This window comes from Pseudogracilibacillus sp. SE30717A (genome assembly GCF_037071985.1).
Classification (GTDB): domain Bacteria; phylum Bacillota; class Bacilli; order Bacillales; family Amphibacillaceae; genus Pseudogracilibacillus.
In genome coordinates, this window is the sequence record NZ_JAXHDF010000018.1 from 1 (window position 1) to 51,902 (window position 51,902).

Consider the following 51,902-nt stretch of genomic DNA (forward strand, 5'->3'; position numbering starts at 1 on the left):
CCATTTACCGATATTGGTAAATGGGTTTTCTTGTAAAGATAGAGATATTTCAATATTAACGTTTTGAGAACTGAGGAGCTCTACGTGCGCCTTTAAGACCGTATTTCTTACGTTCTTTCATTCTAGGGTCACGTGTTAAGAATCCTGCGCGTTTTAATGTTGTGCGGTAGTCTGGGTCTGCTTCAAGTAGTGCGCGAGCAACACCATGACGGATTGCTCCTGCTTGACCAGTTAATCCTCCACCGTGAACATTAACTAACACATCATATGTGCCTTCAGTTTCAGTTGCAACTAAAGGTTGTTTTAAAATTAGACGTTGTGTATCATATGGGAAATATTCTTCCGCATCACGATTATTTATAATTACTCGGCCAGATCCCGGTACTAAACGTACACGTGCTGTTGACTTTTTACGACGACCTGTTCCATAATATTGTACTTGTGCCAATTGTTTAACCTCCCTTTATTATCCTTTAAGCTCGTAAACTTCTGGTTGTTGTGCTTGGTTTTTATGCTCTGGTCCACGGTAAACATGTAATTTTTTAAACATTTTACGTCCAAGTGGTCCTTTTGGAAGCATACCTTTTACTGCAATCTCAAGCATTTTTTCTGGGTGGTTCGTTCTCATTTCGCTTGCATTACGCTCTTTAAGACCACCAGTATATCCAGAATGACGGTAATACATTTTATCATTGATTTTATTTCCAGTTAGTTCAATTTTCTCTGCATTTACGATAATTACGTTATCTCCTGTATCTACGTGCGGCGTATATGTCGGCTTGTGCTTTCCACGAAGAATGGAAGCAACTTCACTAGCTAAACGACCAAGTCTTTGGCCTTCAGCGTCGACAACATACCATTTGCGTTCAACAGTGTTATCATTTGCCATGAAAGTTGTGCGCATTTCTTTTCCCTCCAAAAATTCATTCCTAGTCTTTTCATCTATATTCACACAATTAGTTTCCGGGGCTAATTATGGATTAGAAATAGTTTGCCATACACCATAATATATCAAGTATAGTAGGTTTGTCAAGCAATACTCTACCATTTTTCGTATTTTCGTAGCGGGTTATCTATAGGAAACTTCCCAGAGAAATAGTCCTGTCGGAGGCACTGTTATTCCAGCTGCAGTACGGTCTTTCTGCTTTAACATCGCTTCTATATCAGCAGCCGTTATTTTACCGCTCCCGACGTCTAATAAGACTCCAACAATGATTCGAACCATATTATACAAAAAACCATTTCCTCGTAATATAAACTGAAGTTCATTACCCTCTTTTTGACAACTCACTTCATACAATGTTCGTTCCTTACTTCCTTTTACGTTAGATCGGGCAGAGCAAAATGAAGTAAAATCATGTGTTCCTTCCAAATAGTTACACGCTTCTTGCATTGCGTCTATGTCTATCGGAAACGGATAATAATACATATAATTTCGTTTAAAGACGTCTGGTTCTTTACTGTTTAAAATAAAATAACGATACTCTTTTTCAATCGCATCATATTGCGCGTGAAAGTCGAGTGATACTTCTTCCACCTTTTTCACATAAATATCTTTAGGTATTATTGCATTTAATGCATCTTTCCACTTATCTACTGGGATTTGAAGATCTGTCTCAAAATGAATTACTTGTCCCTTTGCATGAACACCTGAATCGGTGCGGCCAGATGCGTAAACACGAATATTTTTTCCTTTATGAATTCGTTTAAGCACATGTTCTATTTCAAGCTGGACTGTACGTTTATTCGGTTGGACTTGGTAACCAGAGAAATGTGTACCATCATAACTTATTGTACATTTTAATTTTTTCATTTTCCGTCACCCTTTTTAATTTCGCACAATAAATAGTCCAATGACAACAAGGACAAAAATAATAAAAATAATGATATCTCTTTTACGGTACGATAGTTCCCTTAGTTTTGTTCTTCCTTCTCCACCTTGATATCCTCTTGCTTCCATTGCCATGGCTAATTCTTCGGCCCGTTTAAACGCACTAACGAATAATGGTACGAGCAATGGAATGATTGCTTTAATCCGTTCTTTTACAGGCCCTGTTCTAAAGTCAACCCCACGGGATGCCTGTGCCTTCGATATTTTGTCTGTTTCTTGCATTAGTGTAGGAATGAAGCGTAGGGAAATCGACATCATTAATGCAAGTTCATGGACCGGAAATTTTACCTTATTTAAAGGATGGAGTAAACTTTCAATTGCGTCTGTAATCTCTATCGGTGTCGTTGTTAATGTCAATAAAGAAGTCATCAAAATTAGTAAACAAAATCGCAAAGAGATTACTAGTCCTTGAATAATACCGCCGAGATGAAATTTCACCGATAATAATTCAAAAACTACTGGACCTTCTTTCGTTAAGAATAAATGCAATAAAAATGTAAAAATAATGAGAAACCATACTGGCGTTAACCCTTTTACAATAAAACGAAGTGGGATAAATGTCGAAATAATACTTATCACAACAAAAATGGTTAATAGGCTATAGCTCATTACATTGTTTGCAAAAAATACAACAATGACATAAAAGAATATGATAATAATTTTTGTTCGTGGATCTAATCGATGAATTAAAGAATTTCCAGGAACAAATTGACCTATGATCATAGAATTACCCATATAAAGTAAGCCCCTTATAATGTTTGCTTAATATGTGCAGCAATTTCTTTCGGTGTTTGATTTGTTAAAGGAATTGTTGCGTTAAATGTTTCATTATATTGCTTCAAAAATTGGAAAGACTCTGGTACTTGCAAATGTACCTTTTGTAAAGCCTCTTCTTGTGTCAATATTTCTTCTGGGCGACCTTCCATATACTTTTCACCTTTATTTAAAATAATCAGATAATCAGAGTATTTAAGGGCGTCCTCCATGCTGTGAGTGACGAGAATAGTTGTTACTTGTTCTTCTTTATGCAATTGATAGAACATATCCATAATTTCTTTTTGCCCTTTTGGGTCAAGTCCGGCTGTTGGTTCGTCCAATACGTATACATTGGGCTTGGATGCTAGAACTCCAGCAATCGCTACGCGTCGCATTTGCCCGCCACTTAATTCAAAAGGCGATCGTTCTAAGAAGTCATCGGATAGGCCAACTTTTGGTAAAATTTCTTTTATTCGTTTTTTAATTGTTTCTGCTGGTACTCCGAAATTTTCTGGACCGAAAGCAATATCTTTTTCGACTGTTTCTTCGAATAATTGGTGTTCTGGATATTGAAACACGACTCCTACTTTACTACGTAACTTTTTCATTTCCTTTAACTTTTTTTCACTAGAAAGTAAGTGATTACCGACAGAAACTTCTCCTGTTGTTGGTGTTAGCAATCCGTTCAAGTGTTGAATTAATGTGGATTTCCCCGATCCCGTATGACCAATAATGGCAACGAAGGCTCCAGAAGGGATATGAAACGTAATATTTTTTAACGCTTCATGAGCAAATGGTGTATTTGGCTGATAGGTATAGCTCACCTGTTTGAATGTAATGTCCATAGTTCCTCCAACATTTCTTCTGAAGTTAATACATCTTTTCGCATGTGTATCCCCTGCTCTCTTAATTCTTGAGATAGAGCAGAAATAAACGGAATGTCGAGCCCAATTTTTTGTAATTCGTCTCCACGTTGTAACACGTCTCTAGGTTTCCCTGTCGCCCAAATTTTACCTTTGTTTAAAACGATGACACGCTCTACTTTGATTACTTCTTGGAGATCATGTGTAATCGTTATTAAAGATAATTCCTTCTGTCTTTGGAGGTGGGTGATCGTTTCCATGATCTCTGTTCTTCCTTTTGGATCAAGCATAACGGTTGCCTCGTCCAAGATTAATACTTTTGGAGAAACAGCAATAACGCCAGCAATAGCTACGCGCTGTTTTTGACCTCCGGAAAGTCGATGTGGTTCTGTTAAACGATACTCTGTCATGTGAACCGCTTGTAATGAGCTTTCGATCCGTTTCTCCATTTCCTCCCGAGGTACCCCTCTATTTTCCATTCCAAATGCCACATCATCTTGTACAGTGGCTCCGACAAATTGGTTGTCTGGATTTTGGAAAACCATTCCGACATCTTTACGTATTTCCCAGATGGATTCTTCTGTTAATCGTTTACCATTTATCCAAATTTCCCCTTCTTGAGGAAATAATAATCCATTCATTAATTTAGCAATGGTCGATTTTCCTGAACCATTATGACCAATGATAGCAATTGATTCATTTTCATTTATCGTAAAACTGCAGTCTTGTAATATCCAAGGTGCATTTTCTCCGTAGCGAAAAGAGACATTTTTAAATTCAATTATAGACTCCATCTCTTGCATGCCTCCCGCGCATTTTATGACTCAATTATACATGATATCGTACATGTTTACTCGTATTAACATTGTTTCTCTAAGTGATCTGATCTTTCGTGATGGTTTTTCTTTAATAGGAGAATAATTTATATGGGGAAACTTAAAAATAAAACAAAAAGGGCCTGGATCACTCTCTACTAGAGACGTTGTCCTGCCCTTTTCCAGTTCTGTATTTCCATTTCACGGCTAAACATCACCGACTACAGTTTGTTAGATTATATAATTAAGCTTCTGAAGCTGATCCTCCAGGTGTTTCGTTTGCTTTCAGTTTTCTTAATTCGATGATTGCCATATTAGCACCGTCACCACGACGAGGTCCTAATTTAAGAACACGAGTGTATCCACCCTGTACATTCTCATAGCGTTCAGCAATTTCACCAAAAAGCTTTTGGAGGACTTGTTCGTCATCTTCCGTCTTTTTGTTATATAAAAAGGATGCCGCTTGTCTGCGTGCATGCAGATCTCCGCGCTTTCCTAAAGTAACCATTTTGTCGACAGTCTTTTTAAGTTCTTTCGCTTTTGCTTCTGTCGTCTCAACTCGTTCATGAATAATTACATCTGCTGTTAGATTACGTAATAGTGCTAAACGAGTGTCTGTAGTACGACCTAACTTTCTTGCCATGAGTATCCCTCCTTTTCACTTCATGACGATTTTATTTGCTATTATTAATCGTCACTACGTAAACTTAAATCAAGTTCGGCTAATTTGTTTTTCACTTCATCTAGCGATTTTCGACCTAAGTTACGCACTTTCATCATGTCTTCTTCTGTCTTTGTTGACAGTTCTTGTACCGTGTTAATTCCTGCGCGCTTTAGGCAGTTATACGATCGAACGGACAAGTCTAACTCTTCAATTGTCATTTCTAGTACTTTTTCTTTTTGGTCTTCTTCTTTCTCAACCATGATTTCTGCTTTTTGCGCGTCATCTGTTAGACTAACGAAAATATTAAGATGTTCTGTAAATACTTTCGCTCCTAAAGAAACTGCTTCTTCAGGACGGATACTTCCGTTTGTCCATACATCAAACGTCAATTTATCATAGTTTGAGCTTTGACCAATACGTGTATTTTCCACTTGATAAGATACACGAGAAACAGGTGTAAAAATAGAATCAACTGGAATAACGCCAATTGGTTGGTTTTCCGTTTTGTTCTCTTCAGCCGTACGATAACCACGGCCACGTTCAGCTGTAATTTTCATATATAGCTTTCCGCTACTATTTAAAGTTGCGATAGGTAATTCTGGATTTAAAATCTCCACGTCACTATCATATGTTAAATCAGCAGCTGTAATTACGCCTTCTCCTTGTGCATCGATTTCTAGTGTTTTTACATCTTCGGAATAAATTTTGAGAGCTAGTTTCTTTAAATTTAAAATTATCGTCGTTACATCTTCTACAACTCCATCAACTGTCGAGAATTCATGGAGTGCACCATCAATCTGAACTGATGTAACCGCGGCACCTGGAAGTGAGGATAAAAGGATACGGCGTAAAGAGTTACCTAGAGTAGTACCATATCCTCTCTCAAGCGGCTCAACTACAAATTTACCAAATGTAGCATCATCACTTACTTCAACCGTTTCAATATTTGGTTTCTCAATCTCGATCATTCCATCAAGCCCTCCTTAAACTCGCGTATATACCTAAGTTACAATGATTTTCTAACTTAGATCTATTAATTATTACCTTTGTCTTTTTCTCGTACTGTTTATAAAGGTATATCACTTTCATCAAGCGTTTCATGTCTTCAATTGTCCAATTCTTAAATACATACTGAATTGCTTCTTATAAACATATATTACCATTATAGACAGAGTGACAAATTCTAAACGGTATAATTACACACGACGTCGTTTTGGTGGGCGACATCCGTTATGTGGAACTGGTGTTACGTCACGAATTGCTGTGATTTCGAGCCCAGCTGCTTGTAATGAGCGGATTGCTGCTTCACGACCAGCACCAGGACCTTTAACAGACACTTCTAAGTTCTTCATGTTTGTTTCAATTGCTGATTTCGCTGCAGTTTCAGCTGCCATTTGTGCTGCGAAAGGTGTTGATTTACGAGAACCTTTGAATCCTAATGCTCCAGCAGAACTCCACCCAATAACGTTTCCTTGTAAATCTGAAATCGTAACGATTGTATTGTTGAAAGTGGAATGAATATGTGCAATCCCTGATTCAATTGTCTTTTTCACACGACGTTTACGTGGTGCATTTGTTTTACGAGCCATATTAGTTCATTACCTCCTTTTAATTTAGTCTTTTTTCCCTGCAACTGCTCGGCGTGGGCCTTTACGTGTACGAGAGTTGTTTTTCGTTTTCTGACCACGTAATGGTAACCCTCTACGGTGTCTAACTCCTCGATATGAACCGATCTCTGTTAAACGTTTAATATTTAAAGAAACCTCACGGCGTAAATCCCCTTCAATAGTGTAATTGTTTACAGCTTGACGGATTTTACCAAGTTCTTCTTCTGTTAAGTCACGAACACGTGTATCTTCTGAAACGCCTGCTTCTTCTAATACTTTCTGTGCACTTGTTTTACCAATTCCATAGATAGACGTTAACGCAATAACGATTCGTTTATCTCTTGGAATATCAATTCCTGCAATACGTGCCATACGTTAATTCACCTCCAAAAGATTATCCTTGTTTTTGCTTATGCTTAGGGTTTTCACAAATTACCATTACTTTCCCTTTTCGTCTGATGATTTTGCATTTTTCACAAATTGGTTTTACTGATGCTCTTACTTTCATCATTTTACCTCCTTCAATATCGGAGCTTACTCACTATTTGTAACGATACGTGATACGGCCTTTCGTTAAATCATAAGGTGATAACTCTACCGTTACTTTATCTCCTGGTAAGATTCGGATGAAATGCATACGAATTTTTCCAGACACATGCGCCAGAATCGTATGCCCATTTTCCAGTTCTACATTAAACATAGCGTTGGGTAATGTTTCTGTCACAACGCCTTCTACTTCAATAACATCGTCTTTAGACATCGTGCCCGTCTCCCTTCTCTAAATCAGTCACAACTTCCTTAGCATATTTTGCAAGAGCAAATCGTAACTTTCCGTTGGAGACACGATTAGTCTCCAAAAGACTTTTTCTAACCTCACTAGAGATATAGGCGGTTTCCTCAATATGATTGACGTTTTTCTTCTTCGGCCGGTCATATTTACGTTTTTCGCCATCTGCTAGTAAAACAAAACGATCGTCTATAACCTCGATTATTATCGCATATTGATCTTGTTCTCTACCTTTAATAACTCGAACAATTTGCCCCAATTGCGGAACCGAATTATCTTCTGTCAACAACGATCACCTTCATTTACATGATAATTAAATAACAAAGTAGTTATTTATTTATGCTTGTTTGAATATCTTCAAATACGTTATCAATCGCTTGGTCTCCATCGATTGTTACCAAAATACCCTGTTTATTATAAAAATCAAGAAGAGGTTTTGTTTGCTCAATATTCACCGCTAAACGTTTTTGTACTGTTTCTATTGTATCATCTTCACGTTGAATTAGTTCTGTACCGTCTTTATCACAAATACCTTTTTCTTTAGGAGGATTGTAAACTACATGATATGTTGCTCCACAAGTAGGACAAACTCTTCTACCTGTTAAACGCTCAAGTAGCTTTTCTTCTGGTACATCTACATGGATGACATAATCAAGCTTTTGGTTTAGTCTCGTTGTAATCTCTTGTAATGCTTTAGCCTGTGGAATTGTTCTTGGAAAACCATCAAGTAAAAAACCATTCTTACAATCTTCTTTACTGAGACGTTCCTCAACAATTCCATTTGTTACTTCATCCGGAACGAGTGCACCTTCGTCCATATAACCTTTTGCTTTGATACCGAGCTCAGTGCCTTCTTTAATCGCTAATCGGAACATATCACCAGTTGAAATATGCGGGATATTATATTGATCCTTTATCTTTTCAGCTTGTGTTCCTTTTCCAGCTCCAGGTAATCCCATTAAGATAAGTTGCAATGCCTTTCTCCTCACTCTCTTAGTTTAACACTGCTTTAGGATCTAATAAATCCTTTATAGTGTCGTTTAACTAATTGACTCTCTAACTGTTTCATTGTTTGTAGTGCTACACCAACAACGATTAGTAGACTGGTTCCACCAATTTGGACTGCTGTAGGAAGTTTCGCAAGACCTCCTAAAAGAATAGGTAACACCGAAACAGTTGCCAAGAAGATTGAACCGACAAATGTCAAACGATACATCACACGTGTTAAATAAGTCTCTGTATTTCGGCCCGGTCTAATACCAGGAATATAACCGCCTTGTTTTTGAAGGTTTTCAGCCATTTGCTCTGGATTAACTTGAACAAATGTATAAAAATAAGTGAAAGCTATAATTAAAACGACATAGAGTACCATTCCAATAGGTTGGGTATAATCAAATACCATTTCAATATATTTAGCTGCCTTACTTCCTTCAAAAAAGCTTGCTACTGTTCTAGGCGCTACAATAAAAGCAATTGCAAAGATTACCGGAATCACACCTGCTGCGTTTACCTTTAATGGTAAGTGAGTGGAGTGACCACCAACTGGAGAACGATTGACTAATTTTTTAGCATACTGAATTGGTATTTTACGTTCAGCCTGTTGAATATAAATAACTCCTACAATAACAGCTAAAACGACTAAAAGAATTAAAGCCACGATCACGATGTTAATAAAGAGATCTGCTCCAGGATTTATAAAAAACTGACTGTACAACTGCTTAACTCCGTTAGGGACTGCAGCTACAATTCCAGCAAAGATAATAATAGAAATTCCATTTCCAACACCGTTTGCTGTAATTTGTTCACCTAGCCACATTAAGAATGCAGTTCCGCTTGTTAAAACAACAGCGATCACTAGTATTTTTGTAATGTTAGGATCTTCAATTAATAATCCTCCGGCCATTGCGTTAAATCCGATGGACATTGCAATAGCCTGAACAAATGCAAGAACAATCGTTCCGTATCGGGTTACTTGGGCTATTTTCTTACGCCCCATTTCCCCTTGTTTTTTCCACTCTGTAAACTTAGGTACTACATCCATTTGTAATAACTGCATAATAATTGAAGCAGTAATATATGGCATGATTCCCATTGCTAGAATAGAAAAGTTTTGCAAAGCTCCCCCACCAAATGTATTTAGAAATCCAAAAACATTTTGTTGGTTCATGAAGTCAATTGCTTCTCTGTCTGTATAAGGAACCGGGATAAATGTACCGATCCGGAAAATAACGAGCATTAATAATGTAAAGACAATCTTTTTTCTTATATCTGCGATTCGCATGAAATTAGAGATTGTACGAAACATTAGATCACCTCGGTTTTTCCGCCTGCCGCCTCAATTGCTTCCTTTGCTGCAGTTGAAAATTTATGAGCCTTCACGTTCAACTTCTTATCTAACGTACCATTTCCTAGTACCTTTATACCTGATTTTACTTTGCTGACTACGCCTTTTTCAAGCAGTAGTTCTGGTGTAATTTCAGTGTCTTCGTCAAAACGGTTTAAGGTATCTAAATTTACAATTGCATAGTCTTTCTTGTTGATATTTGTAAATCCACGTTTCGGTAAGCGTTGGAATAAAGGTGTTTGTCCTCCTTCAAATCCAAGGCGTACACCGCCACCTGAACGAGCTTTTTGTCCTTTATGACCTTTTCCGGAAGTTTTACCATGACCAGATGCCATTCCACGACCAACACGTTTGCGAGTCGTACGACTTCCTTCATTTGACTTTAACTCATGAAGTTTCATATTCGCGCCTCCTTTATAAAAAGCTAATTTTACAGTTCTTTTACCGCAACTAAATGAGATACTTTGTTAATCATTCCTCGAATAGCTGGTGTATCGTTTTGAACGACAGTATCATTAATTTTTTTAAGCCCTAATGTACGAACTGTTTTTACTTGATTTTCTTTTCTACCGATAACACTACGTTTGAGGGTGATTTCTAATTGTTTAGACATTTTGTCATTCCCTCCTTATCCTAATAACTCTTCGACAGATTTCCCACGTAATTTAGCAACATCTTCAGCTGTTTTTAGGCTATCTAATCCATTAATTGTTGCGCGAATCATATTAATTGGATTGTTTGAACCTAATGATTTTGTTAAGATATCACCAACACCAGCTAACTCTAATACCGCACGGACAGGTCCACCGGAGATAACTCCAGTACCTTCTGCTGCTGGTTTCATCAATACGTTACCTGAGCCAAATTGTCCATTAATCTCATGTGGGATAGTTGTTCCAACAATAGGTACTTTAATTAGATTCTTTTTAGCATTATCAATTGCTTTTTTAATTGCTTCAGGAACTTCTAGTGCTTTACCTGTACCAAATCCAACGTGTCCGTTTTTATCGCCTACAACAACGACTGCTGCAAAACGAAAACGACGTCCACCTTTTACTACTTTTGCTACACGATTTACTGTAACTACACGTTCTTCAAGATCCATTTTATTCGTGTCAATGTTCATGTTATTATTCAACGCAAACGTCCCTCCTTTTTAATTAAAATTCTAAGCCTGCTTCACGAGCTGCTTCTGCAAGAGCCTTTACACGTCCGTGATAAATATAACCGCCACGATCAAATACTATTGATTTATATCCTTTTTCAATCGCACGCTCTGCTACTAGTTTTCCGACTTGTTCTGCTGCTGCGAGATTGTTTGTAGATTCTAAATTCAAATCTTTTTCTTTTGTATTTGCACTAACTAATGTAACACCTTTTTCGTCATCAATTAATTGTGCATAAATATTTTTATTGGAGCGAAATACGTTCAAACGCGGACGACTTTCCGTTCCACTAACTTTTTTACGTACTCGTCCGTGAATTCTTTTACGAACATAGTTTTTACTAGGTTTTGTGATCATTTAGTTGCCACTCCTTTCAACCTATACACTTTACTTAGCAGTTTTACCCTCTTTACGACGTACATATTCGCCTTTGTAACGAATTCCTTTTCCTTTATAAGGTTCAGGTGAACGAATTGCTCTAATGTTAGCTGCTACTGCACCAACACGTTCTTTATCAATACCTTTGACGATAATTTCCGTATTTTTAGGTACGTCAAATTCGATATTTTCTTCTTGTTCAATTTCAACTGGATGAGAATATCCTGCGCTGACAACAAGTTTATTTCCTTGTTTCTGAGCACGGTAACCTACCCCAATAATTTCTAATTCTTTTTGGAATCCTTTAGAAACTCCTTCAATCATATTGAAAATTAAGCTACGAGTAGTACCGTGTAAAGAACGGCTCTCTTTATCGTCATCTTTTCTTTCAACCGTAATTGTTTTATCATCTATATTAATTTTCATAGCCTCGGAAAGAGTTCTGCTTAACTCTCCTTTTGGTCCTTTTACATGAAAAGTGTTGTCTTCAAGTTTAATTTCAACACCCTCAGGGACTTCAATTGGTCTTAAGCCAATTCGTGACATTCACTCCACCTCCTATATAAACCATTCATTTTACCAAATATACGCTAGTACTTCTCCACCAACTGCTTGTGCACGCGCTTCTTTATCCGACAACACACCTTTTGATGTGGATACGATTGCTGTTCCTAAACCATTAAGTACTCTTGGTACTTCATCAGCTTTTGCGTATACTCGTAAACCTGGTTTACTAATTCTTTTTATACCTGTAATTACACGTTCATCATTAGCACCATACTTTAAAAAGATACGAAGAATACCTTGTTTGTTATCTTCAATTACTTCATAATCACGAACATAACCTTCACGTTTTAAAATATTGGCTATTTCAGCTTTTACTTTGGATGATGGCAGTTCTAATTTCTCATGACGCACAACGTTTGCGTTTCGAATGCGTGTAAGCATATCTGCGATTGGGTCTGTCATTACCATTAATCATTACCTCCTTCCCGAATTTACGATTACCAACTAGCTTTTTTAACACCAGGAATTTGACCCTTATGGGCAAGTTCACGAAAACAAATTCGGCATAATTTAAATTTACGTATTACTGAATGCGGACGGCCACAACGTTCACAACGTGTATATTCACGAACTTTAAACTTCTGTGGGCGTTTTTGTTTCGCTATCATCGATTTTTTAGCCACAAATTTTCCTCCTTGCATTAAGTTCCGTACTTATTTTTGAAATGGCATTCCAAACTGTGTTAATAGTTCACGTGCTTCTTCATCTGTGTTTGAAGTAGTTACGATCGCAATGTCCATTCCACGTACTTTATTTACTTTATCATAGTCGATTTCAGGGAAAATGAGCTGTTCTTTCACACCTAGTGTGTAGTTACCTCTTCCATCAAACGCTTTGTTTGAGATACCTCTAAAGTCACGTACACGAGGTAATGCTACACGAATAAGTTTTTGTAAAAACTCATACATTCTTTCGCCTCGTAATGTTACTTTCGTTCCAATTGGCATTCCTTCACGTAAACGGAATCCTGCAATTGAATTTTTAGCACGAGTAACAACAGGCTTTTGTCCCGCGATTAATGTTAATTCTTCAACCGCGTTGTCTAAAAGTTTAGAGTTTTGAACTGCGTCACCAACACCCATGTTAATAATAATTTTCTCAATCTTTGGTACTTGCATAACAGATTTATATTCAAATTTCTCCATCATTGATGGTACAATTTTTTCTTGATAGATTTGTTTTAATTCGTTCATTTTGTCACCCTCCTTTCGCTCTATTTATCTAAAGGTTCACCAGACTTTTTAGCGATCCGGACTTTTTTGCCATCTCGTATTTCATATCCAACTCGTGTAGGTTCTCCAGATTTAGGATCAATAGGTAACACATTTGAAACGTGAATCGGAGCTTCCTGATTTAAAATTCCACCTTGTGGATTATCTTGGGATGGTTTCGCATGTTTTTTCACCATGTTTACTCCCTCAACAAGCACGCGATCATTTTTAGGATATGCTTCTAAAATAGTTCCTTGTTTGCCTCGATCTTTTCCTGAAAGAACTTTAACTTTATCGCCTTTTTTCACATGCATCATTAACGCACCTCCTGTTATGCACTAATTTATATCACAGATCATTACAGTACTTCTGGAGCTAGAGATACGATTTTCATAAACTTAGCATCACGAAGTTCACGTGCTACTGGTCCAAAAATACGCGTTCCTCTTGGACTTTTATCGTCACGAATGATTACAGCTGCGTTTTCATCAAAACGGATATATGAACCATCTTTACGACGTGCTCCTGTTTTAGTACGCACAATTACCGCTCTTACTACTTCACCTTTTTTGACAACGCCACCAGGTGTTGCTTGTTTGACTGTACAAACAATTACATCACCAATATTAGCAGTTTTCTTACCAGTACCACCTAATACTTTGATTGTCAAAACTTCACGAGCACCAGAGTTATCAGCAATTTTCAAACGACTCTCTTGTTGTATCATAAAACTTTACCTCCCCTCGGAATCTTCCTATTTTATTAGATGATTACCGCTTCTTCAACGACTTCTACAAGTCGGTAACGTTTTGTTTTAGATAATGGGCGAGTCTCCATAATACGTACGATATCGCCATTTTTAGCTACATTTTTTTCGTCATGTGTGATCATTTTTTTAGAATACTTTACACGTTTTTTGTATAAAGGATGAACTTTGTAACTTTCTACTAAAACAGTGATTGTTTTGTCCATCTTATCGGACACAACACGTCCTGTGTAAACTTTACGGTCATTACGTTCACTCATACTTCTTACGACCTCCTCTTTTAAGGTTAATTGTTAACGCTCAGTTCACGTTCACGCGCAACTGTTTTTAAGCGAGCGATCGTTCTTTTAACTTCTTTAATACGAGCTGTATTTTCAAGTTGCCCAGTAGCTAACTGGAAACGTAAGTTGAAAAGCTCTTCTTTCATTGATTTGACATTTTGTTCAATTTCGGCAGTGGTAAGTTCTTTTATTTCATTAGCCTTCATTGATTTCACCACCAATTTCTTCACGTTTAACAAACTTAGTCTTGATCGGTAGTTTATGAGAAGCAAGACGCAGTGCTTCACGTGCAACTTCTTCTTCTACACCTGCGATTTCAAATAAAATTTTTCCTGGTTTAACAACTGCAACCCAGCCTTCTAAAGCTCCTTTACCGGAACCCATTCGAACTTCAAGGGGCTTTGCAGTATATGGCTTATCTGGAAAGATTTTAATCCATACTTTCCCACCACGCTTCATATAACGAGTCATCGCAATACGAGCAGCTTCAATTTGACGTGCAGTAATCCATGATGCTTCTGTAGCTTGTAGGCCGTAGTCACCAAATGTTACTTCTACGCCACCTTTAGCTTTACCTCTCATACGACCTCGGTGTTGTCTACGATATTTAACACGTTTTGGCATTAACATAAGAATTGCCCCCTTCCTTATTTTTTCGGTTTTTCTGGAAGGACTTCACCACGATAAATCCACACTTTGACACCAAGTTTTCCGTAAGTTGTGTCTGCTTCAACATGTGCATAATCAATGTCTGCACGTAAAGTGTGTAATGGCACAGTTCCTTCACTGTAATGTTCTGCTCTTGCAATATCTGCTCCGCCTAAACGTCCAGAAACTTGTGTTTTAATTCCTAAAGCTCCAGAACGCATTGTACGTTGGATTGCTTGCTTTTGTGCACGACGGAATGAAATACGTCCTTCAAGTTGACGTGCAATATTTTCTGCAACTAATTTTGCATTTAAATCAACTTTTTTAATTTCAACAATATTAATGTGAATTCTTTTACCAGTAAGTTTTGTTAAGTCCTTACGTAGTTTTTCAACTTCTGATCCACCTTTACCGATAACCATTCCCGGCTTACCTGTATGGATCGTTACATTCACACGATTTACAGCTCTTTGAATTTCAATTGTAGAAACCGATGATTGCTTTAGACGGGTTTCTAAATATTCTCTGATCTTAATGTCTTCATGTAGTAAATCAGCGTAATCTTTATCCGCATACCATTTTGATTCCCAATCTTTAATGATACCTACTCGAAGACCAATTGGATTTATCTTTTGACCCACAGACTATCCCTCCTTCTTTTCTGTTACAACTACAGTAATATGACTCGTACGCTTGTTGATTTTGCTTGCTCGGCCTTGAGCACGAGGTCTAAATCTCTTTAACGTTACCCCTTCGTCCACGTACGCTTCTGAAACGACTAAATTGTCAGGGTCCATTTCGTAATTGTGTTCAGCGTTTGCGATTGCTGAGTTTAAAACTTTTTCCACTATAGGTGATGCCCCGCGTTGTGTATGACGTAAAATTGCAGTTGCTTCGCCGACTTCTTTCCCACGAATTAAATCGACAACTAAACGTACTTTACGAGGAGCGATACGAATTTGTTTTGCTACTGCTTTAGCAACTTTAGTTTCTTCTGCCATTCCTTAGCGCCTCCTCTCATTATCGTTTTGTTTTTTTATCGTCACCAGCGTGACCTCTGAACGTTCTAGTAGGAGCGAACTCTCCTAATTTATGTCCCACCATATCTTCTGTTACGTAAACCGGTACATGCTTGCGTCCGTCATGTACTGCGAACGTATGACCAACAAATGTCGGGAAAATTGTAGAACGTCTTGACCATGTCTTAACGACTTGCTTTTTATCACTTTCATTCAATTCATCAACTTTTTTAAGTAGATGATCATCTGCGAAAGGTCCTTTTTTCAAACTGCGACCCATAGGTAAGCCTCCTCTCAATCTTTAAAATTCGTAGTTTTATTTTTCAAGTTTCTTACTTTTTACGTTTACGTACAATATACTGATTGGATGGTTTGTTTAGTTTACGTGTTTTCTTACCTAATGTTGGTTTACCCCATGGCGATACTGGTGATGGACGACCAATTGGTGTACGGCCTTCCCCTCCACCGTGTGGGTGATCAACTGGGTTCATTGCAGATCCACGAACTGTAGGTCTTTTACCTAACCAACGAGAACGTCCTGCTTTCCCAATACGAATTAACTCATGTTCAATGTTACCTACTTGACCAATTGTTGCACGGCAAGTTGTTAGGATAAGACGTACTTCTCCAGATGCAAGGCGCACTAAAGTGTACTTTCCTTCACGTCCTAAAATTTGAGCTTCTGTTCCTGCTGAACGTGCAAGCTGTCCGCCACGGCCAGGTTTTAATTCAACATTATGAATCACTGTTCCAACTGGAATGTTTCCAAGTGGTAATGCATTTCCGACTTTGATGTCTGCATTTTCTCCTGATTCGATTTGTTGACCTACCTCTAGCCCTTTTGGAGCTAAAATATATCTTTTTTCACCATCCGCGTAATGAATTAAAGCGATGTTCGCTGAGCGGTTAGGATCATATTCGATTGTGGCAACGCGTCCTGGTATGCCATCTTTGTTACGTTTAAAATCAATTAAGCGATATTGACGCTTATGTCCGCCACCGTGATGACGTGTAGTAATTCTACCTTGGTTGTTACGTCCGGCACGTTTTGATAACGGGCGTAGCAAAGATTTTTCTGGTGTATCAGTTGTGATATCAGAGAAATCTAAACCAGACATGTTTCTAGTACCGTTAGAAGTTGCTTTATACTTTTTAATGGACACGTTTTTCCCCTCCTTTATTAATTAATGATTAGCCTTCAAAAAAGTCTAAGTCTTTACTATCCTCTGATAGCTGCACAATTGCTTTTTTGCGGTTTGGACGATATCCACCGTAACGTCCCATTCTTTTAAACTTTCCTTTAAGATTCATTGTGTTCACTTTTTCTACTTTTACACCGAATGCTGTTTCAACTGCCTGTTTAATCTCAGTTCTGTTTGCTTTCGGATCTACTTCAAAAGTGTACTTCTTTTCAGCCATTAAGTCTGCAGAGTGTTCTGTAATCACAGGGCGTTTAATAATGTCTCGTAAATCTTTCATTATGCAAGCACCTCCCCTGCTTTTTCAGCCGCATCTTTTGTCAAAATTAGCTTATCGTATGCAACTAAGTCTAAAACATTAATATCTTTAACAGTAATTACTTTTACCTTTTTAAGGTTGTTTGCTGATCGAATTACATTTTCATTTTTATCTGATGTAACGATTAATACTTTATCATTTACATCTAATGCGTTTAATACAGCAATAACATCTTTTGTTTTTGGAGCTTCAAATTGCAAATCGCTTAACACGATTAAATCTTCTGAGTTTACTTTAGAAGATAATGCGGATTTCAACGCTAATTTACGTACCTTTTTCGGCAATTTGTATTTGTAATTCCTTTCTGTTGTTGGACCAAATACAACTCCACCGCCTACCCATTGAGGGGACCTGATTGAACCTTGACGAGCTCTACCAGTTCCTTTCTGTCTCCACGGTTTGCGGCCGCCTCCTCGAACTTCCGATCTGTTTTTAACAGCATGAGTTCCTTGTCTTTTTGCAGCACGTTGCATGATGACTACTTCATGAATAACATGATTGTTAGGCTCTATTCCAAAGACGGATTCATTTAATTCAATATCTCCCGCCCCTGTTCCATCTTGATTAAATAATGCTACTTTAGGCACGATTTTTCCTCCCTTCACTTATATGATTAATTTCCTTTTACTGCGGTTGTTATTTTAACAAGTGATTTTTTCGCACCAGGAATATTTCCTCTTATTAAAAGAACATTACGTTCTGCATCTACTTTAACAACTTCTAGGTTTTGGATTGTAACTTGTTCTGCACCCATTTGTCCTGGTAGTGCTTTTCCTTTAAATACACGGCTAGCATCTACAGAACCCATAGATCCTCCGCTTCTATGAAAACGTGATCCGTGACTCATAGGTCCACGAGCATAGTTATGTCGTTTGATAGAACCTTGGAATCCTTTCCCTTTAGAAGTTCCTGTTACATCGATTATGTCGCCTTCTTGGAATACATCAACGCTAATCTCTTGCCCGACTTCGTATTCGTCAATTTTAGCGTTACGGAATTCACGAATGTAGCGCTTAGGAGTAGTGTTTGCTTTTTCAGCATGCCCTCTTTGCGCTTTATTAGCACGTGGATCCAATTTGGAACCTTCCTCATATGCTTCTGGCTTGTCGATATTGTAAAATCCGACTTGAATTGCTTCATAGCCATCTGTTTCAACTGTTTTCTTTTGTAAAACAACATTCGGTTCTGCCTGTACTACTGTTACAGGTACTAATTCACCGTTTTCTAAGAAGATCTGTGTCATGCCGACTTTGCGACCTAAGATTCCTTTCGTCATCCGTTGCACCTCCTGTTACTTATAAGTTTATAGTTTTATTTCAATATCTACACCTGACGGTAAGTCAATTTTAATTAAAGAATCTACCGCTTGTGGTGTTGGATTAAGAATGTCGATTAAACGTTTATGTGTACGCATCTCAAATTGCTCACGTGAATCTTTGTACTTGTGAACTGCTCGTAATACTGTAAATACGTTTTTCTCTGTTGGTAACGGAATTGGACCTGAAACAGTAGCTCCAGCACGTTTAGCCGTATTTACGATTTTTTCAGCTGATTGATCTAAAATGCGATGATCATAAGCTTTTAAACGAATTCGAATCTTCTTATTTGCCATTTTTTCCCCTCCCTTTCGCCCATTTTATAATAGACATACTCCGTGAAAATTTACTTGGTAATGTACATGGCAAAATGCAACATACCAACAACCTCTCACTTCATCGCTATGCATGAAATCCTATCTTTTCACTTTAGAAAACCTAGGTAATTTCATCTGATTTCGCAATCTTTATATTGATTGCACGATTATATATTATACAAACAAACCTGCTTGATTGCAAGTATAAACATTGCTTTTGCCAACTTTTTTCTAATATTATTTAACTATTTCTATTTAGACTATTTCTAGCGCATTCTCATGCTAACTTTTCCTGTTTTTTAGCTTACTAGTTGATGAAAACTGAGCATTAACTAAAATTTAGGGGTGAACTGATCAACCGCTGCGGAAATATGTTTCGCTTTCCATGGGCGGCTGTTGAGCCTTCTTGTGCTACGCACTGCCAAGTCTCATCTAGGCCTATGCTCCCATAGGAGTCTTCACATATTTCCTTCGCTAGGCGTGCTTTGTAAACAGCGCTCTTCACATTTTGATACTACTATTACAATGGTTGATTGAAGCCCAAGGACAGTCGACTCCTGTGGGAAAAGCACGAGTCTGAAGACCCCGCAGGAAGCGGATTTTGCTTCCGAGGAGGCTGAAGCCGTGCCCACGGTAAAGGAGACACAGTGAAAGCGAACTGCCCGTAGGCGGAAATCAACGGTGCAGTTACAAGGTTTACAAATTTTTACTACAGCACAGTTTACGTTTATTAAAATTTTCTATATTTTCTAGTAAGCAGAGGTCGCTAATTTTATTCATCTGTATCAAATGAATAAAAAAGCTAGGCAGTTAATCGCCTAGCTTTTTACTCTTTTATTTATAATTAAGCTTCGATGTTAGATACAACACCTGAACCTACTGTACGTCCACCTTCACGGATAGAGAAACGAGTTCCTTCTTCAATCGCGATTGGTGAAATAAGTTCAACTGTCATTTCAATGTTATCTCCAGGCATTACCATTTCAACGCCTTCTGGTAATTGAATAACTCCAGTTACGTCAGTTGTACGGAAGTAGAACTGCGGACGGTAGTTAGCGAAAAATGGAGTATGACGTCCACCTTCTTCTTTTGATAAAACATATACTTCAGATTTAAACTTAGTATGTGGTGTGATTGTTCCAGGCTTTGCTAAAACTTGACCACGGCTGATGTCTTCACGACTTACACCACGTAGTAATGCACCGATGTTGTCTCCAGCTTCAGCATAGTCAAGAAGCTTACGGAACATTTCTACTCCTGTTACAGTTGTTTTTGTCGGCTCTTCTGTTAATCCGATAATTTCAACTTCGTCTCCAACGTTTACTTGACCACGCTCAACACGTCCAGTTGCAACTGTTCCACGTCCAGTGATTGAGAATACGTCCTCAACTGGCATCATGAATGGCTTATCAGTGTCACGCTCCGGCTGTGGAATATACTCATCAACAGCTGCCATCAATTCAACGATTTTTTGCTCATACTCTTCAACACCTTCAAGTGCTTTAAGAGCTGAACCAGCGATTACTGGAATATCGTCTCCAGGGAAGTCATATTCAGAAAGAAGTTCACGAACTTCCATTTCAACTAATTCTAATAGTTCTTCGTCGTCTACCATGTCAACTTTGTTTAAGAAAACAACGAATGCAGGTACACCAACGTTACGTGATAATAGAATATGCTCACGAGTTTGTGGCATTGGGCCATCTGCAGAAGATACTACTAGAATAGCTCCATCCATTTGTGCTGCACCAGTGATCATGTTTTTAACATAGTCTGCGTGTCCTGGGCAGTCAACGTGTGCATAGTGACGGTTATCTGTTTCATACTCTACGTGAGAAGTAGCGATTGTAATTCCACGCTCTTTCTCCTCAGGTGCACCATCAATTTGGTCATAAGCCATAGCACCTTCTGTACCTTGCACTTTATGCATAACAGTTGTGATAGCTGCAGTTAATGTAGTTTTACCATGGTCAACGTGTCCTAAAGTTCCAATGTTAACGTGTGGTTTTGAACGGTCAAATTTTTCTTTTGCCATTTTATAATTCCTCCTTAAATGTATATAAATATATTCTTAACTAAGAGAGATATTTTTTTCTTAGTTGATCATAGATTAGTACTGAAGTAATTATTCTCCAGCATTTTTCTTAATAATTTCTTCTGCAATGTTTTTAGGTACTTCTTCGTAATGGTCAAAGAACATTGTATACGTTCCACGACCTTGTGTATTAGAACGAAGTGCAGTTGCATAACCAAACATTTCAGCGAGTGGAACGAAAGCTTTTACGAGTTGTGCATTTCCACGAGTGTCCATTCCTTCTACTCGGCCACGGCGTGACGTTACATCTCCCATAATATCTCCCATATACTCTTCTGGAATGACGATTTCAACCTTCATCATAGGTTCTAATAAAACAGGTTGACATTTGTTTTTAGCAGCTTTTAATGCCATCGAAGCAGCGATCTTAAACGCCATCTCGTTCGAGTCAACATCGTGATAGCTACCATCGAATAAAGATGCTTTAACGTCGATTAACGGATATCCTGCAAGAACACCATTTTCCATTGCTTCTCTAATACCCTGTTCAACAGATGGGATGTATTCTCTTGGAACAACACCACCAACAATTTTGTTGTGGAATTCAAATCCTGCGCCTTCTTCGCTAGGTTCAATTTTAACCCAAACATGTCCGTATTGTCCACGTCCACCTGATTGACGGATAAATTTCCCTTCCACTTCTGCTGCTGCACGGAATGTTTCACGGTAAGCAACTTGTGGCGCACCAACATTTGCTTCTACCTTGAATTCACGTTTTAGACGGTCAACGATGACGTCCAAGTGTAATTCTCCCATTCCGGAAATAATCGTTTGCCCAGTTTCTGGATTAGATTCCGTTGTAAATGTCGGGTCTTCCTCAGCTAACTTTCCTAAAGCAATACCCATTTTATCTTGGTCTGCTTTCGTTTTAGGCTCGATTGCAACTGAAATAACTGGCTCAGGGAACTCCATTGACTCTAAAATTACAGGGTGTTTTTCATCACAAAGTGTATCACCGGTACTTGTATCTTTCAAGCCAACAGCTGCTGCAATTTCACCACAATGAATTTCTGAGATCTCTTCACGTGAGTTTGCATGCATCTGCAAGATACGCCCAATACGTTCCTTCTTGTTTTTCACAGAGTTTAAAACGTATGAACCTGAATTAAGTGTTCCTGAGTATACACGGAAGAATGTTAATTTACCTACAAATGGGTCTGTCATAACTTTAAATGCTAATGCAGAGAATGGCTCTTTATCATCAGCTGGGCGAGTTGTTTCTTCTTCTGTTCCCGGCACAATACCTTCAATTGCTGCAATGTCCGTTGGAGCTGGTAAGTAATCGATAACTCCATCAAGAATTAACTGTACACCCTTGTTTTTAAATGCAGATCCACAAAATACAGGATAAAATTCAACTGCTAATGTAGCTTGACGAATTGCATTTTTAAGCTCTTCGTTCGATACATCTTCTCCCTCGAGATATTTCATCATTATCTCTTCGTCGAAATCTGCAACAGCTTCAATTAATCCGCCACGAAGTGTTTCTGCTTTCTCTTTATATTCATCCGGAATATCTCTTGCTTCCTCAGTAGTACCAAGATCGTCTAAATAGAAATGAGCTTTCATTTCAATAAGATCAATTATTCCATCGAATTCGTCCTCTGCACCAATCGGGAATTGAACTGGGTGGGCATTTGCCCCTAAACGGTCTTTTAATGTATTCGTTGCATACAAAAAGTCTGCGCCAATTTTATCCATCTTGTTAATGAAGACAATTCTTGGAACACCGTATGTTGTCGCTTGACGCCATACTGTTTCGGTTTGCGGTTCAACACCAGACTGCGCATCAAGAACCGTAATCGCACCATCTAGTACACGTAATGATCTTTCAACTTCAACAGTGAAATCTACGTGTCCTGGAGTATCAATGATATTGATACGATGGCCTTTCCATTGAGCAGTTGTAGCAGCTGAAGTAATTGTAATACCTCTTTCTTGCTCCTGCTCCATCCAGTCCATCTGAGATGCACCTTCATGTGTTTCTCCTAGTTTATGAATACGTCCTGTATAGAAAAGAATACGCTCAGTTGTTGTCGTTTTACCTGCATCAATATGAGCCATAACACCAATATTACGCGTCTTTTCCAAGGAGAACTCTCTTGCCATGTATTCTTCTCCTTCCTTTAAAAAAACTTTTGTTTTTTAATTACCAACGATAATGAGCAAATGCTTTGTTTGCTTCTGCCATTTTGTGTAATTCTTCTCGTTTTCTAACAGATGCTCCTGTGTTGTTTGAAGCATCGATAATTTCGTAAGCAAGTCTTTCCTCCATTGTTTTTTCCCCACGTAAGCGTGAATAGTTTACAATGTAACGAAGACCTAATGCCTGGCGACGCTCTGGACGAACTTCCATAGGTACTTGGTAGTTTGAACCACCTACTCGGCGGGCTCTCACCTCTAGAACCGGCATTACATTTTTCATTGCCGCTTCAAATACGTCCATGGCATTTTGACCACTTTTTTCTTGTACTAATTCAAATGCATTATATAGAATTTTTTGTGCTTTCCCTCTTTTTCCATCAATCATAATTTGATTGATTAAACGAGTTACAAGCTTAGAATTATATATTGGATCTGGTAAGACATCTCTTTTTGCTACTGGTCCTTTTCGTGGCATATGTCTTCCTCCTTTCTGTATTCATACTAATAAATTTATTATTTCTTAGGTTTTTTTGCACCGTATTTAGAACGACCTTGCATACGTCCTTCTACCCCTGCAGTATCAAGTGCTCCACGCACGATATGATAACGTACCCCTGGTAAGTCCTTTACACGTCCACCACGTAATAGTACAACACTGTGCTCTTGTAGGTTGTGACCAATTCCTGGGATGTATGCAGTTACTTCCATGTTGTTTGACAAACGAACACGCGCATATTTACGTAATGCAGAGTTTGGTTTCTTCGGTGTTAATGTACCAACACGAGTACAAACCCCACGCTTTTGAGGTGAGTCAACGTTTGTAAATCTCTTTTTGAAACTATTATAACCTCTATTTAGTGCTGGAGAATCAGACTTTTTTGGTTTGCTAACGCGTCCTTTACGGATTAGTTGGTTAATTGTAGGCATTATATGTCCTCCTTCCTTTTCTTTAAAATGATGATCAAAATTATTTACTGAATATGTAAAGCGCTTATCTTAGCCCACATATCCAGGTGGTTCATTTTACAGTATAGGAAGCCAATTGTAAAACATTCACTATGCATGCTTTACTGCAACAGTTGATGCATCTACATCAATTTTACAAGCTTTCCCTAACTTTTCCTTTGAATCGACCATCGTAAATGGAATTTGCAATTTCTTAGCCTCTTCTAGCACATCATCCGTAATGTGCTGATCGGCGTCTTCTGCAATAAACACTTCACAAACTTCACCATTATTCATGGCTTTCAGCGTTTGCTTCGTTCCGATAATTATCCGTGATTGAAGCTGTGTCAGTTTTTCATAAGACATCAGATTTTCCTCCATTACAACAGTTAATTTCCGGAAACACCTCGAATATCTTATCATCTAATTCATTCAATGTCAACAATTTACATTAAATAAACTTTTAAATTATCTCCTGCGACAATTTAGCCGCAGGAGATAGATGGTTAATTTGTCGTAATTTCTACTTCTTCAGAGGATGTTTCTGGTTCAACTAATTCGGATTCAATTTTACGGTATCGCTGCATTCCTGTACCCGCCGGAATTAACTTCCCGATAATTACGTTTTCTTTTAGACCTAATAATGCGTCCGTTTTACCTTTGATTGCAGCATCTGTTAGTACTCTCGTTGTTTCCTGGAAGGAAGCTGCAGATAAGAACGAATCTGTTTCTAGAGAGGCTTTCGTAATACCTAGCAATACTGGCTCTCCAACAGCCGGCTCTTTGCCTTCAAGAAGAACTTTGTTGTTCTCTTCTTTAAACTGGTGCAGCTCTATGAGTGATCCAGGTAGAACATTAGTATCTCCCGATTCTAAAATACGAACTTTTCTTAACATCTGACGAACCATTACTTCAATATGTTTATCGCCGATCTCTACCCCTTGCATACGGTAAACTCGTTGAACTTCTTGAAGTAAGTAAGCCTGGACTCCTTCTACACCTTGAACTCTGAGTAATTCTTTCGGATCAATTGACCCTTCCGTTAGCTCTTGACCTGCAATAACTTCATCGCCTACTGCAACTTTTAAGCGCGCATTGTAAGGTACTGGATAAGCAACACTTTCAACATCGCTTTCTACAACAACTTCACGCTTATCCTTCGATTCCTTAATTTCTTTAATAACTCCTGCAAATTCACTAATCGTTGCCTGCCCTTTCGGATTACGGGCTTCAAACAATTCTTGAATTCTTGGTAAACCTTGCGTAATATCGTCTCCAGCAACTCCTCCAGTGTGGAATGTACGCATCGTTAATTGTGTACCAGGCTCACCGATCGATTGTGCCGCAATAATTCCTACTGCTTCACCTACTTCAACATCTGCTCCTGTCGCGAGGTTTCGACCATAACATTTGTTACATACTCCATGCTTTGTATGGCACGTAAATACAGAACGGATATTAACTTCAGTTATACCTGCTTCAATAATTTGTTTCGCTTGATCTTCTGAAATAATTTCATCATTATTCACAATTACTTCTCCAGTTTCAGGATTTGAAACTGTTTCAAATGCTGTTCTTCCAATCAGACGATCAATTAATGGCTCAATTACTTCAGAACCAATGGATAATTCAGATACAATTAATCCACGATCCGTACCACAGTCTGCTTCTCGAACAATGACATCTTGAGCAACATCTACTAGTCTTCGTGTTAAATAACCTGAGTCAGCCGTTTTAAGGGCCGTATCTGCAAGTCCTTTTCTCGCTCCGTGTGTCGAGATAAAGTACTCTAGTACTGTTAATCCTTCTCGGAAACTTGACTTAATAGGAAGTTCAATAATTCTACCTGCCGGGTTCGCCATGAGTCCACGCATTCCTGCTAACTGTGTAAAGTTAGATGGGTTACCCCTTGCTCCTGAATCACTCATCATAAAAATTGGGTTTGTATTATCGAGTGAATCCATTAGTTTATCTTGAATAACGTCTTTTACGTCAGACCATATTGAAATAACACGGTTATAACGCTCTTCATCGGTAATTAATCCACGTCTGAATTGTCTTAAAACACCATCCACTTTAGTTTGTGCTTCTTCTAAAAGTTCTTGTTTTTCCTTCAGTACAACAATATCCGAGATTCCGACCGTCATTCCAGCTTTTGTAGAATAACTGAATCCTAGATCCTTCATACGGTCAAGCATCTTAGAAGTTTCACTAATTTTATATTGTTTAAAGACTTCTGCAATAATATCTCCTAATATACCCTTCTTAAACGGCGGTACTAGTTCACGTTTTTCAATTTCTTCCTTCACATCTACACCTTGACCAAGGAAGTACTTAGCAGGTGTCTCTACCTCTAAATTACTTCTTGTTGGCTCGTTAATGTAAGGGAATGTATCAGGTATAATCTGGTTAAAAATAATCTTCCCGATCGTTGTTAAGAGCAACTTTTTGTTTTGCTCATCCGTAAACGTCGGATTATTTAAGCTGCCAGCTTGAATAGCAACACGAGAGTGCAAATGAACATAGCCGTTTTGATAAGCAATAAGAGCTTCATTTGTATCTTTAAATACTTTACCCTCCCCGATAGCTCCTGCTTGCTCCATCGTCAAGTAATAGTTACCTAATACCATATCTTGCGATGGTGTAACTACAGGCTTTCCATCTTTCGGGTTTAAAATATTTTGTGCTGCAAGCATTAAGATTCTCGCCTCTGCTTGCGCTTCTGCTGATAGTGGCACGTGAACAGCCATCTGGTCACCATCAAAGTCAGCGTTATACGCTGTACAAACTAGAGGGTGTAGTCTAATCGCACGACCTTCAACCAAAGTCGGTTCAAACGCTTGAATTCCTAAACGGTGAAGAGTCGGTGCACGGTTTAGTAAAACAGGATGTTCTTTAATAACATCTTCTAATACATCCCAAACTTCTGGATGTACACGTTCAATCTTTCTTTTAGCTGATTTAATATTATGAGCAATTTTTCTTCCTACTAGTTCCTTCATAATAAATGGCTTAAATAATTCTAAAGCCATTTCTTTCGGTAGACCGCACTGATACATTTTCAAGCTCGGTCCAACGATAATAACGGAACGGCCAGAGTAATCCACTCGTTTCCCAAGTAAGTTTTGACGGAAACGACCTTGCTTCCCTTTCAGCATATGAGAAAGTGACTTCAACGGGCGGTTTCCTGGTCCAGTTACTGGACGACCTCGACGGCCATTATCGATTAATGCATCGACTGCTTCTTGTAACATTCTCTTTTCGTTTTGTACGATAATACTTGGAGCACCTAAATCTAATAGTCGCTTTAAACGATTATTTCGGTTAATAACCCGACGGTACAAATCGTTTAAGTCAGATGTCGCAAATCTTCCACCGTCTAATTGAACCATAGGTCTTATCTCAGGAGGAATAACCGGAAGTACATCTAAGATCATCCATGCCGGATCATTTCCAGAGTGACGAAATGCTTCCATGACTTCCAATCTTCTTATTGCTCTTGTTCTTCTCTGACCTTGAACTGTCTTTAACTCTTCTTTTAATTCAAGAACTTCTTTATCTATATCAATATCCTGTAATAATTTACGAACAGCTTCTGCTCCCATTTCCGCTTTAAAAGAGTTTCCATATTTCTCGTAAAAAGATCTAAATTCTCTTTCAGATAGCAACTGCTTTTTCTCTAACGGAGTGTTACCAGAATCTGTGACAACATATGCTGCAAAGTATAAAATCTCCTCCAATGCTCTTGGAGACATATCTAAAATGAGTCCCATCCGGCTTGGAATACCTTTAAAATACCATATATGGGAAACAGGTGCAGCGAGTTCAATATGTGCCATACGTTCACGACGTACTTTTGACTTCGTTACTTCAACACCACATCGGTCACAAACTACACCTTTATAACGGACACGCTTATACTTTCCACAATGACACTCCCAGTCTTTTTGTGGACCAAAAATTCGCTCACAGAATAAACCGTCTTTCTCTGGCTTTAACGTTCGGTAGTTAATTGTCTCAGGCTTTTTAACTTCACCATACGACCAGGAGCGGATTTTTTCCGAAGAAGCTAAACCAATTTTCATAAATTCAAAGTTATTTACATCTAGCAAGGGCCCTACCTCCCATTTCTTATCCGTTCTAACATTTCATATATGCAATAAAGAGTATCATAGAGGCCTGTTCTTGACCTCTATGAACTTCTTTAGTTAGTCTTGCTTAACCTCTAAATTAAGCGTATCTTCTGTGTCTGTATCATCTTCTTCTAAAGCTCTTAAATCTATTTCAGTCTCATCACTTGAGAGCATCTTTACATCCATTCCAAGACTTTGAAGCTCTTTAATCAGAACCTTAAATGATTCTGGTACACCTGGTTCAGGTACATTTCTGCCCTTCACAATGGATTCATAGGTTTTTACTCGACCTACAATGTCATCTGATTTAACCGTTAAGATTTCTTGTAACGTATAAGCAGCACCATAAGCTTCAAGTGCCCAAACTTCCATCTCACCAAAACGCTGTCCACCAAATTGTGCCTTACCACCCAATGGTTGCTGCGTTACTAATGAATATGGTCCAGTAGATCTAGCGTGTAATTTATCGTCTACCATATGAGAAAGTTTAATCATATACGAAATCCCTACCGCAACACGATTATCAAATGGCTCCCCTGTTCTTCCATCGTAAAGTATTGTCTTCGCATCAGTTGGCATTCCAGCCTCTTCTAATGTTTCCCAGACATCCTCTTCATTCGCACCGTCAAATACCGGAGAAGCTACATGAATTCCTAATTTTCTAGCAGCCATTCCTAAATGAAGCTCAAACACTTGTCCGATGTTCATTCTTGATGGAACTCCTAATGGGTTAAGCATAATATCGATTGGTGTTCCGTCTGGTAAATAAGGCATATCTTCTTCTGGTAAAAGTTTAGAAATAACACCTTTGTTTCCGTGACGACCTGCCATCTTATCTCCTTCAGAAATTTTACGCTTTTGAACGATATATACACGGATAAGCTTATTCACACCCGGTTTTAACTCATCGCCATCTTCACGATTAAAGATCTTAACATCCAAGATGATTCCACCGGCACCGTGAGGAACACGTAAGGAAGTATCTCTAACCTCTCGAGCTTTCTCACCGAAAATTGCATGTAATAATCGTTCTTCTGCAGATAACTCAGTAACCCCTTTTGGTGTTACCTTTCCAACTAGAATATCGCCATCTTTTACTTCTGCACCAACTCGAATAATACCTTCTTCATCTAAGTTTTTAAGTGCATCTTCACCTACGTTAGGAATGTCTCGAGTAATTTCCTCAGGTCCTAGCTTAGTATCTCTTGCTTCTGCTTCGTACTCTTCAATATGGATCGAAGTGAACACATCATCTTTCACAAGCTTTTCACTCATAATGATCGCATCTTCGTAGTTATAACCATCCCAAGTCATAAATGCTACTAACACATTTCGGCCAAGTGCTAATTCTCCATCTTCCATTGAAGGACCATCAGCAAGCACTTCACCTTTTGTTACACGATCGCCCTGTCTAACAATTGGACGCTGGTTATAACAAGTTCCTTGGTTAGAACGAACATACTTACGTAACCGATAACGATCGACATCCCCTGTGACCTCTTTACCGTCTACCGAAGATACACGTCTGATCACGATTTCTTTCGCTTCAACCTTTTCAACAATTCCATCATTTCGGCAAATAATTGCTGCTCCAGAATCTTTACCAGTGACATACTCCATTCCAGTTCCTACAATAGGTGCCTGAGGTTGTAATAAAGGTACAGCTTGACGTTGCATGTTCGCTCCCATTAACGCTCTGTTTGAGTCATCATTCTCAAGGAATGGGATACATGCAGTCGCTGCTGAAACAACTTGTTTTGGTGAAACATCCATGTAATCAATCTGATCTCTCGGAACAATTGTGTTTTCCCCTCGGAATCTTGCGATAACTTCATCATCAATGAAATTTCCTTCTTCATCCAAGCGGGCATTCGCCTGAGCAACAACATAGTTATCCTCTTCATCAGCTGTCAAAAAGTCAATTTCTTCCTTAACTTTGCCAAGTTCTGAATCAACTCTACGATAAGGAGTTTCAATAAAACCAAATTTGTTTACTCTAGCGTAAGTAGATAGAGAGTTAATTAACCCGATGTTCGGTCCTTCCGGTGTTTCAATTGGACACATTCTTCCATAGTGAGAATAGTGTACGTCACGCACTTCCATTCCTGCACGCTCACGCGTTAATCCACCTGGTCCAAGAGCTGAAAGTCTACGCTTATGTGTAAGTTCAGCTAATGGATTCGTCTGGTCCATAAACTGCGATAATTGAGAACTACCGAAGAACTCTTTTATAGATGCAATTACCGGACGTATATTTATTAGTTGTTGTGGTGTGATGCTGGACGTATCTTGAATAGACATTCTTTCACGTACCACACGTTCCATTCTGGATAATCCTATACGAAACTGATTCTGTAACAACTCTCCAACAGAACGTAATCGTCGATTACCAAGATGGTCAATATCATCCGTGTGCCCAACATTATATAGTAAATTAAAGAAGTAACTAATGGATGCTAAAATATCCGCTTGAGTAATATGCTTTATACTCTCTTCAACATCAGCATTTCCAACTACGTGTAATTCCCTTTCACCCTCAGGGTCAGTAGGATCAAGGATTTTAATGGATTGTACAGTTATATCTTCGTCAAGTACGCCATTATATAACGTAACTTCCTTTGTGTTTAACTTGTTTTCTTTTCCTTCTAAATAAGGAATTAATTTATTTAATAACTTACGATCTATTTTATCGCCTTTTTCACCTAAAACTTCTCCAGTTTCAGTATCAACTAGCGTTTCAGCTAAAGTTTGATTAAATAGACGGTTTTTAATACTTAATTTTTTGTTCATTTTATATCGTCCGACATGAGCAAGATCATACCTCTTCGGATCGAAAAAGCGAGATATTAATAAACTTTTAGCATTTTCGACAGTAGGTGGTTCACCTGGACGTAATCGTTCATATATTTCTAGTAAAGCTTTTTCAGTTGTTTCAACGTTATCTTTTTCTAACGTGTTTTTTAAATATTCATTTTCACCTATAAGGTCAGTAATTTCTTGATCTGTGTTCATTCCAAGTGCACGGAGTAGGACAGTGATTGGGAGTTTACGAGTTCTATCAATACGAACATAAACAACATCCCTTGCATCCGTTTCAAACTCTAACCAAGCGCCTCGGTTAGGGATAACGGTAGCAGTTAATCCACGTTTTCCGTTTTTGTCAATTTTCTCACTATAATAAACACTAGGTGAACGAACTAATTGGGATACAATGACACGCTCGGCACCATTAATAATAAATGTCCCTGTATCAGTCATCAATGGGAAATCACCCATGAAGACCTCCTGTTCTTTTACTTCTCCTGTCTGATTGTTTATAAGTCGAACTTTAACTCGAAGTGGGGCACTATAAGTAACATCTCTTTCCTTCGATTCTTCAACTGGATACTTAGAATCCCCTAAACTATAATCGACAAATTCGAGTGATAGATTTCCAGCAAAATCTTCGATCGGTGAAATATCCGCAAACATTTCTTTTAATCCTTCTTCTAAAAACCAATGGTAAGAAGCTGTTTGAATTTCGATTAAGTTTGGTAAATCTAATACTTCACTTATACGTGCATAACTTCGACGTTGGCGATAACGTCCATATTGAACTAGTTGACCTGTCAACTGCTTCACCCCTAAAATCAAACATTTTTATTTAAAAACCTGGCTATTGCCAAGTTTTAACGACAAATCCTTTGGCTGGTGGCACTTACGTTTTAAAAATTCCTTTATGGAAGCATTAAATTTCGCAAGTAGGAAAAGGCTTTTTTCCTATACCTCCAAAAATCTGTGATAACTAATACTTGTATTTTTATAAATTTTGAGTTATCATTTTTTAGAAATCAATAAAGGGTAACATTCATATAAATAGAAAAAAGGTTTTATTCTTAAAAACCTTCCCTATATATGCATGCAAACAACTAAACCTCTCTCAGATTCCTTTTAATGAGAGATGAAATGTTAATACATCTACTATTTATCCCATTATTGCCAACTTTTTTTATTGTATACTTACATTATTCAAAATAATAACTCTTGACAAAATAAATCCATTGTCGCATTGAAATATTATACCATAGTGACTTTACTGAGTCAACGAATAGACTACTTGATCGCACGAATGATATAATATCCTTTTTCCTTTTCAACTACCTCAACATTACTAAATAATGAAGATAGAAAAGTTATTGCAGAAGGAGCTCCTTGCTTTTTTTGTATAACGATCCACAACTCTCCCTTTTCCTTCAAGAAATCAAGGCTATCCTCAAAAAATGTATAAATCACTTTTTTTCCTGCTCGAATTGGCGGGTTCGTTATTATTGCTGCAAATGATTTCCTTTTAACATTCTCAAATCCATTACTCTGTTTCGCTAGTGCATTGGTTATTTTATTTTGGATTATATTTTCTTCAGCAAGTGAAACAGCACGCTCATTTATATCAACCATCAAGATATCTCGATTTTTATATTGGAAAGCTACCGAAATTCCAATTGGCCCATATCCACATCCTAAATCTAAAACATCCCCGCTAATATCTGGCGCGCGAAAACTTTCAATAAGTAGTTTCGTACCAAAATCTATTCCTTTTTTAGAAAAAACTCCTGAACTGGTCGTGAACGTGAAAGTATGATTATTTAATTTAACTTGCTTTGTTTCCGTTATGCTCTCTGATTGTGGATGTTCAGAATAATAATGATCAGATACCATATGATCCACCTGCTTTTTTTGTAGGGAAGATTTGTGAGGTATTTACATAAAAAGCTCGCCAAATACATGACGAGCTTTCACTTTTTTGCTTCCGTATCCTTCACAGGATGCTGTCGCTTTTTATCTTACTTAACTTCTACAGATGCTCCAGCTTCTTCAAGCTTAGCTTTTACTTCTTCTGCTTCTTCTTTAGAAACGCCTTCTTTAATAGCTTTAGGTGCTGAGTCAGTTAAGTCTTTAGCATCTTTCAAGCCTAGGCCAGTGATTTCACGAACCGCTTTAACAACTTTAATTTTAGACGCTCCTGCATCTGTTAATACAACATCAAATTCAGTTTGCTCTTCAGCACCGCCAGCATCTCCGGCTGCGCCACCTGCTACTGCTACAGGAGCAGCTGCTGTAACACCAAATTCTTCTTCAATAGCTTTAACTAATTCGTTTAATTCTAAAACAGACATTTCTTTAACCGCATCAATAATTTGTTCTTTTGTCATCTGTCTTTCCTCCTAAAAATAGTTTATTTATCGAACGACAACAGATTTATTCTGCTGCTTCTTCTTTTTGTTCTGCAATTGCTTTTGTAGCGTATGCTAAGTTACGGATAGGTGCTTGTAACACGCTTAACAACATAGATACAAGGCCATTGTAATCTGGTAATGTAGACAATTCTTTGATTTCATCTAAAGTCGCTACTTTCCCTTCAATGACTCCACCTTTAATTTCTAACGCTTCATGTTTCTTAGAGAACTCATGTAAAATTTTCGCAGGAGCCACAACGTCTTCTTTACTAAAAGCAATCGCTGTTGGACCAACCAGGCTGTCTTGTAGATCGCTTAGTTCCGTATCGGCAACCGCACGTCTAGACATCGTATTTTTATAAACTCTATAATCAATGTTATTATCACGGAGTTCTTTTCTTAGTGCAGTGATTTCTGCAACGTTTAAACCACGATAGTCAACTAATACCGATGATTGGCTTTCCTGAAACTTCTCTGAAATCTCATTAACAAGTTGTTTTTTTGCATCAAGTGTTCCCATTCGTACACCTCCTATGATTGTTAACCGTGTAATTGTGTTGTTTTCACTAAAAAATGCCTCCATTTAGACATGGAGGCATTATCATTATGAATTGTCATAATTTTAATAAACACCTCGGCAGGATATTAAGCAATAAAAGCACCTACTGTCTACGGTATAACATATTAATTTTAACCTAACTAATTATAATACACAGATTATTTACTGTCAAATTTTAACGTGCATATACAGATGCGTCCACTTTAATTCCAGGACCCATTGTAGATGTAACAGCAACGTTTTTAAGATACGTACCTTTTGATGATTGAGGCTTAACTTTTACAATTGTCTCTACAATTGTAGCAAAGTTCTCAATTAACTTTTCGTTATCAAAAGAGATTTTTCCGATTGGCACGTGTAAGTTGGATGATTTGTCGACACGATATTCTACTTTACCAGCTTTAATATCGTTAACGGCTTTTTCAACATCGAACGTCACTGTACCAGTTTTCGGGTTCGGCATTAAACCTTTCGGCCCTAATACTCGACCTAGTTTACCAACCTCAGCCATCATGTCTGGAGTAGCTACAATTACATCAAAATCAAACCAACCATTATTAATTTTACTAATGATATCTTGGTCCCCAATGTAGTCTGCTCCAGCAGCTTCTGCTTCTTTAATCTTTTCGCCTTTTGCAAAAACTAATACACGCTGTGTTTTACCAGTTCCATGTGGCAATACAACTGCTCCACGAATATTTTCGTCTGCTTTTTTAGGGTCTACTCCCAAACGGAAAGCAACCTCAACAGTTTCATCAAAATTCGCTTTGGAAGCTTCTTTTAAAAGCGAAACAGCTTCTTCGATACCGTATGTTTTATTACGGTCAACAAGCTTTGCAGCTTCTTGATATTTTTTACCTCTTTTTTTCAATTTCGTTCCTCCTTATTTGTGGTAGTAGCGGTTATACCTCCCACTTAGGTACAATGGGTCAGAAAACCCGGATCGCCAACCTTTATGGCGAAAGCCTTAGTTGACTTATGCAGTAATGATTTCTTATCTGCCAAGCAGATTAGTCTTCAATCGTAATACCCATACTGCGCGCTGTACCTTCAACCATACGCATTGCCGCCTCAACATCAGCAGCGTTTAAATCTTGCATTTTAGTTTCGGCGATTTCTTTAACTTTATCGCGCTTAACTGTTGCAACTTTATTTTTGTTCGGCTCACCTGAAGCCTTATCAATACCAGCAGCTTTTTTAAGTAAAACTGCAGCCGGTGGTGTTTTTGTAATGAATGTGAATGAACGATCTTCAAACACCGTAATTTCAACCGGAATAATCAATCCAGCTTGGTCTTGTGTTTGCGCATTAAATTCTTTACAGAATCCCATAATGTTTATTCCTGCTTGTCCAAGTGCCGGTCCTACTGGCGGAGCTGGATTCGCTTTCCCTGCAGGAATTTGCAATTTAACAATATTAATAACTTTTTTAGCCACGAGACACACCTCCTTATCGTCCGTGATGTGGTAATCGGTAGTTCGCTTTTGAGCGAATTCCCTCCCACTCATTTAGAGCATTTCTTCATAGAAGAATGCATAACATAAAAATTTTATCATGTTAGTTAAAAAAAAGCAATGTTTAATATGAACAATTACATCTTTTCTACTTGAGAAAAATCTAACTCAACTGGAGTCTCTCTACCAAACATATTGACATGCACTTTGATTTTCTGTTTATCAACATCTATATGTTCAATCGTACCCATAAAATTAGCGAATGGGCCGTCTATCACTTTTACATTTTCTTTTAATTCAAAATCTACTTTTACTGTTGAGTCAGCCATACCAATCCGCTTTAATAGTGTCTCAACTTCTTCAGGGAAAAGTGGTGTCGGCTTTGTCCCCTGGCCACTAGATCCAACAAAACCCGTCACACCAGGAGTATTCCGGACAACATACCATGAATCATCTGTCATGATCATTTCGGCTAGGACATAACCTGGAAAGAATTTCTTCATCGACGTTTTCTTCTTTCCATCTTTAATCTCTGTTTCTTCCTCTTCTGGCACAATTACACGGAAAATTTTATCTTCCATCCCCATTGTTTCTACTCGTTTTTCGAGGTTCATTTTCACTTTGTTTTCGTACCCTGAATAAGTATGGATAACGTACCAATTTGTTTCCATGATTTCCCTCCATCATTATTTTCTAACTATCTGAAAAACTATTTTTCACGAAACTATTTCTATTTATGGATCTCTAAGTTTTTAAAACCTACAAGCTTTCTCATGAAATACTAAATTTACGATGTAACGTACAACAAGCTTACTTTAGTAATAACTATATAGTAAGCGCTAAACGTCCTCGTGACATCTTGTTTAGATTTTACCGTTCTTTTCATTTCCCGAGAGAGGGCTTATTTATCCCACTTGTTGAAGTAGTTTTTCGTTTGAAACGTTAACAAATAATTCTTAATTATTTATAACTCAACTTTCGCAAATAAACCTCGGAAGTATTAGGAAGGTTAGAGATTCACTGCCTCAGTTGTATTTTCAATTAACTTGCTGCTTGAAAATAAACCTTTATTTCAAGATAATATTCCGTCACCGAATTTGATAAAAACTGCTCAGTAATTTCGAAAGGCGAATTTCTTACCGCTACGGAAATACACTCCGCTTTCCGCGGGCGGCTGGTGAGCCTCCTTAGGCTAAAGCCTTGCGGGGTCTCGCCTAGGCCTTCTATCCCGCAGGAGTCTACGTGTATTTTCTACGCTAGATGTGCTTGGTAACAACTCTACACATTTTGATATTACTATCATCAATGGTTGATTGAAGCCGGAGGGCAGTCGACTCCTGTGGGAACAGCACGAGTCTGAAGACCCCGCAGGAAGCGGTTTTTGCTTCCGAGGAGGCTGAAGCCGTGCCCACGGAAAGCGAACAGCCCGAAGGCGGAAATTAACGCTACGGTTTACTAGGTTTACAATTTTCACTACTGTACAAGTCTACGTTTTTTGCGCAAAACAGTTTTATCATAAGGTTTTTAAGATATCAAATGGAAGCATTTTTGAGTTAATCTACACACCTGTTTAAGCGAAAGTTTAGTTTATAAAATATCCCTTAAAAAAGACAATATTAAAAAACCCGTGTTTTCGGGTTTTTATATTGATCCTATTCTATATATTATTATAACATAATTATAAATTAATTATTCAAAAATGGCATATTATTTAAAATTTGTGTAATACCTAAGTCAACCACTGTAAAAAACAAAGCTACAAATGCAACCGTAACAATAACTGTTATTGTATAACTGACCAATTCAGATCCGCGTGGCCAAGTTACTTTTCTCATTTCCCTTGAGACATCTTTTAGAAATTTAAAAATATTCACCTTAATCCTCCAAATGCGCCTATTTCGTTTCTCTGTGCAAAACATGTTTATTACAATGTTTACAATACTTTTGAACGGATAACCGATCAGGGCTTGTTAATTGGTTTTTGTTTGTACTATAGTTTCTGTTGCCACAAATTGTACATGCCAATGTTATCTTCTTATTCATAACTTCACCATAATATTCATTCTATTATCTCTATAAAGATAGCATGGTTAAATTAAACTGTCAATAATAACCTATTATTAGCGTTTAGCATGTACCCCTGCCGATAGCGATAGCTGTTAGTTAATATGCAAAATCTTTCTCCTGTATCAGTTGCTCTACTTTTTTCTTTACTCTCTGTAAAGCATTATCTATTGACTTCTCTTGTCTATCCAATTGTTCGGCAATTTCTTCATATGTACATCCCTGAAGATATAAATAGAGCACATCCCATTCTAATCGCGTTAACGCTTTCATTAATTGGGCTTGTACATATCGGAATTTCTCTCTTATTACTAGAAGCTCTTGTGGGTCAATAGAATCTACACAGTATATCGTATCCAATAATCTTCTCTCTGAATTTTCATCGTTAACTGGTTTATAAATAGAAACATACGAATTTAGCGGTGTATGTTTTAGCCTGGTCGCCGATTTAATAGACGTTATAATTTGTCTAGTAATACACAATTCAGCGAACGACCTAAACGACGATCGTTTGTCCTTGTCATAGTCACAAATTGCTTTGTAAAGGCCGATTAATCCCTCTTGTACGACATCATCACGATCACTGCCAATTAAAAAATAAGTGTTCGCTTTTTTTCGAACAATTCGTTCATATTTTTTAATTAAATATTCTACTGCAGTCTCATTCCCTTGCTGAACATGTGATAAAACTTCCTCATCAACTAACGAACCAAACGGAACATTTCTCTCGAGTTGTTTAACAGTGCTCACGAATACTCCCCCTACTAGTAAAATTTAACAATTGCTTCTAGTTAAAGAGAGTATACAGTAAGAAGTTTAAAAGAGTCAATACCATTTTTTTCTTTTTTTACAATATTCGGATGAATTTGTGATAATGTTAGTATATCCCTTATTTTCCACGTCTCCATCTTTCTAGTTGTTCTCTCACATTCCCGTTCATATGAATTTTTATTTTAGGTCGTTCAATAGTTTGCTGTTGCAAATCGTCATTTATTGTTCTTTCCATGCTTTTAATTTCAATTAATAATTCGCGAGCAGAAATACGAAGCGCACCACGACTAAAAATGGTCCGTTGTTCTAAATAGTCAGAAGTTGCTACATACACATTATTTTTTACATTTTTCAAAGACTTTACAAGCCGTTCAATACACTCATCCGCAGTCTCATTTTCCCGAGTGTATATTATTTCTACACCGTTCACTGATTTCCTGCTTTCATTTCCTCTAACATATAATGCGTCAAAAACTATGATAACTCGACTTCCTGTGTATGCTCTATATTCGACTAAAATCTCTATTAATCGACTTCGAGCTAAGCCCATATCTTTTCTTTGTAGATGGTTTAACTCGTCCCATGCACCGATCACATTGTACCCATCAACAACAAGAACATCCATCAGTCTTCACCTGATAAATTTCTTTTTCGGTAGATTTCATACATTAATAAACCTGTAGCTACTGAAGCATTTAAAGAAGGTATCGAACCTTTCATTGGGATATGAATCGTCCAATCGCACTTTTCCTTAACTAGTCGGCTAATTCCCTTTCCTTCATTACCAATTACAAGAGCGATTGATGTTTCTCCATCCAATGAACGATAGTCTTTGGAACCTACTTCATCTGTTCCAACAATCCAAATGTTCTTCTTTTTTAACTCGTCTATCGTCTTTACAATATTCGTTACACGAGCAACCGGTATATGTTCAATAGCTCCTGCCGAAGTCTTAGCCACGATTTCCGTTAAACCTACTGCTCTACGCTTAGGTATAATAACCCCATGTACTCCAGTAGCATCAGCCGTTCGTAATATTGCACCTAAGTTATGTGGGTCTTCAATCTCATCGAGAATAATAATAAAAGGAGCTTCTTCTCTCTTGTCAGCAACAGATAAAATGGTATCAATGTCCGAATATTGATAAGCAGTCACATATGCAATAATTCCTTGATGTCGCCCTTTTGTAAGCTGATCAAGACGCTGCTTCGGAACCTTTTGTAAAACCGTATTTGCTTTTTTTGTCGCCGCTTGTAATTCTCTTTCCGTTCGATTATTTAATTGATCGGAAATGACTACTTTATTAATGGATCGCCCAGTTTGCAATGCCTCCATTACTGGATTTCTGCCGATAATTATTTCTTCATCCATGCTACCTTTCCTTCCTATTTATCTTTATCCTTATTTGTAATATATTGTATAGCTTCTGTGATCAGCTCATCAAGACGTGTCCTATTTTTTAATAAATAATAATAGCCAATTAGTGCTTCAAATGCCGTAGCATACCTATAGTCTTGAATCGACATATTTTTAGGGGTCGAACCCGATTTTGCATTTCGACCCCTTCTTACAACTGCCGCTTCTTCTTCATTTAATTTACCCTCATCAAGCCAATGATGAATGATTGCTGCTTGAGCTGAGGCAGCTACATATGTGATCGCTTTTTTATGCAATTCATTTGGCTTTACTTGCCCAGCTTCTATCAAATGGTGTCGAACATATAGTTCATATACAGCATCACCAACATATGCTAGAGCAAGACTGTTTAATTGTTTAACTTGAACACTCATTACCCTCTTCTCCAACGAACACCTTGATTGGTATCTTCTAGGATAATGTTTTTCTCTTTTAACAAATCACGAATTTCATCAGCTCTTCCGTAATTCCGTTCTTTCCTAGCTTTGTTTCTCTCAGCAATGAGGGCGTCGATTTCTTCATCAAGCAATTCTTCTTTCTCAAGTTTAATACCTAGTACACTTAGTAATGTTTTTATTTCGTCTTGGAAAGCTTGAATAATTTCATTTTCTGTTTGATTTTCTTCTAAATATAAATTTGCATCTCTAGTTAAATCAAACAACACAGTAATCGCATTAGCAGTGTTAAAGTCGTCGTCCATTGCTTTTTCAAAGGCTTCTCGGTGTTGTCGAATTTTGGAAAGCCAGTTGTCTTTATGATTACCTAATCCAGCACTCACATTCTTACGATGCTCTAAATTCGTATAAGCTGTAGTTATTCGCTCCAAACTGTTTTTGGCACTAAGTAAAAGATTGTCCGTAAAATTAATTGGATTACGATAATGGACACTTAGCATAAAAAACCGTAAAACCATTGGATCATATTTTTCAATTAAGTCTTTTGCTAAAATAAAATTCCCAAGTGATTTTGACATTTTTTCATCATTAATGTTCATGTATCCATTATGCATCCAATAGTTTGCAAAAGGCTGTTCATTCAGCGCCTCAGATTGAGCAATTTCATTTTCATGGTGGGGAAACGTTAAGTCTTGCCCACCAGCATGAATATCAATAGTATCCCCTAAATATTTTTTAGCCATTGCCGAACATTCTATATGCCAGCCTGGTCTTCCTTTTCCCCAAGGAGAATCCCAAGCAATATCATGATCCTTTGCTTTTTTCCATAAAGCAAAATCTAATGGGTCTTCTTTCTTTTCCCCTATTTTAATTCTTGCACCTGCTCGCAATTCATCAATCGATTGATCTGACAACTTTCCATAGTCTTCGAATGCTCTTGGCTTGAAATATACATCGCCTTCAACTGCATAGGCATACCCTTTATCAATTAACCCTGAAATAAAAGCAATAATGTCATCGATTGTTTCTGTTACTCGAGGATGATACGTAGCTTCTTCAACACCTAGATCTTTTACATCTTTTAAATAGGCATCAATAAAACGATTGGCAAGTTGTTGTACGTTTTCACCTGTTTTTCCCGCAGCATTGATTATCTTGTCATCCACATCTGTAAAGTTAAGCACGTATGTGACATGATATCCTTTATACTCGAAATATCTTCTTACTGTATCAAATACAATCGCAGGCCGTGCGTTTCCAATATGGATATAGTTATATACCGTAGGACCACATACATACATTTTAACTTCGCCATCTACAAGCGGTTTAAACAGCTCTTTTTCTTTTGTTAATGTGTTATAAATATTAATTGACATGCTCTCTTCCTTCCTTCAATTTCTTTACTTCCTCATTTAATGCATCTATTTCAGCTTGTAATTTTTTCATACGGTCGGAGATGGGATCCGGCAAAATATGGTGGTCTAATTTCTTTTGACTTACTTTTTTGCCATTTTGCTTTACGATTCGACCAGGTATTCCGACTACTGTCGAATTGTCTGGAACATCTTTTAAAACAACTGATCCTCCCCCTATTTTGGAGTTCTCCCCTACTGTAATCGATCCTAACACTTTTGCACCGGTGGCAATAAGGGCATTATCTTTTACAGTCGGATGTCGTTTTCCTTTTTCATGTCCAGTTCCGCCAAGGGTTACGCCTTGATAGATAGTCACATTATCTCCGATTTCACATGTTTCTCCTATTACAACTCCCATGCCATGGTCAATAAAGAATCTGCGCCCTATTACTGCACCTGGATGGATCTCAATTCCTGTAAAAAATCTGCTCACTTGAGAAATAGCTCGAGCAATAAAAAATAATTTACGCTTATAAAATGCATGGGCGACCCGATGTGCCCAAATTGCATGCAATCCTGAATATGTTAGAAACACTTCTATATAAGTGCGAGCCGCTGGGTCCTGCTCAAACACTACATCCATGTCTTCCCGCATCCGCTTAAAGATTCCCACTTTAAGTTCCTCCCTTAATAAAAATAAAAAGCGTCTCTATGTAAGGTACTTACACAGAGACGCTTGTTGCGCGCGGTTCCACTCTGTTTAGAGAAGAAATCTTCTCTCAACTTGATCTGGTAACGGTAGATAACCGCCGTTATATACTAATTTTCCATAACGGGACTCCGAGGTGCATGTTCAAAAGCATTACTTAGAATCACTTTCAGCCTAATGATGATTCTCTCTTGTTAAGCAATCAGCTTTTTACTTTTCCTCTTCACCATCTACATCAATATAAATAGCTTCCTGTAAATTTACTATATTATATTTTTAAGAAAATGTGAACTGTTTAATCCTCAATATCACTTAAAACGGTGTCTAATCTTGCTAAGACAACATCTTTTCCTAATAATTCAATCGCTTTAGGGAGTTCTGGTCCATGTGTCTGCCCGGTGGTCGCTACACGGATCGGCATAAATAACTTTTTACCTCTATGCTTAGTCTCTTTTTGAGTAGCTTTAATTTGCTCTTTTATATGATCAGCTGTGAAATCATCCAAGTGAATAAGCTTGTCGGTAAAGACTTGTAAAACCTCAACAACTTGCTCTTCAGCTAAAACCTCTTGAGCCGCTTCATCGTAATGAATATCCGTCTTAAAGAATAGATCCGTTAACTCTACAATTTCAGCGCCAAATCTTAATTGCTCTTGATACAGCGCAATTACTTCTTTTATCCAACGAAGTGTTTCTTCATCTGCATCCTTAGAAATTTTCCCTGCTTCTATTAAGTGAGGCAAGGTTAATTCAATCACTGTCTCAACATTTGCCTTCTTAATATACTCTCCGTTCATCCACTCTAATTTTTTAGAGTCAAAAATTGCAGCTGAAGTAGAAAGTCTTTGCGGATCGAATATGTCAATCAGTTGTTCTTTTGTAAATATTTCTTCTTCCCCGCCCGGTGACCAACCTAACAGAGTAATAAAATTGAACATTGCTTCAGGTAAAAATCCAAGCTTTTTATATTGCTCGATAAATTGCAAAATATGTTGATCTCGTTTACTTAATTTTTTCCTGTTTTCATTCAGAATAAGCGTCATATGACCGTATGTCGGTGCTTCCCATCCAAAGGCATCGTAAATCATCATCTGTCTAGGTGTATTTGAAATATGTTCTTCCCCTCGTAATACATGGGTTATTTGCATTAAGTGATCATCAATAGCAACCGCGAAATTATACGTTGGAATACCATCTTTTTTTACGATCACCCAGTCACCATAATCACTTGATTCAATGGAAATATTCCCTCGTACCATGTCACGAAACGTATATGTTTTATTTTGTGGCACGCGTAATCGAATTGCAGGTTTCCTGCCCTCTTGTTTAAATGCTTCAATTTCTTTTTGAGACAGATTTGCATGTGCCCCTGAATATTTTGGGACTTGTCCATTCGCGCGTTGTTCTTCTCTTTCCTGCTCTAATTCTTCTTCTGTCATATAACATTCATATGCCAAATCTCTCTCTAACAGATCGTCAATATACTTTTGATAGATATCTAAACGTTCCATTTGACGATATGGCCCGTAATCTCCACCAATATCTGCGCCCTCATCCCATTCAATACCGAGCCATTTTAAATAGGTTAATTGGCTTTCTTCTCCACCTTCAACATTTCTTTTAGCATCTGTATCTTCAGTTCTGATAATAAATTTCCCGTCAAAATGTTTTGCATATAAATAATTAAATAATGCGGTACGTGCATTCCCAATATGTAAATCTCCAGTTGGACTAGGTGCGTATCGTACCCGTATTTCTTTCGCCATTATTGTTCCCCTCTCTGTAATGTATCGAATGACTTAACTAGCATATCAATGTATCAAAAATAAATACCAATCTTATTATATATTATTTAGTTAGAAAACTTAACTTATCGCCAAGCCTTTATGGTGAGACTTTAGCAGGAAGAAAGGAACTATACTTTCTTACCGCCAATAAAAAGCGATAACATACGCTGTTATCACCTTTTATTTTCTTATTAAGTTATACCGTTTTTACAATGCTTTTTCAAGTAATTTTGGCTTTGCAAAAATCATTCTGCCAGCTGAAGTTTGTAAAACACTCGTAATAAGTACTTCAATTGTTTTTCCGATATGATCTCTTCCGTCTTCAACAACAATCATCGTACCATCGTCTAGATAGGCAATTCCTTGTCGTTGCTCTTTTCCATCTTTAATAACTTGCACTACGAGTTCCTCTCCTGGTAATACAACAGGTTTAACTGCATTGGCTAAGTCATTAATGTTGAGTACAGAAACGCCTTGAAAATCACAAACTTTATTTAAATTAAAATCATTGGTCACGACGACACCATTGATCAGCTTAGCAAGTTTAACTAACTTACTGTCCACTTCCTGAATATCCTCAAAATCGCCTTCATAGATTTCTACTTGTATGTTTAATTCCTTTTGAATTCTGTTTAGAATGTCTAGCCCACGGCGACCACGATTTCTTTTTAACACATCAGATGAATCCGCTATATGCTGAAGCTCTTCTAGAATGAATTGAGGAATGACAATCGTTCCTTCTAAAAAATTCGTTTGGCATATATCAGCAATGCGCCCATCAATAATGACACTCGTATCTAATATTTTTGGTTTTAATTCATCTTTCTCTTCTCTCTCTTCATCTAAAGCCTGTTTCCGAGCTTTATCCTTTCGAGAGATAGACAGTAGGTTCATAAATTCCTCTCTTCTTCTGAAACCAACTTGGAAACCTAAGTAACCAATAATGATCGTTAGGAATAAGGGAACAATTTCTGATACAATTTTTAAACCAATATCCTGAATCGGTATGTTAATCAAATACGCTACAACTAATCCTAATATAAGTCCAATTGTTCCAAAGAATAAGTCCACAACCGGTATCTTGATTAAACCTTCTTCTATCCATTTCAAGAATCCAACAACATAATCTGCCAGTAAGTAAGTTAAAATAGAAAATATAATAGCACCTAGCACAAGACCAAAGTATGGGGATGTGAACCAATTAATATCTGTAATATTTAATAGTTGAATAATAGTTGGGAGATATAAAAATCCTAAAGTACCTCCAGTTATGATAAAAAATACGTGCACAATTTTTCGTAACATACATAGTACACCTCCTTAACCTTTAGTATTACCCTTTTTATAACATTCTAATCATTAAGAAAGAAATTGATGAACATATACAATAAATAATAGCATAGCCTTATTTCTTAAGTCAATTTAACAAAACAATAAATTCTATCATACTATAATTTCTTTGTCAATAATATGACGAACTTTGTTACATTGTGTAACCTTCATTCTGTTCATTAGTATGCAAGCCATATCGTAATGCTTCATGTACAGTCTTCACTCCGATGACTTCGATCCCATTCGGGTAATTCCAACCATCTAAATTATTTTCTGAACAGATTACTCTCTTGAATCCCAGCTTTGCTGCTTCTTGTACACGTTGTTCGATCCTGGATACACGTCTAATTTCTCCAGTTAATCCAACTTCGCCAATAAATATATCTTCTGGATTTGTCGGCTGATCTCGGAAACTCGAGGCAATACTAATTGCAATAGATAAATCGATTGCCGGCTCATCAAGTTTAACTCCACCGGCCACTTTAATATATGCATCTTGGTTCTGTAACATTAACCCTACACGTTTTTCTAAAACAGCCATAAGTAACGGAACCCTGTTTGAATCTACACCTGTTGCCATCCTTCTTGGATTTCCAAAGCTTGACGGAGAAATTAAAGCTTGGATCTCAACTAATACAGGACGTGTGCCCTCCATAGATGCAACAACGGTAGAACCTGATGCCCCACGAGAACGCTCTTCCAAAAATATTTCTGATGGATTAAGAACTTCTTGTAATCCTAATTCTTTCATTTCAAAGATACCCATTTCGTTTGTACTCCCGAAACGATTTTTTACCCCTCTTAAAATGCGATACGTATGATGCCTTTCTCCCTCAAAATATAAAACAACATCAACCATATGTTCCAGCATACGTGGACCAGCAATCGCACCTTCTTTAGTTACGTGACCTACGATGAAAATAGGGATTCCTTTTGTTTTAGCCAACTTCATAAGTTCCATCGTACATTCTCTCACCTGTGACACACTTCCTGGTGCACTCGTCACTTCTTCCTTAAATATAGTTTGAATAGAATCCACCACTACAAAAGCCGGTTTTAATTGTTCGATATGAAGTAAAATATTATGGAGATTTGTCTCTGCTAAAACATATAATTCTTCTTCATCCATTCCAAGTCGATTTGCTCTTAACTTCGTTTGTTGTAATGATTCCTCTCCAGATATATATAAGACACGTAATTTTTTGCTAGCAATTTGAGCAGAAGTTTGCAAGAGGAGAGTAGATTTACCAATTCCAGGATCTCCTCCAATTAATACAAGAGAACCTGGTACGATTCCGCCACCGAGGACTCGGTTAAACTCTTTCATTGAAGTAGTTATACGCTCTTCTTTCTCATACTCTATTTGATTCATCTTTGTTGGTTTACTAGCTTGTCCACTTGGAGAAACTCCGACTCCTGCTGCTCTTTTTGGTTGTTTTACTTCTTCTACAAATGTGTTCCAATTATTACAATTCGTACACTTTCCCATCCATCTTAATGATTCATACCCACATTCTTGACACATATATACAGTTTTTCGTTTTGCCATTTATTCCATCCTTTCAAGCAATTGCGCTCGCGAATAAAGCGGTTCTCATAAGTTAAATATGTCAATTTGCAAAAAAAGCTAGCGATCTAATCACTAGCTTTTAAAAACATCTTGTAAAAAGTTAAGGTAAAACAATAAAGTCGCCTTTACTATTTAATCCTATTTTTACATTCTGCCCTTTTTTAATGGTTCCTTTTAATAACTCTTCAGACAGTAAATCCTCAATATTTCGTTGAATAGAGCGACGAAGTGGTCTTGCACCATATTCAGGGTCAAATCCTTCTTCCGCAATTTTTTCAATGGCCCGATCAGTTATTGTGAATTTAATTTCTTGCTCAGCAACACGATGTCGGACTTGTTCAATCATTAGTTTGACTATATCCTTCATATGTTTCTTCTCTAATGAATGGAAAACAATCGTCTCATCGATACGGTTTAAAAATTCAGGTCTAAATGTCTTTTTCATTTCGTCCATTACTTTTGATTTCATGTCACTATGTTCCTGCTTATCATCACCCAAATTAAACCCTACAAATCGATTACGCTTCAGTTCACTTGCACCCACATTGGAAGTCATAATTAGAACAGTATTTCTAAAATCTACTAAACGTCCTTTTGAATCTGTTAATCGGCCATCTTCAAGTACTTGCAGTAAAATGTTAAACACTTCTGGATGAGCTTTTTCCACTTCATCAAGTAAGACGACAGAATATGGTTTGCGACGTACTTTTTCTGTCAGTTGACCGCCTTCTTCATATCCTACATATCCTGGAGGTGAGCCAACTAAACGAGAAGTCGAATGTTTCTCCATATATTCCGACATATCAATCCGAATCATCGCATCCTCATCGGCAAACATCACTTCCGCAAGTGCTCTAGCAAGTTCCGTTTTACCAACTCCAGTTGGACCTAAGAAAATAAATGAACCAATTGGCCGTTTAGGATCTTTTAATCCAGCACGTGCCCGTCTGATTGCTTTTGAAATTGCATTTACCGCTTCACTTTGACCGATAATGCGATTATGCAATACTTCTTCCATATTTAATAGACGATCACTTTCATCCTTAGTAAGTTTCACTACAGGAACACCAGTCCACGTTGAAACTACCATAGCGATATCTTCTTCTGTTACTTCTAAGTTTTCTTTTCCTTGTTGTTCTTTCCACTCATTTTTAGTTTTTTCCACTTCTTCTCTTAACTTTTGTTCTTTATCTCTAAAAGCTGCGGCCTTTTCAAATTCTTGACTAAGCACAGCAGAATCCTTTTCTTGACGAATTTCTTCAAGCTCTGTTTCTAATTCTTTTAAATTTGGTGGTATCGTATACGATTTTAATCGAACACGCGAACCAGCTTCATCAATTAAATCAATTGCTTTGTCCGGCAAGAAACGATCAGTAATATACCGATTGGAAAGTTCTGCAGCGGCTTCAATTGCACCGTCTGTAATTGTTACACGGTGGTGAGCTTCATATCGATCACGTAGCCCTCTTAAAATTTGTGCTGTCTCTTCAATTGTTGGTTCGTCCACTTGAATCGGTTGGAATCTTCTTTCCAATGCTGCATCTTTCTCAATATACTTTCTGTATTCATCTAAAGTTGTTGCTCCTACACATTGTAATTCACCACGGGATAAAGAAGGTTTTAATATATTAGATGCATCAATTGCCCCTTCAGCCCCACCAGCTCCTATCAATGTATGAAGCTCATCGATAAATAAGATAACATTCCCAGCATTTCTTATTTCATCCATCACTTTTTTAAGCCTGTCTTCAAACTCACCACGATATTTTGTACCCGCTACAACCGTTCCCATATCCAATGTCATCACACGTTTATCGCGTAACGTTTCAGGAACTTCATTATTTACAATCTGATGAGCAAGGCCTTCAACTACTGCTGTTTTTCCAACTCCTGGTTCACCGATTAAAACAGGATTATTTTTCGTTCTTCTACTTAAAATTTGAATGATACGCTCAATCTCATCATCTCTTCCAATAACCGGGTCAACCTTCCCTTCCCTAGCACTTGCAGTCAAATCCCTTGCAAGTGAATCTAATGTAGGAGTATTAACATTTGCCGATTGTCCTCTACTCTGTTGACCAGATTGAGATTCATTACTACCCAATAATTGTAGCACTTGCTGCCTTGCCTTATTTAAACTTACATCTAAATTATGCAGGACGCGAGCAGCTACACCTTCTCCTTCACGAATTAAGCCAAGCAGTATATGTTCTGTTCCTACATAGGAATGGCCAAGCTTGCGTGCTTCATCTTGCGAAAGTTCAACAACCTTTTTAGCTCGTGGGGTATAATGAATTGATTTCATCGGTTGATTGCCTTTTCCAATTAACTTCTCAACCTCTGCTTGAATTTTTCTAACTTCAAGTCCTAGTTCTTTTAATGCTTTTGCAGCAATTCCATCTCCCTCACGAATAAGACCGAGTAAAATATGCTCCGTACCAATATTATGATGTCCCAGCCTGATTGCTTCTTCTTGCGATAATGCTAATACTTTCTGAGCTCTTTCTGTAAATCTTCCAAACATCATACACGTTCCCTCCTACTTTTGTTCCAACATTAACCTTTCTCTAATTAACGTAGCACGTAAAACATCACGTTCACTTGAGGTTAAAATTTTATTTGCATAATGCTGTAAAAAACCCGGTTGGGTTAATACCATTAATTCATTTAAAATACTATGCGATATATTTTTAATTATCCCTAAGTCAATACCCAATCTCAGACTAGATAATCGTGTTGCTGCCTCTTTTGATTCCATAATTCTGCTATGTTTTAATATACCATATGAACGAAAGATCTGATCTTGCATTCTAATTTCTGAACGTTGCATTAAACGACTGCGGGCATCCCGCTCCTGCTCAACCAACTTGGCAATAATGCTCTGTAAATCTTGCACAATATCTTCTTCGGATTTACCTAATGTAATTTGATTCGATATTTGAAAAATGTTTCCAAGAGCCTCACTGCCCTCACCATAAATACCTCGAACTACAAATCCTAACTGGTTAATTGCTGGAATCATCCGGCTAATTTTCTTTGTTAAGACTAAAGCAGGTAGATGAATCATAACAGAAGCTCTCATCCCTGTTCCTACATTCGTTGGACAACTAGTTAGATATCCTTTTTGTTCATCAAACGCATAATCAATTTCTTCTTCAAGCCAGTCATCAAGTAAGGAAGCCTCATTTAAAGCAGTTGTTAATTGAAAACCTGGAAAATATAATTGCATCCGGATATGATCTTCTTCATTTATCATAATTGAAACTTGCTCATTATCTGCTACAAGAGCTGCGGCTGATCTTGCTTTTGCTAGGTATGGGCTAATCAAATGTTTCTCAACTAAAACTCTTTTTTCAATATTACTTAAATCGGTAATCTCAATTAATTCGAAATTCTTATATTGCCCATATGACGTTTGATGAAAGTTTTGTTTAAAAAAGTTAGATACTCTTTTTAAGTCTTTTTCATCAGCAATAATTGGGAAAATTTCATCTTGAAAATTTCGAGCTAAACGAATTCGCGTACTTAAGACGATATCATTTTCTGGGCCTTCTTCTCGCATCCAAGGGCTTATTGCTTCATCCATAAACTGTTCAAAACTCATGAATGATCACCCTCTTTCTCTGTCTCTAGGCTTTTAATTTTATCCCTTATAATTGCGGCCTTTTCAAATTCTTCTTGTTCAATTAGTTGCTGTAATTGTTGTCGGTATGACTCCAACTCTTTTTTGGTATGCAGATGGACTCCTTTTCGTTTAGGTATTTTCCCAATATGTTTTGTATTTCCGCTATGGACTCTTCGGAAAATAGAGTCTAATTTAAGTTTAAAAGCACTATAACAATCAACACAGCCAAACTTTCCAATTCGTTGAAAATCATCAAACGTAATCTTACATTTTGGACATTGTAGTTCTTCAATTTGCTTAAAAATATTATCATTTTGCAGCTCTAATTGCGAGGAACCAAAATTAAAGAGCCCTGTTAGTAAGTCATGCAAAGAGTATGTTTCTTCCATTTGATTTATATACCCCTTTTTTGCTGCACAAACTTCACATACTTTTATTTCAGTCTTTTCCCCATTAATAATTTGAGTAAAATATAGAGTAGCGGGGCGCTTCTTACATTCACTGCATGTCATCCCATATCTCTCCCCTATTACTTATTTATATATTTAAGTGTCGTTAGGATTGCAGTTAATACACGTGCACGAAGTTGATCACGCTCAGGAAGTGCTATAGCCAATGTTTCTCTATCAATTGCACTAATAATTAATTTCTCTTCCCGACGTGTAATAACCTTTTTTTCAACAAGCCTTTCTAATACATCAATAGCCGCCTGCTGAGAAACTTTTGGATTAATCATCTTAATAATATCATTAATTAGTTCAAATTCATTTTGATGTTCTATACGTATTATGCGAATATATCCTCCACCCCCACGTTTACTCTCAGTTATATACCCTTTTTCTATTGTAAAACGCGTATTTATTACATAATTTATTTGTGAAGGAACACACTGAAACTGGTCCGCGATTTCACTTCGCTTAATTTCCACCATCTTTTTTTCATTAGCATGTAGAGTTTGTTTTAAATATTGTTCTATGATATCAGAAATGCTCATTACTTACACCCCTTCCCCTGCTTTGACCTCTTTATCATTATTTATTTAATTCTTTATCTTTAATCGCATTTATAATATTTGACTTTGACCATATTTGACTATAATTATATTATACGATAATTATTAATGGATTTAAAGATATTTCCTTCACTATCTTTGACAAAATGTCTAAATATAAACATTAACTTCCTATTTTAATTTCTTAATCCTACTATGTTGCATTTCATCTACTTATTTAAGTATACTTCTTACTTGTTTTTCGACTTTATTCGATTACATCTTCATAATGATTGGATGGTGAAGTACATATATTTCTCTGTTTTTCCGTATTTTATTTAAGAGCGGACTAGTTAAAAAGAGATATTTGCATTATGTAACAATAAAAAAACAGTCTATCTACATTAAAGTAAATAGACTGTTTTTGATT

General features: G+C 37.4%; 63 protein-coding genes, 1 pseudogene and 2 other annotated features. All 64 genes and pseudogenes read right to left on the bottom strand.

From position 1 onward, the window contains the following. Positions 1-55 precede the first annotated feature (55 nt). The gene (gene rpsI, locus SPD48_RS19390; protein WP_336259799.1) at positions 56-448 is read right to left on the bottom strand and encodes a 30S ribosomal protein S9; all 393 of its coding nucleotides are present in this window, start codon (positions 446-448) and stop codon (positions 56-58) included. Positions 449-466: 18 nt separating this feature from the next. Further along, positions 467-904, bottom strand: coding sequence for a 50S ribosomal protein L13 (rplM, locus tag SPD48_RS19395; protein ID WP_336259800.1), 438 nt, complete (start codon positions 902-904; stop codon positions 467-469). A 165-nt stretch (positions 905-1,069) separates the two neighbouring features. Then, a complete protein-coding gene (gene truA, locus SPD48_RS19400; RefSeq protein WP_336259801.1) occupies positions 1,070-1,813 on the bottom strand; it encodes a tRNA pseudouridine(38-40) synthase TruA in 744 nt (247 codons plus the stop codon). 15 nt (positions 1,814-1,828) lie between these two features. Continuing rightward, positions 1,829-2,626 carry an energy-coupling factor transporter transmembrane component T family protein gene (locus SPD48_RS19405; RefSeq protein WP_336259802.1) on the bottom strand — a complete coding sequence of 266 codons (798 nt, stop codon included), beginning with the start codon at positions 2,624-2,626 and terminating at the stop codon, positions 1,829-1,831. Positions 2,627-2,640: 14 nt separating this feature from the next. Continuing rightward, complete coding sequence (locus SPD48_RS19410) at positions 2,641-3,492, bottom strand: energy-coupling factor ABC transporter ATP-binding protein (protein WP_336259803.1); 852 nt, start codon at positions 3,490-3,492, stop codon at positions 2,641-2,643. Continuing rightward, positions 3,468-4,304 carry an energy-coupling factor ABC transporter ATP-binding protein gene (locus SPD48_RS19415; RefSeq protein WP_336259804.1) on the bottom strand — a complete coding sequence of 279 codons (837 nt, stop codon included), beginning with the start codon at positions 4,302-4,304 and terminating at the stop codon, positions 3,468-3,470. Before SPD48_RS19415 ends, SPD48_RS19410 begins: the two co-directional genes overlap by 25 nt. Positions 4,305-4,569: 265 nt before the next feature. Then, positions 4,570-4,968: a 50S ribosomal protein L17 gene (rplQ, locus tag SPD48_RS19420; protein WP_336259805.1), complete on the bottom strand. Its 399-nt coding sequence runs from the start codon at positions 4,966-4,968 to the stop codon at positions 4,570-4,572. Positions 4,969-5,012: 44 nt separating this feature from the next. Further along, positions 5,013-5,957, bottom strand: coding sequence for a DNA-directed RNA polymerase subunit alpha (locus tag SPD48_RS19425; RefSeq protein WP_336259806.1), 945 nt, complete (start codon positions 5,955-5,957; stop codon positions 5,013-5,015). A 228-nt stretch (positions 5,958-6,185) separates the two neighbouring features. Then, positions 6,186-6,578: a 30S ribosomal protein S11 gene (rpsK, locus tag SPD48_RS19430; RefSeq protein WP_336259807.1), complete on the bottom strand. Its 393-nt coding sequence runs from the start codon at positions 6,576-6,578 to the stop codon at positions 6,186-6,188. 24 nt (positions 6,579-6,602) lie between these two features. Further along, positions 6,603-6,968 carry a 30S ribosomal protein S13 gene (rpsM, locus tag SPD48_RS19435; RefSeq protein ID WP_336259808.1) on the bottom strand — a complete coding sequence of 122 codons (366 nt, stop codon included), beginning with the start codon at positions 6,966-6,968 and terminating at the stop codon, positions 6,603-6,605. Positions 6,969-6,990: 22 nt separating this feature from the next. Next, entirely contained in the window at positions 6,991-7,104 is a 114-nt protein-coding gene (gene rpmJ / locus SPD48_RS19440) for a 50S ribosomal protein L36 (RefSeq protein WP_110396535.1), read from the bottom strand. 33 nt (positions 7,105-7,137) lie between these two features. Continuing rightward, positions 7,138-7,356, bottom strand: a complete 219-nt coding sequence (gene infA, locus SPD48_RS19445; protein ID WP_336259809.1) for a translation initiation factor IF-1 — start codon at positions 7,354-7,356, stop codon at positions 7,138-7,140. After that, positions 7,349-7,669, bottom strand: coding sequence for a KOW domain-containing RNA-binding protein (locus SPD48_RS19450; RefSeq protein WP_336259810.1), 321 nt, complete (start codon positions 7,667-7,669; stop codon positions 7,349-7,351). Before SPD48_RS19450 ends, infA begins: the two co-directional genes overlap by 8 nt. A 43-nt stretch (positions 7,670-7,712) precedes the next feature. Further along, positions 7,713-8,357 (bottom strand): adenylate kinase, encoded by a 645-nt coding sequence (locus SPD48_RS19455; protein ID WP_336259811.1) that lies wholly within the window; start codon positions 8,355-8,357, stop codon positions 7,713-7,715. Between the two features lie 35 nt (positions 8,358-8,392). Then, complete coding sequence (gene secY / locus SPD48_RS19460) at positions 8,393-9,688, bottom strand: preprotein translocase subunit SecY (RefSeq protein WP_336259812.1); 1,296 nt, start codon at positions 9,686-9,688, stop codon at positions 8,393-8,395. Beyond that, positions 9,688-10,128, bottom strand: coding sequence for a 50S ribosomal protein L15 (gene rplO, locus SPD48_RS19465; RefSeq protein ID WP_336259813.1), 441 nt, complete (start codon positions 10,126-10,128; stop codon positions 9,688-9,690). The genes secY and rplO overlap by 1 nt, the downstream gene beginning before the upstream one ends. 29 nt (positions 10,129-10,157) lie before the next feature. Beyond that, positions 10,158-10,340 carry a 50S ribosomal protein L30 gene (gene rpmD, locus SPD48_RS19470; protein ID WP_336259814.1) on the bottom strand — a complete coding sequence of 61 codons (183 nt, stop codon included), beginning with the start codon at positions 10,338-10,340 and terminating at the stop codon, positions 10,158-10,160. Between the two features lie 15 nt (positions 10,341-10,355). Further along, positions 10,356-10,853, bottom strand: a complete 498-nt coding sequence (rpsE, locus tag SPD48_RS19475; RefSeq protein WP_336259857.1) for a 30S ribosomal protein S5 — start codon at positions 10,851-10,853, stop codon at positions 10,356-10,358. A 34-nt stretch (positions 10,854-10,887) separates the two neighbouring features. After that, complete coding sequence (gene rplR / locus SPD48_RS19480) at positions 10,888-11,250, bottom strand: 50S ribosomal protein L18 (protein WP_336259815.1); 363 nt, start codon at positions 11,248-11,250, stop codon at positions 10,888-10,890. Positions 11,251-11,280: 30 nt separating this feature from the next. Next, a complete protein-coding gene (gene rplF / locus SPD48_RS19485; RefSeq protein ID WP_336259816.1) occupies positions 11,281-11,817 on the bottom strand; it encodes a 50S ribosomal protein L6 in 537 nt (178 codons plus the stop codon). A 30-nt stretch (positions 11,818-11,847) separates the two neighbouring features. Further along, positions 11,848-12,246 (bottom strand): 30S ribosomal protein S8, encoded by a 399-nt coding sequence (gene rpsH / locus SPD48_RS19490; protein ID WP_336259817.1) that lies wholly within the window; start codon positions 12,244-12,246, stop codon positions 11,848-11,850. Between the two features lie 29 nt (positions 12,247-12,275). Continuing rightward, a complete protein-coding gene (locus SPD48_RS19495; RefSeq protein ID WP_147670297.1) occupies positions 12,276-12,461 on the bottom strand; it encodes a type Z 30S ribosomal protein S14 in 186 nt (61 codons plus the stop codon). A 30-nt stretch (positions 12,462-12,491) separates the two neighbouring features. Beyond that, complete coding sequence (gene rplE / locus SPD48_RS19500; protein ID WP_336259818.1) at positions 12,492-13,031, bottom strand: 50S ribosomal protein L5; 540 nt, start codon at positions 13,029-13,031, stop codon at positions 12,492-12,494. A 20-nt stretch (positions 13,032-13,051) separates the two neighbouring features. After that, a complete protein-coding gene (gene rplX, locus SPD48_RS19505) occupies positions 13,052-13,363 on the bottom strand; it encodes a 50S ribosomal protein L24 (protein ID WP_336259858.1) in 312 nt (103 codons plus the stop codon). Positions 13,364-13,407: 44 nt separating this feature from the next. Continuing rightward, positions 13,408-13,776: a 50S ribosomal protein L14 gene (gene rplN / locus SPD48_RS19510; protein ID WP_336259819.1), complete on the bottom strand. Its 369-nt coding sequence runs from the start codon at positions 13,774-13,776 to the stop codon at positions 13,408-13,410. A gap of 35 nt (positions 13,777-13,811) precedes the next feature. After that, positions 13,812-14,075, bottom strand: a complete 264-nt coding sequence (rpsQ, locus tag SPD48_RS19515; protein WP_336259820.1) for a 30S ribosomal protein S17 — start codon at positions 14,073-14,075, stop codon at positions 13,812-13,814. A 26-nt stretch (positions 14,076-14,101) separates the two neighbouring features. After that, positions 14,102-14,302, bottom strand: coding sequence for a 50S ribosomal protein L29 (gene rpmC / locus SPD48_RS19520; protein ID WP_336259821.1), 201 nt, complete (start codon positions 14,300-14,302; stop codon positions 14,102-14,104). Next, positions 14,292-14,726, bottom strand: a complete 435-nt coding sequence (gene rplP, locus SPD48_RS19525; RefSeq protein ID WP_336259822.1) for a 50S ribosomal protein L16 — start codon at positions 14,724-14,726, stop codon at positions 14,292-14,294. Before rplP ends, rpmC begins: the two co-directional genes overlap by 11 nt. Further along, positions 14,704-15,385: pseudogene (rpsC, locus tag SPD48_RS19530) on the bottom strand (30S ribosomal protein S3). The gene rplP and the pseudogene rpsC overlap by 23 nt, the downstream one beginning before the upstream one ends. A gap of 3 nt (positions 15,386-15,388) precedes the next feature. Further along, positions 15,389-15,745 carry a 50S ribosomal protein L22 gene (rplV, locus tag SPD48_RS19535; protein ID WP_336259824.1) on the bottom strand — a complete coding sequence of 119 codons (357 nt, stop codon included), beginning with the start codon at positions 15,743-15,745 and terminating at the stop codon, positions 15,389-15,391. Between the two features lie 19 nt (positions 15,746-15,764). Then, positions 15,765-16,043 (bottom strand): 30S ribosomal protein S19, encoded by a 279-nt coding sequence (rpsS, locus tag SPD48_RS19540; RefSeq protein ID WP_336259825.1) that lies wholly within the window; start codon positions 16,041-16,043, stop codon positions 15,765-15,767. Positions 16,044-16,095: 52 nt separating this feature from the next. Beyond that, positions 16,096-16,926, bottom strand: coding sequence for a 50S ribosomal protein L2 (gene rplB / locus SPD48_RS19545; RefSeq protein WP_336259826.1), 831 nt, complete (start codon positions 16,924-16,926; stop codon positions 16,096-16,098). 28 nt (positions 16,927-16,954) lie between these two features. Continuing rightward, complete coding sequence (gene rplW, locus SPD48_RS19550; RefSeq protein ID WP_336259827.1) at positions 16,955-17,242, bottom strand: 50S ribosomal protein L23; 288 nt, start codon at positions 17,240-17,242, stop codon at positions 16,955-16,957. Next, complete coding sequence (rplD, locus tag SPD48_RS19555) at positions 17,242-17,868, bottom strand: 50S ribosomal protein L4 (protein WP_336259828.1); 627 nt, start codon at positions 17,866-17,868, stop codon at positions 17,242-17,244. The genes rplW and rplD overlap by 1 nt, the downstream gene beginning before the upstream one ends. A gap of 26 nt (positions 17,869-17,894) precedes the next feature. Further along, entirely contained in the window at positions 17,895-18,557 is a 663-nt protein-coding gene (rplC, locus tag SPD48_RS19560) for a 50S ribosomal protein L3 (protein WP_336259829.1), read from the bottom strand. A 27-nt stretch (positions 18,558-18,584) separates the two neighbouring features. Continuing rightward, the gene (gene rpsJ, locus SPD48_RS19565; RefSeq protein ID WP_336259830.1) at positions 18,585-18,893 is read right to left on the bottom strand and encodes a 30S ribosomal protein S10; all 309 of its coding nucleotides are present in this window, start codon (positions 18,891-18,893) and stop codon (positions 18,585-18,587) included. 865 nt (positions 18,894-19,758) lie between these two features. Continuing rightward, entirely contained in the window at positions 19,759-20,949 is a 1,191-nt protein-coding gene (tuf, locus tag SPD48_RS19570) for an elongation factor Tu (RefSeq protein ID WP_336259831.1), read from the bottom strand. A gap of 90 nt (positions 20,950-21,039) precedes the next feature. After that, positions 21,040-23,118 carry an elongation factor G gene (fusA, locus tag SPD48_RS19575; RefSeq protein ID WP_336259832.1) on the bottom strand — a complete coding sequence of 693 codons (2,079 nt, stop codon included), beginning with the start codon at positions 23,116-23,118 and terminating at the stop codon, positions 21,040-21,042. A gap of 40 nt (positions 23,119-23,158) precedes the next feature. Then, a complete protein-coding gene (gene rpsG, locus SPD48_RS19580; RefSeq protein ID WP_336259833.1) occupies positions 23,159-23,629 on the bottom strand; it encodes a 30S ribosomal protein S7 in 471 nt (156 codons plus the stop codon). 38 nt (positions 23,630-23,667) lie between these two features. Further along, positions 23,668-24,081, bottom strand: a complete 414-nt coding sequence (rpsL, locus tag SPD48_RS19585) for a 30S ribosomal protein S12 (RefSeq protein WP_336259834.1) — start codon at positions 24,079-24,081, stop codon at positions 23,668-23,670. A gap of 129 nt (positions 24,082-24,210) precedes the next feature. After that, on the bottom strand, positions 24,211-24,465 hold the full coding sequence (locus SPD48_RS19590; RefSeq protein ID WP_336259835.1) for a ribosomal L7Ae/L30e/S12e/Gadd45 family protein: 255 nt from the start codon (positions 24,463-24,465) through the stop codon (positions 24,211-24,213). A 140-nt stretch (positions 24,466-24,605) separates the two neighbouring features. Then, a complete protein-coding gene (gene rpoC / locus SPD48_RS19595) occupies positions 24,606-28,211 on the bottom strand; it encodes a DNA-directed RNA polymerase subunit beta' (protein WP_336259836.1) in 3,606 nt (1,201 codons plus the stop codon). Positions 28,212-28,307: 96 nt separating this feature from the next. Next, a complete protein-coding gene (rpoB, locus tag SPD48_RS19600) occupies positions 28,308-31,844 on the bottom strand; it encodes a DNA-directed RNA polymerase subunit beta (protein WP_336259837.1) in 3,537 nt (1,178 codons plus the stop codon). Between the two features lie 480 nt (positions 31,845-32,324). Beyond that, positions 32,325-32,927 carry a class I SAM-dependent methyltransferase gene (locus tag SPD48_RS19605; protein ID WP_336259838.1) on the bottom strand — a complete coding sequence of 201 codons (603 nt, stop codon included), beginning with the start codon at positions 32,925-32,927 and terminating at the stop codon, positions 32,325-32,327. 125 nt (positions 32,928-33,052) lie between these two features. Beyond that, positions 33,053-33,421 carry a 50S ribosomal protein L7/L12 gene (gene rplL, locus SPD48_RS19610; protein WP_336259839.1) on the bottom strand — a complete coding sequence of 123 codons (369 nt, stop codon included), beginning with the start codon at positions 33,419-33,421 and terminating at the stop codon, positions 33,053-33,055. A gap of 46 nt (positions 33,422-33,467) precedes the next feature. Then, positions 33,468-33,965 (bottom strand): 50S ribosomal protein L10, encoded by a 498-nt coding sequence (rplJ, locus tag SPD48_RS19615; protein WP_336259840.1) that lies wholly within the window; start codon positions 33,963-33,965, stop codon positions 33,468-33,470. 40 nt (positions 33,966-34,005) lie between these two features. Then, positions 34,006-34,138: a sequence feature (ribosomal protein L10 leader region), on the bottom strand. A gap of 41 nt (positions 34,139-34,179) precedes the next feature. Continuing rightward, positions 34,180-34,875: a 50S ribosomal protein L1 gene (gene rplA / locus SPD48_RS19620; protein WP_336259841.1), complete on the bottom strand. Its 696-nt coding sequence runs from the start codon at positions 34,873-34,875 to the stop codon at positions 34,180-34,182. Between the two features lie 139 nt (positions 34,876-35,014). Next, entirely contained in the window at positions 35,015-35,440 is a 426-nt protein-coding gene (gene rplK / locus SPD48_RS19625) for a 50S ribosomal protein L11 (RefSeq protein ID WP_146214311.1), read from the bottom strand. Positions 35,441-35,595: 155 nt separating this feature from the next. Continuing rightward, positions 35,596-36,129 carry a transcription termination/antitermination protein NusG gene (gene nusG, locus SPD48_RS19630; RefSeq protein ID WP_336259842.1) on the bottom strand — a complete coding sequence of 178 codons (534 nt, stop codon included), beginning with the start codon at positions 36,127-36,129 and terminating at the stop codon, positions 35,596-35,598. A gap of 1,014 nt (positions 36,130-37,143) precedes the next feature. Next, on the bottom strand, positions 37,144-37,326 hold the full coding sequence (gene secE, locus SPD48_RS19635) for a preprotein translocase subunit SecE (protein WP_336259859.1): 183 nt from the start codon (positions 37,324-37,326) through the stop codon (positions 37,144-37,146). Positions 37,327-37,351: 25 nt separating this feature from the next. Beyond that, positions 37,352-37,501, bottom strand: a complete 150-nt coding sequence (gene rpmG, locus SPD48_RS19640; protein WP_336259843.1) for a 50S ribosomal protein L33 — start codon at positions 37,499-37,501, stop codon at positions 37,352-37,354. A gap of 120 nt (positions 37,502-37,621) precedes the next feature. Continuing rightward, positions 37,622-38,272 carry an RNA polymerase sporulation sigma factor SigH gene (gene sigH / locus SPD48_RS19645; protein ID WP_336259844.1) on the bottom strand — a complete coding sequence of 217 codons (651 nt, stop codon included), beginning with the start codon at positions 38,270-38,272 and terminating at the stop codon, positions 37,622-37,624. 139 nt (positions 38,273-38,411) lie between these two features. Then, positions 38,412-38,918 (bottom strand): NYN domain-containing protein, encoded by a 507-nt coding sequence (locus SPD48_RS19650; RefSeq protein WP_336259845.1) that lies wholly within the window; start codon positions 38,916-38,918, stop codon positions 38,412-38,414. Next, on the bottom strand, positions 38,918-39,664 hold the full coding sequence (gene rlmB, locus SPD48_RS19655; RefSeq protein WP_336259846.1) for a 23S rRNA (guanosine(2251)-2'-O)-methyltransferase RlmB: 747 nt from the start codon (positions 39,662-39,664) through the stop codon (positions 38,918-38,920). The genes SPD48_RS19650 and rlmB overlap by 1 nt, the downstream gene beginning before the upstream one ends. Before the next feature lie 14 nt (positions 39,665-39,678). Next, positions 39,679-40,083: a Mini-ribonuclease 3 gene (locus SPD48_RS19660; RefSeq protein WP_336259847.1), complete on the bottom strand. Its 405-nt coding sequence runs from the start codon at positions 40,081-40,083 to the stop codon at positions 39,679-39,681. After that, positions 40,083-41,480 carry a cysteine--tRNA ligase gene (gene cysS / locus SPD48_RS19665; RefSeq protein ID WP_336259848.1) on the bottom strand — a complete coding sequence of 466 codons (1,398 nt, stop codon included), beginning with the start codon at positions 41,478-41,480 and terminating at the stop codon, positions 40,083-40,085. The genes SPD48_RS19660 and cysS overlap by 1 nt, the downstream gene beginning before the upstream one ends. After that, a complete protein-coding gene (gene cysE / locus SPD48_RS19670; protein ID WP_442962180.1) occupies positions 41,470-42,126 on the bottom strand; it encodes a serine O-acetyltransferase in 657 nt (218 codons plus the stop codon). The genes cysS and cysE overlap by 11 nt, the downstream gene beginning before the upstream one ends. 58 nt (positions 42,127-42,184) lie before the next feature. Beyond that, positions 42,185-42,404: a binding site (T-box leader), on the bottom strand. Between the two features lie 59 nt (positions 42,405-42,463). Continuing rightward, positions 42,464-43,933, bottom strand: coding sequence for a glutamate--tRNA ligase (gene gltX / locus SPD48_RS19675; protein WP_336259850.1), 1,470 nt, complete (start codon positions 43,931-43,933; stop codon positions 42,464-42,466). A gap of 228 nt (positions 43,934-44,161) precedes the next feature. Continuing rightward, positions 44,162-45,259, bottom strand: coding sequence for a PIN/TRAM domain-containing protein (locus SPD48_RS19680; protein ID WP_336259851.1), 1,098 nt, complete (start codon positions 45,257-45,259; stop codon positions 44,162-44,164). Between the two features lie 178 nt (positions 45,260-45,437). Then, positions 45,438-46,835: a DNA repair protein RadA gene (radA, locus tag SPD48_RS19685; protein ID WP_336259852.1), complete on the bottom strand. Its 1,398-nt coding sequence runs from the start codon at positions 46,833-46,835 to the stop codon at positions 45,438-45,440. A gap of 121 nt (positions 46,836-46,956) precedes the next feature. Then, entirely contained in the window at positions 46,957-49,383 is a 2,427-nt protein-coding gene (locus SPD48_RS19690; protein WP_336259853.1) for an ATP-dependent Clp protease ATP-binding subunit, read from the bottom strand. A 12-nt stretch (positions 49,384-49,395) separates the two neighbouring features. Beyond that, positions 49,396-50,460 (bottom strand): protein arginine kinase, encoded by a 1,065-nt coding sequence (locus tag SPD48_RS19695; RefSeq protein ID WP_336259854.1) that lies wholly within the window; start codon positions 50,458-50,460, stop codon positions 49,396-49,398. After that, positions 50,457-50,993: a UvrB/UvrC motif-containing protein gene (locus tag SPD48_RS19700; RefSeq protein WP_336259855.1), complete on the bottom strand. Its 537-nt coding sequence runs from the start codon at positions 50,991-50,993 to the stop codon at positions 50,457-50,459. The genes SPD48_RS19695 and SPD48_RS19700 overlap by 4 nt, the downstream gene beginning before the upstream one ends. Positions 50,994-51,010: 17 nt before the next feature. Beyond that, the gene (locus SPD48_RS19705; RefSeq protein ID WP_336259856.1) at positions 51,011-51,475 is read right to left on the bottom strand and encodes a CtsR family transcriptional regulator; all 465 of its coding nucleotides are present in this window, start codon (positions 51,473-51,475) and stop codon (positions 51,011-51,013) included. Positions 51,476-51,902: the final 427 nt, after the last annotated feature.

Bases quoted from the DNA above. Each gene is read 5' to 3' on its own strand.
- rplM (WP_336259800.1), bottom strand. From the start codon at position 904: ATGCGCACAACTTTCATGGCAAATGATAACACTGTTGAACGCAAATGG.
- truA (WP_336259801.1), bottom strand. From the start codon at position 1,813: ATGAAAAAATTAAAATGTACAATAAGTTATGATGGTACACATTTCTCT.
- SPD48_RS19405 (WP_336259802.1), bottom strand. From the start codon at position 2,626: ATGGGTAATTCTATGATCATAGGTCAATTTGTTCCTGGAAATTCTTTA.
- SPD48_RS19410 (WP_336259803.1), bottom strand. From the start codon at position 3,492: ATGGACATTACATTCAAACAGGTGAGCTATACCTATCAGCCAAATACA.
- SPD48_RS19415 (WP_336259804.1), bottom strand. From the start codon at position 4,304: ATGGAGTCTATAATTGAATTTAAAAATGTCTCTTTTCGCTACGGAGAA.
- rplQ (WP_336259805.1), bottom strand. From the start codon at position 4,968: ATGGCAAGAAAGTTAGGTCGTACTACAGACACTCGTTTAGCACTATTA.
- SPD48_RS19425 (WP_336259806.1), bottom strand. From the start codon at position 5,957: ATGATCGAGATTGAGAAACCAAATATTGAAACGGTTGAAGTAAGTGAT.
- rpsK (WP_336259807.1), bottom strand. From the start codon at position 6,578: ATGGCTCGTAAAACAAATGCACCACGTAAACGTCGTGTGAAAAAGACA.
- rpsM (WP_336259808.1), bottom strand. From the start codon at position 6,968: ATGGCACGTATTGCAGGAATTGATATTCCAAGAGATAAACGAATCGTT.
- rpmJ (WP_110396535.1), bottom strand. From the start codon at position 7,104: ATGAAAGTAAGAGCATCAGTAAAACCAATTTGTGAAAAATGCAAAATC.
- infA (WP_336259809.1), bottom strand. From the start codon at position 7,356: ATGTCTAAAGACGATGTTATTGAAGTAGAAGGCGTTGTGACAGAAACA.
- secY (WP_336259812.1), bottom strand. From the start codon at position 9,688: ATGTTTCGTACAATCTCTAATTTCATGCGAATCGCAGATATAAGAAAA.
- rplO (WP_336259813.1), bottom strand. From the start codon at position 10,128: ATGAAACTTCATGAGTTAAAGTCAAATGAAGGAAGTCGTACGACTCGC.
- rpmD (WP_336259814.1), bottom strand. From the start codon at position 10,340: ATGTCTAAACAATTAGAAATCACCCTCAAACGTAGTGTTATCGGTAGA.
- rpsE (WP_336259857.1), bottom strand. From the start codon at position 10,853: ATGAACATTGACACGAATAAAATGGATCTTGAAGAACGTGTAGTTACA.
- rplR (WP_336259815.1), bottom strand. From the start codon at position 11,250: ATGATCACAAAACCTAGTAAAAACTATGTTCGTAAAAGAATTCACGGA.
- rplF (WP_336259816.1), bottom strand. From the start codon at position 11,817: ATGTCACGAATTGGCTTAAGACCAATTGAAGTCCCTGAGGGTGTTGAA.
- rpsH (WP_336259817.1), bottom strand. From the start codon at position 12,246: ATGGTAATGACAGACCCAATCGCAGATATGCTTACACGCATTCGAAAC.
- rplE (WP_336259818.1), bottom strand. From the start codon at position 13,031: ATGAACGAATTAAAACAAATCTATCAAGAAAAAATTGTACCATCAATG.
- rplX (WP_336259858.1), bottom strand. From the start codon at position 13,363: ATGCATGTGAAAAAAGGCGATAAAGTTAAAGTTCTTTCAGGAAAAGAT.
- rplN (WP_336259819.1), bottom strand. From the start codon at position 13,776: ATGATACAACAAGAGAGTCGTTTGAAAATTGCTGATAACTCTGGTGCT.
- rpsQ (WP_336259820.1), bottom strand. From the start codon at position 14,075: ATGAGTGAACGTAATGACCGTAAAGTTTACACAGGACGTGTTGTGTCC.
- rpmC (WP_336259821.1), bottom strand. From the start codon at position 14,302: ATGAAGGCTAATGAAATAAAAGAACTTACCACTGCCGAAATTGAACAA.
- rplP (WP_336259822.1), bottom strand. From the start codon at position 14,726: ATGTTAATGCCAAAACGTGTTAAATATCGTAGACAACACCGAGGTCGT.
- rplV (WP_336259824.1), bottom strand. From the start codon at position 15,745: ATGGCAGAAGAAACTAAAGTTGCTAAAGCAGTAGCAAAACAAATTCGT.
- rpsS (WP_336259825.1), bottom strand. From the start codon at position 16,043: ATGGGTCGCAGTTTGAAAAAAGGACCTTTCGCAGATGATCATCTACTT.
- rplW (WP_336259827.1), bottom strand. From the start codon at position 17,242: ATGAAAGATTTACGAGACATTATTAAACGCCCTGTGATTACAGAACAC.
- rplC (WP_336259829.1), bottom strand. From the start codon at position 18,557: ATGACGAAAGGAATCTTAGGTCGCAAAGTCGGCATGACACAGATCTTC.
- rpsJ (WP_336259830.1), bottom strand. From the start codon at position 18,893: ATGGCAAATAAGAAGATTCGAATTCGTTTAAAAGCTTATGATCATCGC.
- tuf (WP_336259831.1), bottom strand. From the start codon at position 20,949: ATGGCAAAAGAAAAATTTGACCGTTCAAAACCACACGTTAACATTGGA.
- fusA (WP_336259832.1), bottom strand. From the start codon at position 23,118: ATGGCAAGAGAGTTCTCCTTGGAAAAGACGCGTAATATTGGTGTTATG.
- rpsG (WP_336259833.1), bottom strand. From the start codon at position 23,629: ATGCCACGAAAAGGACCAGTAGCAAAAAGAGATGTCTTACCAGATCCA.
- rpsL (WP_336259834.1), bottom strand. From the start codon at position 24,081: ATGCCTACAATTAACCAACTAATCCGTAAAGGACGCGTTAGCAAACCA.
- SPD48_RS19590 (WP_336259835.1), bottom strand. From the start codon at position 24,465: ATGTCTTATGAAAAACTGACACAGCTTCAATCACGGATAATTATCGGA.
- SPD48_RS19605 (WP_336259838.1), bottom strand. From the start codon at position 32,927: ATGGTATCTGATCATTATTATTCTGAACATCCACAATCAGAGAGCATA.
- rplL (WP_336259839.1), bottom strand. From the start codon at position 33,421: ATGACAAAAGAACAAATTATTGATGCGGTTAAAGAAATGTCTGTTTTA.
- rplJ (WP_336259840.1), bottom strand. From the start codon at position 33,965: ATGGGAACACTTGATGCAAAAAAACAACTTGTTAATGAGATTTCAGAG.
- nusG (WP_336259842.1), bottom strand. From the start codon at position 36,129: ATGGAAACAAATTGGTACGTTATCCATACTTATTCAGGGTACGAAAAC.
- rpmG (WP_336259843.1), bottom strand. From the start codon at position 37,501: ATGAATAAGAAGATAACATTGGCATGTACAATTTGTGGCAACAGAAAC.
- SPD48_RS19650 (WP_336259845.1), bottom strand. From the start codon at position 38,918: ATGGATGTTCTTGTTGTTGATGGGTACAATGTGATCGGTGCATGGGAC.
- rlmB (WP_336259846.1), bottom strand. From the start codon at position 39,664: ATGGATGAAGAAATAATTATCGGCAGAAATCCAGTAATGGAGGCATTG.
- SPD48_RS19660 (WP_336259847.1), bottom strand. From the start codon at position 40,083: ATGAGTGTTCAAGTTAAACAATTAAACAGTCTTGCTCTAGCATATGTT.
- cysS (WP_336259848.1), bottom strand. From the start codon at position 41,480: ATGTCAATTAATATTTATAACACATTAACAAAAGAAAAAGAGCTGTTT.
- gltX (WP_336259850.1), bottom strand. From the start codon at position 43,933: ATGGCGAAAGAAATACGGGTACGATACGCACCTAGTCCAACTGGAGAT.
- SPD48_RS19680 (WP_336259851.1), bottom strand. From the start codon at position 45,259: ATGTTACGAAAAATTGTGCACGTATTTTTTATCATAACTGGAGGTACT.
- radA (WP_336259852.1), bottom strand. From the start codon at position 46,835: ATGGCAAAACGAAAAACTGTATATATGTGTCAAGAATGTGGGTATGAA.
- SPD48_RS19690 (WP_336259853.1), bottom strand. From the start codon at position 49,383: ATGATGTTTGGAAGATTTACAGAAAGAGCTCAGAAAGTATTAGCATTA.
- SPD48_RS19695 (WP_336259854.1), bottom strand. From the start codon at position 50,460: ATGAGTTTTGAACAGTTTATGGATGAAGCAATAAGCCCTTGGATGCGA.
- SPD48_RS19700 (WP_336259855.1), bottom strand. From the start codon at position 50,993: ATGACATGCAGTGAATGTAAGAAGCGCCCCGCTACTCTATATTTTACT.
- SPD48_RS19705 (WP_336259856.1), bottom strand. From the start codon at position 51,475: ATGAGCATTTCTGATATCATAGAACAATATTTAAAACAAACTCTACAT.